Raw genomic sequence first — 57,000 nt, forward strand, 5'->3', positions numbered from 1 at the left:
CACCGTTAGATTATTTGAACGATCATATAAAGGAATTCCCTACTGATAAAGATTTTTATGTGCATTGTGCAGGAGGATATCGTTCTGTAATTGCTTCTTCTATTTTAAAAGCAAGAGGTTTTCATAATGTAATTGATGTTGCAGGAGGTTACGGAGCTATTAAAAAAACAGGAATACAAAGAACATTAACAGTTTGTCCATCAACGTTAAAATAAAAAAAATGAAATTAAAAAGTTTATTAGTAATCGCAGTTTTGTTTTTTATATCGTGTAAACAACCAACTAAAGAAATCACAAACATTACGGTTGAAGATTTAAAAACAGAAATGAGTAACAACATTCAGTTATTAGATGTTCGTACTCCAGAAGAATGGGAACAGGGTAGTATTAAAAGTGCATTAAAAATTAATGTAAACTCTGATGATTTTGAAAAGCAAGCTCTTAGTAAGCTGTCTAAAAAAGAACCTGTTTATGTGTATTGTAAATCAGGCGGAAGAAGTTTAGTAGCCTCAGAAATATTAGTAAGTAAAGGATATAAAGTGTACAATGTTTTAGGAGGATACGACGAGTGGAAAGAAAAAAACAAAGAATAATGAAAACAGAAATTCATATAGAAAACCTTAAATGTGGTGGATGTGCATCAACTATTAAAAAAGGAATATCGGAGTTAGAAGGGATTACTTCTGTTGAAGTAGATATAGAAAATTCAATGGTTTTGGTAGAAACTGAAAAAGAAAGTTCAACAGAAATTAAAGAAAAACTTTCTAAATTAGGTTACCCTGAAGTAGGAGACAAGAACACGGTACTACACAAAGCAAAATCGTTTGTGAGTTGTGCAGTAGGAAGAGTAAATAAAGATTAAAAAAATCCCGAGCTAATGCTCGGGATTTTTTCTTTTTCTAGCATTTCCCCATTTAAAACTTAAAAGTAGCTCCTACTAAAAAGTTTGTTCCAGCTTGTGGGTAATAATATGGAGTTGTTCCCCACATATATCCGTTTGAACTATATTCTTCATCGAAAATATTATTGATCAATCCAGATAAGACGATTTCTTTAATTACGGATTTAGGTTTAAGAGTGTAACTTATATTCAAATCATTTACGAAATAACTGTCTAATGTTGATGCTGACATTTCCGTATTACTCATAAATTGAGAACCTACATATTTAGACAAGAAACTAACATTAAAATCTTCAATTGGGTTTACTACGATAGCATTACCAGCAATAAAATTTGGAGAATACGAAATATTAGTATCGCCTAAATTCGTAATTATAGTTCCGTCTGTTTCTTTTAAATCAATGTTTTTATTTTGACTTATAGTGAAATTTGGGACAACACTCAAATAATCTGAAATAGCAATATGAGCATCAACTTCTAATCCTAAACGGTAGCTTTCACCAATATTTGCTCTAATAGGTGATCCTACATTGTCAATTTCACCAGTTAACGCCAATTGATCTGTATAAAACATATAATAAATGTTGGTGTTTACTTTAATGTTTTTAGTGTTAAAACGCCAACCCAATTCAAAATCGTCTAACTGTTCTGGTTTTGGATTTCCATTTTCATAATCAGTACGGTTTGGTTCTCTATTCGCACGTGCGTATGAAAAGTATAAGCTGTTATTATTATTTAAATTATAATTAATTCCAGCTTTTGGGTTGAAAAAGTTAAAAGTATCATTTACTAAAGTAGCCTGTACTCCGTTAGCTTTGTAACTTACATTTCTATTTTGAAGATCTGCAAATAATGAAATATTATTGTTTAATTTATAAGTAGCTTTTGCAAATAAATTGAAGTCTTCTTTGTTTCCGAAATCATCATAATAATGATCCCTAATCTCACTATCAGAAGCATAACGAGCCCAAATAATTTCACCAAAATGATCACCTTCATATCTATTCCATGCACCACCGAATAAAATATCCCAATTATCGTTTTTATAGTTTAGGTTGTATGTAATTCCATAGAAATCATTGTCGAGCCATTTTCTTCTAATAAGATCAGTAGAATTTATCGTTTCAGTACCAATAGTAATTGGTGTTAAGTTATAATCAGCAAAATCATCATCTTGCTTATATTGCTCGTAAAAACCTCTTCCGTAAGTATAATGAACGGCAATATTAGAAGACAAGTTATCAGAATATTTTTGATTCCAATGTAACTGATAATGATCTTGTTTGTAGTCATCTACTTCATTATCGTAATACCCTGTAACTCCATTTTCATCCCATAAAGCTCCAGCAGAATTAAACGTGCGATCAGTTTTTAATGTTTCTCCATCGTTACCATTCCATGATTGATACGTAATTTCATGGCCACCAAAAACTAAGGTTTTAATTAAAGTGTTTTCATCAACATAACTTCCTTGTAAAAAGTATGATTTTAAATCAGAAGAAGCCCTGTCTATATAACCATCTGAAGAAATTTTAGAAACACGACCAGTAAAACTTACATGATCATTTAATTTTCCAGTTCCAGCTTTTGCAGTATATTTTTGAGTATTAAAAGAACCAAAAGAAGTTGCAACTTCTCCAAAAGCAGTATTTGAATCGCTATCTGTTAATACATTTAAACTCGCACCAAAAGCACCAGCTCCGTTTGTTGAAGTTCCAACCCCACGTTGTAATTGAATACTTTGTGTAGAAGATGCAAAATCAGGCATGTTTACCCAAAAAGTTCCTTGACTTTCAGCATCGTTATACGGAATTCCATTGATGGTAACATTTACACGAGAAGCATCTGAACCACGAACACGAATCCCTGTATAACCTACACCCGCACCAGCATCTGAGGTGGTAACGACAGAAGGTAGGTAATTCATTAGAACAGGAATGTCTTGTCCTAAATTACGTTTTTCAAGTTCTTTTTTGGTTAGGTTAGAGTGTGTAACTGGTGCATCTGCTTTTACACGAACGGCAGAAACTAAAACTTCGTCCAACACATTTTCTTCGGAAGTTAAGTCGAAAATAATGTTTGAATCATTAGTAGAAACTTCACGCTTTATGGAATAAAAACCAACATGTGAAATTTCGATAATGTGTTTACCTTTCGGAACTTTAATTTGAAAGTTTCCTTCAAGATCGGTAGATGAACCTTTTTTAAGTTCATGAATAACAACTGTAGCTCCCATTAAAGGCTCTTGATTGTTATTAACTACTTTCCCAGATAAAATGACGGATTGCGCTTGTGCAGATAAAGTGACAAACAAAAGTAAAAAAGGCATTAATTTTTTAGCTTTTTTACAGATTAAAATTAGATTCATTTTTAAATAAATTAAAATGAATAAAAAGAGGCAATTATTCTGTTGTTTTTGAATAATTAATAGTTCGATAAATTAACGTAATTATACGTAGACTTAACGTTCATTTTCCCTAAACAGCATTACCTGTTCTAGGTTCATTGGGTATGATCTCAGCCGATATAGGCACCCCTTTACGAGAACGAGGCAAAATTATAGCAAATTTTGGAATAAACATGGAAAAAATCATAATTATTATAACTGGATATATTTTAATAATTTAGTAATCTTAATTTCTCAAAATCATATGGGTAAAACATACAAACTAAAGGTTAACGAATCGTACGATTTTAATCTTAATAAAGAACAGATTACATCGTTAGATGTAGTTGAAAAACCGCAGAAAAAATACCATATTTTAGATAAAAATAAATCTTACCAAGCAGAGGTTCTTCAGTCTAATTTTAATAAAAAAACATATACAGTTCAGGTAAATGGAAATGCTTACGAAGTGAAAATTGCCGATGAATTGGATATGTTAATTAGTGAATTAGGGTTAGAAGCTACTGCAGAGAAAAAAGAAAATGATATAAAAGCACCAATGCCAGGGCTTATCGTTTCTATTGATGTTGAAGTAGGGCAAGAAGTTGCAGAAGGTGACGGAATTTTAGTGTTGGAAGCCATGAAAATGGAAAACACATTAACTGCTCCAAGAAATGGTGTGATAAAAGCGATTACTATAAAAACAGGAGATAAAGTTGAGAAGAATACAGTTTTAATTGAAATGGAGGAATAAAATGAAGAAGATTTTAATAGCAAACAGAGGGGAAATTGCATTACGAGTAATGCGTTCTGCTAAAAAAATGGGAATTAAAACAGTAGCTGTTTTTTCAGAAGCTGATAGGAATGCGCCACATGTGAAATTTGCTGATGAAGCAGTTTGCATTGGACCTGCGCCCTCAAATCAATCCTATTTACTAGGAAATAAAATTATTGAAGTAGCTAAGCAACTAGGAGTGGACGGGATTCATCCTGGATATGGATTTTTAAGTGAAAATGCAGCTTTTGGAGAAGCCGTTGCTAAAAGTGGTATCACGTTTATCGGTCCCAAATCATATGCGATTAAGGTAATGGGAAGCAAGTTAGCAGCTAAAGATGCGGTGAAAGCTTACGATATACCAATGGTTCCTGGAATTGATGAGGCAGTTACGGATGTGGCGTATGCCTCAAAAATAGCTGATGAAATAGGATACCCTATCTTAATTAAAGCTTCGGCAGGAGGTGGAGGAAAAGGTATGCGTGTGGTTTATAAAGCTGAAGATATAAAAGAACAAATGCAGCGAGCTATTTCTGAAGCAGAATCTGCTTTTGGAGATGGTTCTGTATTTATTGAAAAATATGTGAGTTCACCTCGTCATATTGAAATTCAAGTGTTGGCAGATAGTCATGGAAATGTGGTGCATTTGTTTGAGCGTGAATGTTCGGTACAACGTCGTCATCAAAAAGTAGTAGAAGAAGCTCCATCGAGTGTATTAACACCTGAGATTCGTCAAAAAATGGGAGAAGCTGCAGTAAAAGTAGCAAAAGCGTGCGATTATTTAGGAGCCGGAACCGTTGAGTTTTTATTAGATGAAAACAAAAATTTCTATTTTTTAGAAATGAATACACGTTTACAAGTTGAGCATCCGGTAACTGAATTGATTACTGGAGTTGATTTGGTGGAAGAGCAAATAAAGATTGCTCGTGGAGAAGCGTTGTCATTTACGCAAGACGATTTAAAAATTAACGGTCATTCATTAGAATTACGTGTATATGCAGAAGATCCTTTACATGATTTTATGCCAAGTATTGGCACCTTAGAAACGTATCAAATTCCGGTAGGAGAAAATATAAGAGTGGATGATGGTTTTGAAGAAGGAATGGAAATACCTATTTATTACGATCCAATGATTTCAAAGCTGATAACTTACGGTAAAACACGTGAAGAAGCTATTGAATTGATGAAACAAGCCATCAGTAATTATAAAATAAAGGGAATTGAAACGACCTTGTCTTTTGGTAAGTTTGTATGTGAACATGAGGCGTTTACTTCAGGTAATTTTGATACGCATTTTGTTAAGAATTATTATTCACCAGAAAGTTTAGAAACGACCTTTAAAACGGAAGCAGAAATTGCTGCAAAAGTTGCTTTGCAACATTATTTAAAAGAACAACAAATCTTAAAAGTGCCTACTCGTGAAATCTAAAATAGAACAATTACAAGATAAAATAGCTGAAGCCAAATTAGGTGGAGGACAAAAACGTATTGACCGTCAACATCAGAAAGGAAAATTAACTGCTCGTGAACGAATAGATTATTTTTTAGATGAAGGTTCTTTTGAAGAAGTCGGTATTTTAGTTACGCATCGTACTACCGATTTTGGAATGGACAAACAAAAGTTTTATGGAGATGGTGTAGTAACAGGTTACGGAACAGTAAATGGTCGTTTGGTGTACGTGTTTGCACAAGATTTTACGGTTTTTGGAGGTTCTCTTTCTGAAACTCATGCTGAGAAAATCTGTAAGATTATGGATTTAGCTGTGAAAATTGGAGCTCCGTTAATTGGATTAAATGATTCAGGGGGAGCACGTATTCAAGAAGGAGTTCGTTCGTTAGGTGGTTATGCGGATATTTTTTACAGAAATGTACAAGCATCCGGAGTAATTCCTCAAATTTCGGCAATTATGGGGCCTTGTGCAGGAGGAGCGGTGTATTCACCAGCAATGACCGATTTTACCATTATGGTTGAGAATTCGAGTTATATGTTTGTTACCGGACCTAACGTAGTAAAAACGGTTACTAATGAAGAAGTGACCTCGGAAGAATTAGGTGGAGCGAGTACGCATTCAACAAAATCTGGAGTTACACATTTAACAGCTGCGAATGATGTACAATGTTTAGAAGATATTAAAACATTGTTGAGCTATATGCCTCAAAATAATCAAGAAACTCCTCATAAATTATCGTTCGAATTGGATGATGAGTTCCGTGAGGAATTAGCAAATATTGTTCCTGATAATGCGAATAAGCCCTACGATATGCATGCTGTAATCGACGGAATTGCAGATACAGATTCTTTCTTTGAAATTCATAAAGATTATGCTGATAATATTGTTGTTGGTTTTGCTCGTTTAGGAGGAAGGAGTATTGGGATTGTAGCCAATCAACCGATGAGTTTAGCGGGTTGTTTAGATGTGAATAGTTCTAAAAAAGCAGCGCGTTTTACGCGTTTTTGCGATTGTTTTAACATTCCGTTATTGGTATTAGTAGATGTACCTGGGTTTTTACCGGGAACCGATCAAGAATGGAATGCAATTATTACCAATGGAGCAAAGTTACTATATGCATTAAGTGAAGCAACGGTGCCAAGAGTGAGTGTAATTACACGTAAAGCGTACGGTGGAGCCTATGATGTAATGAACTCAAAACACATTGGAGCTGATATGAATTTTGCGTGGCCTTCTGCAGAAATTGCAGTAATGGGAGCAAAAGGAGCCAGTGAAATTATCTTTAAAAAGGAAATTGCCGAAGCTGAAGATCATGAGGCTAAATTAGCAGAGAAAGAAGCTGAGTATGCTGAGTTATTTGCAAATCCGTATACAGCTGCTGAAAGAGGATTTGTAGACGAGGTAATTTTACCGCAAGAAACTCGTAGAAAGTTAATCAAAGCTTTTGCGATGTTAGAAGGTAAAAAAGTAGAAAGACCGAATAGAAAACACGGAAATATTCCATTATAAAAACTTCAATTATGAGTACATCTAAAGGATTAATAAAATGGCATGAGTTTGTAAAAACAAGAAATACATCAAATTTGGATGAATTTATTGATGATAATGCGGTTTTATATTCGCCAGTTGTGTGGACTCCTGTAGAGGGAAAATTTATGGTTACCATGTATTTAATGGCTGCGGCTAAAATTATAGCAAACGATCATTTTAAATATGTTAGAGAAGTTGTTGATAAAGAGAATGCTATTTTAGAATTTGCAACAGAAATAGATGGAATTACCGTTGAAGGTGTTGATATGGTAACGTTTACTGATGAAGGGAAATTGAAAGAAATAAAAGTGATGATACGACCTTTAAAAGCAGTCAATATTGTGCATCAAAAAATGGGAGAGTATTTAGAAAAGATGAAAGGCTAGTCTAAACGGGGTTTTTTACGTAGTGATTTTTTAAATGCATGCTTGCGTTTGTTTTCTGCTTTTTTAAGAATTGAAGATTTACTAGGTTTTGTCGCTTTTCTAACTTTAGGTCGTTTTAATCCTTGTTTGATGATTTCTAAAAAACGTTGAATTGCAATTTCTTTATTTCTGTGTTGTGAACGACTTTCTTGAGAGGTAAGAATGAGAATGTTCTCTTTGGTTAGTTTAGCGGATAAATTTTTAAGCAACAATTCCTTTTCTTCTTCAGACAATCCTTCGGAAGCTGGTAGGTTAAAAGATAACTCAATTTTAGAGGAAACTTTATTTACATGTTGTCCACCAGCACCCGAACTACGAATAGCTTTAAAGTTTAGTTCTCTTATAAGTTGTTCGGTATTCATTGTTAAATAGGGTAATTTGGATTGTCTAAATTTTGATGTAGAAAATGCATATCTAAATCAGATAACGTATCAGAAAAAGAATATAAGTTCTCTTTTTTTGCAAGGAGTTTATCTATTACTTCTGTAGCTTCCTTTAATCGTGTTTCCTTATCGCCTTTTAATAAAACATATGGGCGATTGTATTTTATTAGGGTGTTTTCAAAAGCTTTAAACATTTCTAAACGTTGTTCTGGTCTATCGCGTAAATCATCTTCTTCCCAAGGCGTATCTATATAGGTTAAAAAGTAAACATCATAGGTGTTTTCAATAGCAGCTTTATCTAGTTTAGGATCAACAAAACCACCATAATATTCTTCAGAATAGACTTTGGTTTCCAATAAATCGGTGTCGCAGATTAATATTTTATCAGCTTTTCTTGCGAGTTCATTTTCTAATTGTATTTGTCCTTCCGCGATGGGAATTAAATCTTTTTGCTCACAAGTTTTACGTTCGTTATTCCATTTATCTTGTAAAAACTCACGCGCATATTCAGGAGCCCAAACTGTATTGTAATGACGCGCTAACTGACCAGAGAGAGTTGTTTTTCCGGTGCTTTCAGGTCCAAATAAAACTACCTTTATAAGGTTGATAGGTTGTTGTTTAAGTGTTTTTTCCATGCTAAATATCCTGAGATTGCTATAAAGGTAAAGATTAAATATTGAAAGCTAGTAAAGGTAAAGCCTTTATAAAAGTATAAGGGAACAGAAATTATATCACCAATAATCCAGTAAATCCAGTTTTCAATTTTTCGTTTTGCCATGAGCCACATTCCTACAAAAAAGATGGCTGTGGTAACTGTATCAACATATGCTGTCCAGCTCGTCCATTTATCAAAAAAGGTATACACAGCGTATACAAATAGAAGTGTTCCTAAAAAGATGAACACACTTTGTTTTTTCTCTTTGGATGTGGTTTCTGAAATTGGAGTTACATGAGTTTCGTCCACTTTACTAGTCCAAATATACCATCCGTATACACTCATGATAAAATAGTAACCGTTGATCATCATATCACCTAACAATTCCCATTTTAATAATAGATAAACAAAAATTACAGTACTAACCATTCCTGTTGGAAAGACCAGAATATTATTCTTTTTAGAATACCAAACCGATAAAAAACCGAAGATAACTGCGATGATTTCTAAAGAAATATCTAGAGTTGAATATTCGTAATACTGCCCGAAGAAAAAATCAAAAATGTGGTTCATAGTCGCTACGATCAGATTTTACAATTTTCATATATAATAAACCTTTGTCAATTAATTCAAAAGCTTCTTTTATTTCGGTGGTTAAGAGTTGCATTACTTGATCATATTCTCCATACACTTGAGTACTTAAAGGGTTTTCAAGAACAGTTAAACCTGATTCTCTTAATTTTTTAATAAAGTTTATGATAGGTTCTTCAAATTCGTTTTGAAGAGGAGTGAGGGTGAGTTCTACTGAAATGTTCATTTTTTTGAATGATAGTTATAGAACAAATATAAAGTTTGAAGATGTCATTCCTACGAAAGCAGTAATCTTTTTATAAGATTAACTTTCACTGAACTCACATTTATTTCCTACACAGGAATGATAAATCTTTTTTAAAATGCATACACACAAGTAAAACCATCTATTTCTAAGAAGTGCACATCATAACCAAATGTTTCTCCATCATATCTAATTTCAGCAGTGGTATTATCATTTTCGAACGAAAAATCTTCTACATAAATGTTTTCTAAAAAACGCAATTGTTTTTTTCCGTAGATTTTATACAAACTTTCTTTAGCTCCCCAAACAATGGTTAATTTACTAACCAAAGCCTCGTGGTTAGCGATCGTATTATATTCTTCAATAGGTGTAAACTTGTGCGCTATTTTTACAATTTTATCACGTTGTTTTTCAATGTCAATTCCAACGGGTTTATTATCAGAAACAATTAAGGCAGAAAAAGTAAATGAGTGTGTGATAGAAATGTGTTTTCCGTTTTTTAAATGAGGCTTTCCAAATTCATCATAGACCAAATCATCATCAGCATAACCTACCTCTTTTAGTAAGTGCCTAACACTCAAAAACCCTCTTCGATGTATTTCAGATTTCATAGAACTGACTCTATCTGTACTGTTTTTAGTAAGTTGAATTCCAACAGATAACTCTTCAAAAGATTCTTCAATCTTCCAAATCAATGCTTTAGTGTTTTCGTTTACCGTTAATGTTTTATAAAGAGGCATATTTTAAAAAGTTATTCCGTAATTTTGCAATTCTTAAAATTGAAATTAAATATACAAAAATATGAGCACAAAAACCGCTACATACGTTCCTTACAAAGTTAAAGATATTTCTTTAGCCGATTGGGGAAGAAAAGAAATTGAATTAGCAGAGGCAGAAATGCCTGGATTAATGAGTTTACGTGAAGAGTACAAAAATGAGCAACCTTTAAAAGGAGCAAGGATAGCAGGATGTTTACACATGACGATTCAAACTGCTGTTTTAATTGAAACATTGGTAGCTTTAGGTGCAGATGTAACTTGGAGTTCTTGTAATATTTTTTCAACGCAAGATCAAGCAGCTGCTGCAATTGCTGCTGCAGGTATACCAGTGTATGCATGGAAAGGAATGAACGAAGAAGAGTTTGATTGGTGTATAGAACAAACATTATTCTTTGGTGAAGATAAGGAGCCATTAAACATGATTTTAGATGATGGTGGAGATTTAACAAACATGGTGTTAGATCGTTATCCTGAATTAGCAGGTGGAATTAAAGGTATTTCTGAAGAAACGACTACAGGTGTTCACCGTTTATACGAAAGAGTTAAAAATGGAACATTACCAATGCCGGCAATCAATATTAATGATTCGGTTACAAAATCTAAATTTGATAACAAATACGGATGTCGTGAATCTGCAGTAGATGCAATTCGTCGTGCAACAGATATTATGTTGGCCGGAAAAAGAGTAGTAGTTTGTGGTTATGGTGATGTTGGTAAAGGTACTGCTGCTTCTTTTAAAGGGGCTGGTTCTATTGTTACTGTAACAGAAATCGATCCTATTTGTGCTTTACAAGCTGCAATGGATGGTTTTGAAGTTAAAAAATTAGAAACGGTTGTAGGTAACGCAGATATTGTAATTACAACTACCGGAAATAAAGATATCGTTCGTGCTGAGCATTTTGAAGCAATGAAAGATAAAACTATCGTATGTAACATTGGTCACTTCGATAATGAAATTCAAATGGCTTGGTTAAATGATAATTACGGAGCTACTAAAGTTGAAATTAAGCCTCAGGTTGATAAATATACAATTGCTGGAAAAGATATCATCATTTTGGCAGAAGGACGTTTAGTAAATTTAGGTTGTGCAACTGGGCACCCAAGTTTTGTAATGTCTAATTCATTTACAAACCAAACTCTAGCACAAATTGAGCTTTGGAAAGATGGTGCTAAATACAACAACGAGGTATATATGTTACCAAAACATTTAGATGAGAAAGTAGCAAAATTACACTTAGCGAAGATCGGTGTTGAGTTAACAGAGTTAAAACAAGATCAAGCTGATTATATTGGTGTGACGGTTGAAGGACCATTTAAGCCAGAGTATTATAGATACTAAGATTTAGAATTAAGATATAAAAAAATCCCGCAACGTAGTTGTGGGATTTTTTTTATCATCGTTTTGAATTTTATAAATTCAATGTATTTAATAATTCTATTAATTTTGGATCTGAAGGTCTCGGTGCATTTGCGTCTACGATATTTCCTTGTGGATCTATTAAGATAAAACGAGGAATACTACTTACTTTATAATCAGTGAAAAATTGTTTATTATCACCTGCGTATAATTGAATACCACCTAAATTTTTCTCAGTAACCATATCTTTCCATTCAAAATAATCTTCTTGACGGTCGGTAGAAATACTTACAAACTCTATGTTTTTTCCGTGGAATTGTTTTTCCACTTTTTGCAAAAAAGGAATTTCTTGTTTACAAGGATTACACCAAGTTGCCCATACATCTATATAAACGTATTTACCTTTTAAATCATCTAAAGAAGTTTCACCTCCTTTAAAATTTTCATAACCCGTAAATTTTGGAGATACCTTACCTTTCGCTAAAACAGTGGTAAGGTAACTTTTCTCTTCATACATTCTACTAACGTATTTTTGTAAACCTTCTATGTTTTGCTTTTGAAATGAAACAAAAGAAGTGTCTAAAGATTTATTTGCTAATCTTTTATCGAAGTCTGCTATAAAATCATTTATTTTTGTGTCAAAATCTGCTTTAGGTAAACTATATAAATTTTCATCTGAAAAAAGACTTTCTTGAGCTAAAGATGAGGTTGCTAAAAAGTTACTTTCATCTGCGCCGCTACCAGAAAATTTAACAGTTTCGTCAAATTCTTTAGTATCTAAAGTCATGTTAATTTCGTCTCCGTTTTGAAAATAAACGGTAGCGTATTCTTTACCATCGAAAACAGAAAAGAATCCGTTTTCTACTTTCATAGTATCCTTGAAAACACCATTCTCGTCTACCTTAATAACGCGACTAAAACCTACTTGAGGATTAGAAACAACTATGGAGTCTGAGTTTTTATTGGTAATTTTTCCTGAAAAAGTAACATAATCATTACTTTTTTTACAAGAAATAATTGAGATGGCAAGAATGGATAAATAAACTAATTTTTTCATTATTATTTAATTAAGAGTAAGGAGTAAATTTACATATAAAAATATAATAACCTATATCAAATAAAAATTAATCACTAGCACAATGCTTTTTTCTGAAGTTATTTATTTTTTCTAGAGAAACTTTTTCATGATCCATTTTGTACTCATTTTTTGCTTTTGGAAACAAGAAAGCTACAATATAAACAACAATAATTAAAAAGGGAATGCTAAAAACGACTACAAAAATAAATAGGACTATTTTAGCAAATAAATCTCCTTCTTCAAATTTTTCATCTTTATCATAACAGTAGGCTACAAAACAATGTTCAATTCCATCGAGGGGTTTAAAGGTGAAGTTTACAACGTTTTCTAAGAGTTTCCAAAACCAGTTTGGGTTTCCATTTTCATTATGCATAAAATACCCAATTCGTGCAGAAATAGTGTTGTCAGGGTTTCCTTTAGCAAGCGTATTACCAAATTGATCGAGAGACACTAAAATATTAACAAACCAACTTTGTTTGCGTTCAATATGCTCTTTGCTAATTAATTGGCAATAATTTTCTTTATCTATCATGTTAACTTAACCAACCTTCTCTATCTAAACTTCTGTATTGAATAGCTTCTGCTATATGATTCGGTTGAATATCATCCGATTTTGACAAATCAGCAATTGTGCGGGATACTTTTAAAATTCTATCATATGCCCTTGCAGATAAGTTCAACCTTTCCATTGCTGTTTTTAATAAATTTTTACTTTCCTCGGACAATTTACAAAATCTTCTAATTTGTTTCACACTCATTTGTGCATTGTAATGAATGTTTTCAAAATCTCTATAACGATTCGATTGAATTTCACGAGCAATGGTTACGCGCTCTCTAATTTGCACACTACTTTCTCCTTTACGTTCTTCGGAAAGTTTATCGAAAGGTACAGGGGTCACTTCAATATGAATATCTATTCTATCTAACAAAGGTCCAGAAACTTTACTCAAATAACGTTGCATTTCTGCAGGTGATGAGGTAACAGGGCTTTTGTTATCGTTAAAATATCCTGACGGACTCGGGTTCATACTCGCTACTAACATAAAACTACTTGGGTAATTTACCGTGAAACGTGCTCTAGAGATTGTAACCTCTCTATCTTCTAAAGGTTGCCTCATTACCTCTAAAACGGTTCGTTTGAATTCTGGTAATTCATCTAAAAATAAAACTCCGTTGTGAGCTAGAGATATTTCACCAGGTTGTGGATATTGTCCCCCGCCTACTAAGGCTACGTCTGAAATAGTGTGGTGAGGAGAACGAAAAGGACGCTGAAACATAAGTCCGTTATTTTTTACTTTCCCCACCACCGAATGAATTTTGGTAGTTTCTAAAGCCTCATGCAAAGTCATGGGGGGTAAAATTGATGGTAAACGTTTTGCCAACATAGTTTTTCCTGCTCCAGGTGGACCTATTAATATAATATTATGACCACCAGCAGCCGCAATTTCCATACAACGTTTTATACTTTCTTGTCCTTTTACATCTGAAAAATCAAATTCAGGAAAATCGATGTTTTTATAAAACTCAGCTCTTGTGTCTACAATAGTTGGTTTGAGCAGTTCATCACCATTAAAATGATTGATTACTTGCATAATACTATCCACACCAAAAACTTTTATGTCGTTAACAATAGCTGCTTCTTTCGCATTTTCCTTCGGAAGAATAAAATATTTAAACCCTTCTTCACGTGCTTTAATAGCAATAGGTAACGCTCCTTTTATAGGCTGTAAACTACCATCTAAAGATAATTCTCCCATAATGATATAATCACCAATATTTTCTGATTTAATTTGATGGGAAGCTGCTAAGATTCCCATAGCAATCGTAAGATCATATGAAGCTCCTTCTTTACGAATATCAGCAGGAGCCATATTGATAATGATTTTTTTACCGGGAAGTTTGTAGTTGTTATTATTAAGTGCTGCAGATATTCTATAAGAACTTTCTTTAACCGCATTATCAGGTAAACCGACCAGATGATAGCCAATACCTTTATCAATATTCACTTCAACAATAATTGTAGTGGCTTCAATACCAAAAACGGCACTGCCATAAACTTTTACAAGCATACTTTTTCTTTTCAATAAAGATATATAAAAAATATAAAGTGTTAGAAATCATCAACTTCATATTTTTTTATTTTAAAAAGAGAATATGTTAATGTTTGTTATACTATGTTAATAACAACACAAAAATAACATTATAAAAATACAATGTTCTTAAAAAAATCATATATTTGATGACGTTATGTTAATTTAAAAAGCTCCCCCGCTATGAAAGATACACTATTTTTGTTAGTGCAGAAACTGCTATCTAACAATAAAATTCACTTTGATAAAAAAGAACTTTCTTTTCAAATTCAGAGCCATCCTTCTTATCCAAGTTTACATGCTGTAACAGGTGTTTTAGATCATTTTAATATTGAGAATGTTGCTGCTGAGGTTCCTGTAGATTTAGAAACTTTAAAACAATTACCAGATAGCTTTCTTGCACAAATACATACTGACAAAGGAAATGATTTGGTAGTTGTTGAAAAAAACAGCAAAGAATCGAACTATCATATTTTTTCTGCAAATAATAAAAAAGAGAAGTATACAGAAAGTGTTTTTTTAGAAAAGTTTACGGGAATTATTGTTGCTATAGAAAAACCAGAAAATGAAACAGTTGAAAGTTCTGGGGTCAAAAATAAATTTTTGCTTGGAATCTTAGTAGGTGCTTTAGTGTTTATTGTTTTTTATAAAAATCCTGAATTAAGTGTTATTGGGCATTTGTTTTTGTCTTTAGTGGGTATAATGATTAGTTTGGTTATTCTTAAACAAGAAAACGGTGAAGAAACTGTAATTGGCAATGCGTTTTGCTCTGGCAATACAGAAAAAAAAGACTGTGATGCTGTATTAAGCTCTAAAGGAGCAGCACTTATTAAAGGGCATAAACTAAGCGATTTAAGTTTGATTTATTTTTCTGGATTAACAATCTCGACCTTATTGCTGTTACCGAATTTTTCTGTAGTTTATCTGATAAGTTTTTTAGCATTTCCTATTACGCTTTATTCAATATATTATCAATATGCTGTTGTGAAAAAATGGTGCTTATTATGTTTAACAATCGTTGGAGTACTTTGGTTACAATCTGCTATAGCTTTAATAAATATTCAAGCTTTAAATAATTATTCTTTTTATCCTATAGTACTGTCCTTATTGGGCTTTACATCTGTTTATATAATTTGGAATTATTTAAAACCTCTTTTCTTAGATGTAAATAGTCTTAAAAAAGATAAGATAGAACATATAAAGTTTAAGAGGAATTATGCATTGTTTGATAGTTTACTTCAAAAATCACCAACCTTAAATACCAGAGTAAACAGTTCAAAAGAAATTATTTTCGGCAATAAAGACTCTAAATTAGAAATTGTTGTGGTAACGAACCCTTTTTGTGGTCATTGTAGACCTGTACACAAAGTAATAGAAGATATTTTAAAGAGGTATAAAAATAATGTTAAAATAATTATACGTTTTAATATAGCGATTGATAATCTTGATGCCAACGGAGTTAGAGTTGCAAGTCGATTAATAGAATTATTTAACACTAAAAGTGAACAAGAGTGCTTACAAGCAATGCATGATATTTATGAAGGAGAAGAGGTTGGAAGATGGTTAAGTAAATGGGGGAATACTCAAAACATAGAAGTAAGTTTAAGTGTTTTAGAAGTTGAAAAAGAGTGGTGTACAAAGAATGCTATTAATTTTACTCCTGAGATTTTACTAAACGGAAAATCGTACCCAAAAGAATACAAAAGAGAAGACTTACTATTTTTTGTAGAAGAATTAGAAGAAAGCTGTTGTACTGAAACAGTAAACACTCAACTAGTAAATTAAAATAACAAAGCCCCATATGGGGCTTTGTGTTTAAACATATTCTCTCGCGAAGAATAGACACAAACGGTGAGTGTCTTAAAATGTTCGCCACAAAAGTAGCTTTAAAATTTTAATTATGAAAAAAACAATTTTAAACTTAGGAAAAGCTTTAAATAAAGCGGAACAAAAAGAAGTTTTTGGAGGAGCCCCTCCATCTGGAGACTGTAATGCACCAAGAGTTGAATGTTATAATCCAAATAATCATACTTGGTCTTGTAAACTGGAAGAAGATTGTCTATGGTAAACAAAATAATTCAATTAAACTAATCACTTGAATATGAAATAGATTTGATTGATTAGGGTTAGTTTATTCATTAAAAATAATCTTTCACGCGGAATAGACACACATGTCTTGAGTGTCTTAAAGGTAATCAAGGAGTTATAATTTTTTTTAATCTTATTTATTATGAAAAAACAAATTTTAAATTTAGGAAAAGCCTTAAATAAGGCAGAGCAAAAATTAATTAATGGAGGTAAAGAGCAATGTGATTCTCATTATCAATGCGGATCCGGTAGTTGTTGTAATACTTCAGGATGGTGTCAAAAATTCGGAGACCAAGGAAATACGGGTTTTTTATGTGATGGTAGCCTAATAAACTTGTAAAAAGAAAATAAAGAGATATTAATTTAAGGTTAATATCTCTTTATCAATATTTTTTCTTTCGCGAAGAATAGACATAGACCTTGAGTGTCTTAAAATGATCAAGGATTTACACTATTTTAAATCTTAATTATTATGAAAAAATCAATTCTAGACTTAGGAAAGACTTTAAATAAAGCAGAACAAAAAGAAATTTTTGGAGGAAAGTTAGATAATTTTCTTGACCAATATGAGGGTTGTGGATTTGGAACATGCATGAATAATTTTGGCAGATGTTCGGCGTCGGCATGTTGTTGGAATAATCAAAATCCAGAAGATACTTATTATAGTAATTGTAATTAAATTTTTTATAAAGTAAAAAAGAATATTAAAAATCCGCTATTTACCTACAAGCCGAAACCGAAGATTATAAGTCTACGTGTATTAAAACTATAGTTGATAGGTATAAGGGTTAATTGGAGTTTGGTGAAAAAAAATCTTTCGCGAAGAATAGACACAAACCTTGAGTGTCTTAAAATGATCAAGGGTTTAACAATTTTAAATCTTATTTATTATGAAAAAACAAATTTTAAACTTAGGAAAAGCTTTAAACAAAACTGAACAAAAAGAAATTAATGGAGGCTGTGAAGGATGTATACCTGGAGGTTCTGGAGGAGGTTCTGGAGGAGGTTCTGGAACAGTTTGCTCAAACGTCACAACATGTGGTCCAGGAAAATGTTATAGTTTAAGTTCTTGTAGATGTGTTGTGGGTATGTGGGATTCTTATGGTAATTGTATATAGTATTACACGTTTCTAAACTTAAAAGTAAAGCTAAAAATCTAAAGTCTGTGTTATAGCAGGCTTTAGATTATTAAAAAAAAATAATTTTTGAAAAAATTTCCAAACTACAAACAAACAGAGGCTAAAGATTGTGGGCCAACATGTATAAAAATCATAGCAAAATACTATGGTAAACTTATTAATACACAGCAATTACGAAGTTTAAGCGAAACTACCCGGGAAGGTAGTAGTTTACTAGGTTTAAGTGATGCTGTGGAATCAGTTGGTTTTAAGTCTTTAGGGATAAAGCTGGCCTATAATAAATTATTAGAAGCACCTTTACCTTGCATTGTACACTGGAATAAAAACCACTATGTCGTTGTTTATAAAATTAGAAAAAATATCATTTATATCTCTGATCCAGCACACGGACTAATAACTTACACGAAAGAAGAATTCATCAAACATTGGATAGGAAACAATGCAGATGAAAACACAGAAGAAGGAATTGCCTTATTAGTAGAACCTACTCCAAAATTTTACCAAGAGGAGTTTGAGAAAGATGAAAAATTTGGTTTTGGATTTATTTTTAAATATTTAATCAAATACAAAAAATTTGTCGCCCAGTTAATTATTGGATTGTTGGCTGGTAGTTTATTGCAATTAATTCTCCCTTTTTTAACACAAAGTATCGTAGATGTAGGTATCAAAAATCAAGATTTAAATTTTGTGTATTTAATTTTAATAGCTCAACTATTATTATTTCTAGGAAAAGCATCGTTAGAAATTATACGAAGTTGGATTTTATTACACTTAAGCAGCCGAATTAATATTTCTTTGATTTCTGATTTTTTCATCAAGTTAATGAAATTACCTATTTCTTATTTTGATGTGAGAATGACAGGAGATTTATTACAAAGAATTAATGATCATAAACGAATAGAAAGAATTTTAACCACTTCTTCACTAACTGTTCTGTTTTCATTTTTTAACCTTATTATTTTCAGTATCGTACTGATGTATTACAGTGTTCAGATTTTTGGAGTTTTTGTGTTGGGAAGCGTCTTGTATTTTGGTTGGGTATTGTTTTTCTTCAAAAAACGTAAAGAGTTAGACTATAAACGTTTTTCAGAAGTAAGTCAAGAACAAAGTAAGGTTATTGAGTTGATTAACGGTATGCAAGAAATTAAATTGCATAATGCAGAAAGACGCATGCGATGGAACTGGGAATATGTGCAAGCACGTCTATTTAAAGTAGCTACCAAAAGTTTGGCCTTAGAACAAACACAAAGTGTGGGTTCTAACTTAATTAATGAACTTAAAAATATGTTCATTACCATTTTATCAGCCAAATTAGTAATTGATGGGAATATTACCTTAGGTATGATGATGGCAATTAGTTACATCGTTGGGCAATTAAACGGCCCAATAACACAGCTTATCAATTTTATGAGAGATGTACAAGATGCTCAAATATCACTTGACCGATTAGGAGAAATTCATAATATGGAAGATGAAGAAAAACCAGGTGATGAAAAAGTTACTCATATTCCAGAAAACGCAAACATACAATTAAACAATATTTCTTTTAGATATACAGGCGGATTAGAGCCTGTTTTAAAAGACTTGTCATTAGAAATACCTGCTAATAAAACGACTGCAATTGTAGGTGTGAGTGGTAGTGGAAAAACAACGTTGATGAAATTGTTATTAGGTTTTTATGAAGTAGATAAAGGAGAGATTATGATTAATAATTTCAATCTAAAAAATATATCACAAAAAGAATGGCGAAGAAACTGCGGGGTAGTAATGCAGGAAGGCTATATTTTTAATGATACCATTGCTAAAAATATAGCGGTAGGAGAAGATTATGTTGATAAAGAAAAATTAGCACACGCTATTAATGTAGCTAATATCTCCGATTATATCGACGGACTACCATTGGGTTTCAATACCAAAATAGGATCCGAAGGGTCAGGATTAAGTACGGGACAAAAACAGCGATTGCTAATAGCCAGATCTGTATATAAAAATCCAAGATTTTTATTTTTTGATGAAGCAACATCAGCTTTAGACGCAAACAATGAAAAAGTAATTATGGAAAAGTTAAATGAGTTTTTTGCAGATAAAACAGCAGTGGTCATTGCGCATAGATTAAGTACGGTAAAAAACGCACACCAAATCGTAGTGTTAGACAAAGGTAAAATTGTAGAAAAAGGAAATCATGAAGAGCTAATAGCTTTAAAAGGTAATTACTATCATTTAGTAAAGAATCAATTGAATTTAGGGAAATAAAATATAGGTTTGAACGCAGTTGAAACCAAACAAATAAAACATTCTTTCGCGAAAAATAGACATATACCTTGAATGTCTTAAAATGATCAAGGATTTAATCAATTTTAAATCTTATTTATTATGAAAAAACAAATTTTAAACTTAGGAAAAGCTTTAAATAAAGCGGAACAAAAACAAGTTAATGGAGGAACCATGTTAGCTAGTTGTAGTGACCTTTATAGAGGGAATATTCTACACGATCCCGAATGTGTTATAAAAGTAATTAGTAGATGTAGGTATCTATGTGAATAAGAAGGAGGAATAGTTGTTTTGTAAAGTTAAATAAACTTCTTTTCACGAAGATTAGACACACACCTTGAGTGTCTTAAAATGATCAAGGATTTAACAATTTTAAATCTTATTAATTATGAAAAAACAAATTTTAAATTTAGGAAAAGCTTTAAGTAAATATGAACAAAAACAAATTAGTGGAGGAGAATGTGTAAATGTCGACCCCATAAGAAAGACTTCTACCATAGGGGAATGTGATCCAAACAGTATTTATTCTACTCCATTATAATAAGAAGTTTTAAAATTAAAGTTTCTTGCTTTTTATGTTTATGTATGAAAATTAGCAATGAACTTAATGTTTTATTCAAAAAAACATTTAAATAAAAGTTCTTTTATAGGAAGTGTTTAACCAAGTAAATAAAAATTCTCTCGCGAAGAATAGACACATACCTTGAGTGTCTTTAATGATCAAGGATTTAACAATTTTAAATCTTATTAATTATGAAAAAACAAATTTTAAACTTAGGGAAAGCTTTAAATAAAGCGGAACAAAAACAAGTTAATGGAGAAGGATCAGTATGTGATTATTATATTGAAAATGGCCTTTGTTTTGGTCCTGTTCCAGGTTGTGTACCTTGTAGTCAATTACATGCCTACCCTGATGCAATTAGTTGTGTTTTTATACATAGCGATTGTTTTCAGGGTGATGTGTTTTAATAATTTGAAAATATTATGAAAAAACAAATTTTAAATTTAGGGAAAGCTTTAAACAAAGCAGAACAAAGACAAATTAAGGGAAGTAATGACCAGGTATATTATCCAATATGTAAATGCGATGCACTTGGTCGTAAAATCAATCAACCTTGCGATGGTAATTGTGAAACATTTTGGGAAGACCCGCCCCTTGATTTGTGCGATGTATTCCCTGATTTATGCTAATAATTGTAATTTATTATGAAAAAACAAATTTTAAATTTAGGAAAGGCTTTGAATAGAGCTGAGCAAAAAGGAATTAAAGGAGGTTCTGGTACAGTAAATCCATGGGATACTTGTTTTTGTTTGTTGCAAGACAAATTCGGTAATTTTTACGCGAATATAGTAGATTGTTATGGTACTTGCCCTGGAGGTACGGATCCTTTACAATACTAATCAAATAAATAAAACATTGTTTCGCGAAGACTAGACACAGACCTTGAGTGTCTTAAAATGATCAAGGATTTAACAATTTTAAATCTTATTAATTATGAAAAAACAAATTTTAAATTTAGGAAAAGCTTTAAATAAAGCTGAGCAAAAAAAAATTAATGGGGGGCGCCCTATTAAATGTTATTCTAATCCTAATTGCCCTCCTTATGGATGCTGTATTGTTAGAGGAAATATTTGTGAAGTTATAGACGAAAATGATGACTATTGCTTTTAAATTTAATTAAAAATTAAGAACATGAAAAAACAAATTTTAAATTTAGGTAAAGCTCTTAATAGAGCTGAACAGCAAAAAATTAACGGAGGAAAATTTATTTGTTGTTATAATAACCCAATATGCCCTCCTACACATGAAACTTCTTGTATTGTTATTGCAGGAGTGTGTCATTACGAACCTGGCGAAGGGGTTCAATGTTAATTAATTTTAAATGTAAAATCTACTTTGTTTACTGGGTTTAAATAATAATATGGTAAATGGAGTAGATTTCACAAATTTTCGCGAAGAATAGACACAGACCTTGAGTGTCTTAAAATGATCAAGGATTTAACAATTTTAAATCTTGTTTATTATGAAAAAACAAATTTTAAACTTAGGAAAAGCTTTAAATAATGCAGAACAAAAACTAATTGTAGGTGGATTTGATCTGATTCAAGAAGGTGGTGAGTGTGAAGGAATAGAAGGTACTTTACCCACAGGATGCCCTTGTAATGATGACTACATGTGTTCAGGTTTATGTGATACCGGAAACTCAACAACAGAAGGTTATGCAGGAGTATGTGTTCAGTCAATTGGACAAGGCTAAGCTTGAGAGAAAGTTGTAAGTAAATTTTGCCTTATGTTCTTAAAAGGATGATTCGTTAGGATACTACTTCATCTCATCTTTTACTTTTAGTAAGTAAAAAATTCTTTCGCGAAGATTAGACACAGACCTTGAGTGTCTTTAAAACGATCAAGGATTTAACAATTTTTTAAATCTTATTTATTATGAAAAAACAAATTTTAAATTTAGGGAAAGCTTTAAATAAAGCTGAGCAAAAACAAATTAATGGTGGTTTTAATGTAATAAGATGTCATGGTCATCATGATTGTCCCTCAGGTTGGCTATGTGATTATAGAAATCGATGTAATGAGCCACAGCAACCTCAATAAATAGATTAATATGAGCAAGTTAATGGCTTGCTCTTTTTTATACTAACACCAATTTTTTAAATGCCACAAAATACTCAAGACATACAAATACGTAGTGAACAAGTACAAGAAATATTAAGCTATGTGCCTAACTGGATGGTTCGTTGGGGAAACACGTTAATATTTGTATTAATCCTTATGTTATTATTCATTTCATGGTTTGTTAAATATCCAGATATTATACAAACAGAAGTGGTGGTAACCACCTCTTTTCCGCCAGAAAAACTATATGCAAAATCAGAAGGGAAATTCGAAACATTTTTAGTAGGAAATGATGATGTGGTAAGAAGGAATGAAATTTTAAGTGTTATAGAAAATAGTGCTCACTACAAAGATGTGTTATTACTTAAAAGTATTATTGATACGGTTACTATAAATACTCAAGAATTTAGTTTCCCGATAGATAAATTACCGCCACTTGTTTTAGGAGATATTACTTTAAGTTTTTCAGAGTTTGAGAATAATTATATAGAGTATGTATTAGATAAAGAATTAACTCCTTTTAAATCAGAAACGATAGCAAACGAAATGTCTGTTATCGAAGCAAAAGGCAGACTTCAAATTTTATTGTCTCAAAGAGATTTAAATAAAAAAGAGCTTGATTATAAGAAAAGAGACTTAGAAAGGAGTAGAGGGATGTTCGAAAAAGGAGTGATATCAGCTAAAGAAAAAGACCAGAAAGAGGTAGAGTTTTTGCAAGCAGAACAAGCCTATGAAAACATGGGTTCCTCAATATCTCAATTAAGAGAATTGATAGGGAATTCAAGAAAAACTTTACAAGGAACAAAAATAAAAAGAGCACAAAGTGATATTCGACTATTGAATAAGACTTTACAGTCTTTTTATCAGTTAAAAAAAGTAATAAAAGATTGGGAACAACAGTTTGTTTTAAAATCATCAATAGAAGGGAAAGTGTCTTTTTTGTCGTATTGGAGCGAAAATCAAAGTGTAAATCCAGGAGATTTAGTTTTTACTATTATACCAAATGTTAATACTTCTTTTATTGGAAAAATAATTGCTCCTGCAGCGAATTCAGGAAAAATTAAGAAAGGACAGCGAGTGCAAATTAAATTATTGAATTATCCTTCGGAAGAATTTGGGGAATTGAATGGTAAAGTAAGATCAATATCATTAACACCAAATGAAGATGGTAATTATTTAATTGATGTTGAATTACCCAAGGAATTGATTACAACGTATAGTAAAGAAATTGAATTTAGACAAGAAATGAAAGGAACGGCAGATATCGTAACCGAAGACTTACGATTAATAGAGCGTTTCTTTTATCAACTTAAAAATATTATAAAATAAAAATATTCTTTCGCGAAGAATAGACACAAGCCTTGAGTGTCTTAAAAAGGTCAAGGATTTAACTATTTTAAATCTTATTTATTATGAAAAAACAAATTTTAAATTTAGGGAAAGCTTTAAACAGATCTGAACAAAAGACAATTAACGGAGGTAAAAAACAGTGTATATTACCTTGGGGAGATGGAACCTGTAGTGAGTATGGATTACAGTGTGCAGAAAGACAATGTCAATTACTTCCTTTTTAACTATTACAATTATTAAATTTTAATACGAGGATTTTTATCCTCGTATTTTTATAACTATTTACTTCAAAAGAGCATCTATATCAAGAAAATGATATTTAAAGTTATCATAAATTATTTTTAAAAATTAATTGTATAGATTTTTATTGATTTTTTTTTGGATTATAATTTACAGCAATTTTGAGCATTTTATTAAAATCTGATAAGGAGACTTCTTCTATAGGTTCAATTGTATACCCTTTTTCATTGAAGTTGTAAGGCATATCTATTTGTTTCCCTTGTTTTAGTTTTAATATATTGAATTGAGACCACATTTGTTCCATGTTATTAGATAATAAAAACAAGGTTATCACTTTATTAATTTGTGTTTTAAGAAGTGGATTTCCAATGTCGTTAGTTAAGAAAAAGTCAAAAGGTTTTATATAGCCTATTTTGGGTTTGCTACTTTGTAATTCTTCAATAGTTTTATCAGGCAACTCTTCAAAAATTAGTTTATTAATCCAAGTACTAATAATACTAGGTCTTATTTTAATCTCAGCTATAATAAAACTCCAACCATTCAAACGAAATAATTCTTTGAAAAAAACAATCGGAAATATTTTCTGCCAGATATAAAAATCTTTACCTAAGTGTTTTTTAAATATTTTCAAAACCTCTTTATTCTCTTTATCATATTTATAGCTAACACTGTTGTCAATAAGATCTTTTATTTCTCTTTCTAATAACTCGGCAAGTAAATCCTCACTAACTTTTGCCAATGATAATTGTTGTGTTGGTAGTTTCTTCTGTTTCTCAGCTGCTAAATAAACTTTGCAAAGTTTGGGAAGTATTTCGGCGTTATATCCTTTTATTAATTCCTTATCAATTGTATAGTAATTTATTGTTTTGAGCATTTTTTCTAAGTCTTCATCAATAAATTCTTGATAGTTATGGATATCTATAAAAGGCAGCATTTTTTTATCATCAACTTCTTTTTTAACTCTTCCTCTTCTCGATTTGTTAAACGCTTTAAATATTGCTTCCTCAGTAATGATTCTTGTACCATTATTCAATATAGCTACACTTAGTTTTTTTTTATTTAATATTATTTTACTCTCGTAAGATACTTTTAAAAGGTTTTCCATTATTTATAACTGATATGGTTTAAAAGTTTGATTAAATTTCGAAACACTTTTTAATTCGTTGTAATACAAATAATGCTGATTTTTGATTGATATCTAAATCTATACTTAATTGTAGTGTTGAAATGTCTTTTTTGTATGATGTAATTAACCATATAGCTAAAAACCATTTTTGTAATGGTAATTTACTGCTTTCAAATATTGTAGCGGTTTTAATGTTAAAGTACTTACCTGTGCTTTTGCATTTGTAATTATTCCCCTTGCATTTATACACTTTTGAAGAAGGATCGAACGGGCTTATAACTCTTTTATTCCAGCGTATACCTTCTAAATGATAAATACATACTTGCTCGTTAGGAAAAGCTCTTTTAAATTCTTGTTGAGAGACAAAGTTCTTGTTTATCATTTTATTATAATTTATAAAACTCAAAAATAGTATTAAATTACACTAAATAATATTATTTTTAGTGTAATTAATAGATTAATACATCTAATTATCTGTAAATCAGTATTTGTTTATTTGTGAAATGTTTTTTTTAAAAAAATATGAAGACTATGTGACTTTCTTAAAAAAATGTGTCTTATATTTGTATCGCTAAAATATCTTGTTAGTTAATCCCCCCCCCACTTAACTTAAGATTCAGATTTTTCTTTGACAATAATATAAGTCAGAATAAAAATTGTGTAATGAAGTTTAAAAAAAGCAATCAAAGAACTGAAACTAATGCAACAATATTAATATTGTTTTTTTAACAAAAAAAACGTATAATTGTTATTGTAATGGTAAAAAATATGTTGATTTATTTTTAAATATATAATATGAGTAAGAATTTCGATTTATCTGATTTTTTAAAATTAACTAATGCAGACGGAGCAATAATCCTTAACGCTAAAGGAGAGCTTATAGATTCTGAAAACGTAGAAAATGGCAATAATTTTGCAGCTATGGTTGCGGTTATGGTAACTATGGCAAGTGAATTTTCTTCAGATATTAAAATTGGTGGATTAAAACAATTTATATGTAAATCTGATAATGGTGTTTTTATAGTTGATAAATTTGATGAAGACTTTATCGTTGGAGTATACTCTAAAGAACTTGCAAAAGCAGGACTAATTATGATGTCTATGGATAATTTATCTAAAAAGAAACAAGCTTAATAATAACAAATAAATAACAAATAAATAACAAATAAATATTTTTACTATGAATGATGTATTAAATTCTTTTATTGAGAACGCGAAAAGTGTTCCTGGTTTTATCGCAGTTTCTGTAACAGAAATTGAATCTGGTGTTGCTTACGAATCTTTTTCAGCAAGAAAAGATTTTGATCCTAACTTAGCTTCTGCTTATAACTTAGAAGTTGTAAAAGCAAAAATGAGTGCAATTAAAGCGTTAGGGTTAAAAGAAGATATTCAAGATATCACAATTACTCTTACAGATCAAGTTCACATTATTAACATTGCGCCTAGTGGAGCTTACTTTATCTACTTAGCTGTAGATTCTAAAGATGCAAACATGGGTATTACTAAATCTTTATTAAACAAATATAAAGTTGAATTAAACAAAGCTTTATAATTTTTTATAAAGAAGGCTCGTTCCCCCGATTTTTATTGTTCTCTTAAATTAATATTATAAATATGAGTGTACATAATTTACAAATCGACGAGGCTTTAAAATTAAGATTAGACTTCTTATTAAATGAGTTTGAATCTTATAGATTGCAAAACGTTAATATTTCTAAAAAGAAACAAAAAGTTACTTCTCAAAAACAAAAAGAGATTGAAGAGAAGAAGGTTAGTTTTCTTAAGAGTTTTTTCTTCAGTGAATTTAACAACTAACTAGTTATTCTAGAAATATTCAATAATAATATAAACCTGCATTTTAAAATGCAGGTTTTTTTGTTTTATAATAATTACTTGTTTGTAAATTTAAATTCTTAGTGTTGCTATCAATAACATTAGATTTATAATAGTAAATGAGAATCTTTTTAATACATCATCAATTAAAAATTAAGTTCTTAACCTTCTTTTTACCAGATAATTTAACCCTTATTTTTTGTGTAAAAAAAGCCGCATAAAATGCGGCTTTTGTTTGTATATCTGAAGTAAATTAAATCTTTTACTATCTCTTTATTTTGATCCTAACTTATTGTAGCTTTTTAATCCATCTTTTAACCAATTGTAATATGCTACTTGGTCAGTGTATTGTTGAGGTGTGTTTAATACCTCTAATTCTGGACTCATTAAAACGTAAAATGGTTGAGATGCGTTTTTAAAGTTTACAGTTTGCATTGTAGCCCACTTTTCTCCATAAGTAGTAATCTTTTTGATTTTACCACTAGGTTTTATAAAATCGAATTGCTTTTCTTCAGGTAATGGGTTTTCGTTATCATCTACATATAAAGATATTAAAACATAATCGTCTCTTAAGGTAGAATAGATATCTGGATGACTCCAAACTGTTTCTTCCATCTTACGACAGTTTACACATGCCCATCCTGTAAAATCTAATAAAACAGGCTTATTTACCGATTTTGCATAAGCCATGCCTTCGTCAAAATCTTTAAAACAATTCAAAGCCAATGGGCAATTGTTATCTTGCTTGTAAATACTATAAAATTGAGGTGGAGCAAATCCACTTAAATAATTTTGATTCCATTTCGGGTTTTTAGTAACACCAGGAGCTAAATAAACAGCAAATCCTAAAACAAAGAATCCTAACAAAATACGGAAACCTGCTATACGTTTAATTTTAGAGCTTCCAGGGAATTTTAAAACGCCAAACATAAACAATGCAGCCGATACAGCAATAAGAACCCAAATACCAATAAAAATTTCTCTTTTAAATATACCCCAGTGCCCTACTAAATCGGCATTAGATAAAAATTTAAAAGCCATGGCCAATTCAATAAACCCAAGGGTTACAGTAATCATGTTCATCCAAGAGCCTGATTTTGGTAAAGTGCTTAATAAATTTGGGAATAAAGCAAAAAATGCAAAAGGTAAAGCTAAAGCCAAACCAAACCCACCCATACCAGCTGTTAGTTGCATAGCTCCTCCATCTGATGTTAAAGAACCTGCTAATAAAGATCCTAAAATTGGTCCAGTACATGAGAATGACACAATAGCTAACGTTAAAGCCATTAAAAAGATACCGATCATACCTCCTATGTCTGAAGCACTGTCAATTTTTGTTCCCCAAGAACTAGGTAGAGTAACACTGTAAAAACCGAAAAAAGAACCTGCAAAAAATACTAAAACAATAAAGAAAAATAAATTTAACCAAATATTGGTTGATATTGTGTTTAATATTTCAGGGTTCAATGAGTCTAAAAAGTGGAAAGGAGAACTAATTAATAGATAGATTATTACAATAAAAAACCCATATAATAATGCGTTTCTAAGCCCTTTTCTTTTTGTTTTCGCTTGTTTAGTAAAAAAGGAAACTGTTAATGGAATTAACGGGAATACACAAGGGGTTAAAAAAGCAATTAAACCACCAGCAAAACCTAATAAGAATATTTGTAATAAAGTTGATTGTTTATCTTCTTCTGTGGCAGATGAATCAACATGATTTAATAATTCAGGGTTTTTTAAATCTAATTTTAAAGAATTTGTTAAAGCTTTACTTTTATCATCTACGGTAGCAACACTAGCTACAACTTTTCCTCCGTCTAATGAAAATGTAAAATCTTCATCGTAAGGTAAACAAAACTCTTTACAAACTTGTGCGTCTATATTTATAGAAATTTGTCTTAAAGAAGGGTCTTCAACTGTAATTCGTTGAGTTATGGTTGCTTCTTCTGAAAAGAAAATTTCATCTACTCCCCAAATTTCACTAAATGCAGTATGTGTATCGCTTTCTTTCGCTTTACCAACTAGAGTAAATCCTTTTTCTCCTTCTGAAGCTTTAACAGTCATTGGTAATGATGCATCTTCAGGATTATATTGAGAATATAAATGCCAATCTTCATCAATATATAAATTGAAAATTAGATCATATTCTGTATCAGATATTTTATTTACTGAAGTTTCTACTTCAATAGGGTTCTCATCTTGGGAATAACTTGTTAAGCTAAATCCTAAGATGAATAAAAGTAAGGTAAAAAATCTTTTCATGTTAAATAGGGATTGTGGTTACTAAATACTTATTTTTATTGTGGTTTCTGTTTTATTGTTTATTGTAAATCGTCTGTCTTGTCTTAACCCGATAATCCAAATAATTTGGTTGTCTTTTGTACAAAGTAACCAAGTATTTTGTTTGTCTAATAATGATAATTTTTCATCTTTAAAATACTTACTTACTTTTTTCTTTCCTGTCATTCCTGTAGGAAAAAAAACATCACCTTCTTTCCATTTCCGGATAATAAGGGGGTAAAATACTAATTTTTTATCAACTAAAATAGATTTTTTATTTTCTACTGTTTTTTGAATAGTATTTTCAATACTTAATTCGATAGGAATTTTAATTTTTGATAAAGTTTCATCAATATAATAAAGCTCATCAAGAAACTCACTACCATTAGCGGGCGAAAATAGTAAAAAATCTCTGTTTTTCAATAGTATATGAGATTTTGTTGATAAAAATTTACCGCTTTGAGCTGATAATAAATTAAACACCTTATCCCATTCATTAAAACTATATTTTTTTAGAAATTGATATAGGTATGCTTTTGGATTTGAGAGTTTTAGTATTTTTTGTATGTCAAACTTTATAACATCGTTTTCTTTTGTAATAATTTTTTCAGAAATACTATTAATTCTGTCGTTTACAATTTGTTGACTTTGTTGTAGGTATTCTGTGGTTTTGCTGAAGCTGTCCAATAAATTAGGATTAATTTCTTTTAAAACAGGAATAACATCATGTCTTATCTTATTCCGAATGTATTTTTTTGATAAATTACTAGAATCTTCTCGCCATTCAATTTTATTTTTGTTAGCATAATTTAATATGTCCTCGCGGGAAAACTTAAGTAACGGACGAATAATATTTTCATTTTGTTCAGGAATTCCAGTTAATCCTTCCAAACCAGTTCCTCGAGTTAAATTAATTAAAAAAGTTTCTAAATTGTCATCAACATGATGAGCGGTTAAAACATAATCAAACTGATGTTTCTTAATTAATTCTTGAAACCAATCGTAACGGAGCTTTCTTGCGGCAAGTTGAGTTGATAATTTATTTTCTTCAGAAAATTTTTTGGTATCAAAACGAATGGTAAAAGTTTTAATATTTAATTTTTTCCCTAAATCATTTATAAAAGCTTCGTCTAAATCACTATCGCTTTCTCTTAGTTGAAAATTACAATGTGCTAAAGAAATGTTGAAGTTTAATTTGTGTAATAAATAGGTTAGCACCACACTATCTACTCCACCAGAAATTGCAATTAATAATTTTTTTTCCTTTAGAGAAGGAAAGTTTGCTAAGATATGTTCATTAAATTGTTGAAGCATACTACTTCTTAAATTTATACTTGTGAGTTTAACCAATTTGTAACGTCTTGCAAAAATTGATCTTTACATAAATCGTTATGGAGTTCATGATATCCATTCTCATATAGTTTTATAGAGGCTAATTTTGAGTTTTCTGCAAAATTTACAGAGCCTTTATAATCGATAATTTTATCTTCAGTTCCATGTAACAAAATCATAGGAACATTTAGTTTGTTAGCGTTTTGAATTGCCCATTCACCAGCATCAATAAATGTTAAAGAAAAATTTGGACTCACTTTGTCATGCACCATAGGGTCATTTAAGTATTTGGTAACTTCCTCTTTATCTCTAGAAATATCATTAGCATCTAATTCATTTCCTAAAGTAATAGAAGGTGCAATTTTTTGCATAAGCTTGCCTAAGGATAATTTCCAAGCTGGAGGTTGAAAAGCTAATCGTAAAAATGGACTAGAAGCAACAACGCCTTTTATACTAGGATTTCTACGAAGTGTATAGTTAATAACAACGTTCCCTCCCATGGAATGACCGTATAAAAATACAGGTTTGTTAGGGTGAAGTTCTTTAGCTTTTTCAATTACATTAGAAACAATATCTAATACGGCTTCATAACTCGGATTGTGCCCACGTTTACCAGAAGTTTTTCCATGGCCAAAATTATCATAAGCCACGACACCAAAATCATTTTCAACTAAGTTTTTGGCTACATGTTTATAACGGTTAGAATGTTCTCCCATTCCGTGAACCAAAACAACCACCGCTTTTGCATTTTTTGGTAGCCAATATTGACCAAAAAAATCTGTTTTATGCTCGTTAAAAGTGAATTCTTTGTGTGTCATTATTCTCTTGTTATATCTCCATTATCTAAAATAATAAACTTCATGGTAGATGGAGAGTCTGAAATGTATTCGTTTAAAACAATACTGTCTTTATAAATTGTTGAAGTGGTTTTTAATAGGCCATCTGCAATTTCATCATAAGCAACTATTTGGTGATTAATAATGTTATGTTTTTTATCATAATTTACCAAAACAGAGCTCAATTCATTGTTGTTTGCATAAAAATAATATACTACAGAAGTATAACTTTCTGATATTTTAGGTAAATAAGACACTCCAACTTTTGCATTTTCATCATCTAATTGGTCAATAAAAATTGTAGGTAATCCTAAAAGTACTTGTTCTTTTTTACTTAGTAATTTTCCTTCTACATGATTGCTAAAGTTTGTGCTGTCAACTACAGGAAGTATTTTTGTAGGATATGAGTTTAAAAAAGAATAACTATTCGTTTTACAAGATAAAATAAAAATAAAGAGAGTTAATAAAGCTAATATTTTTTTAAATGTTGTCATAGCGTAAATATAGTTAAGTTTATTTAATCGAATTTAATAAAACGTATTTCATAGCCTTAGCTTTTAATAAGCATTCTTCATATTCTTTTTCGGGAGTTGATTTAGCGGTAATAGCCCCACCAACAGAATAAGAGACGTATTTTTTTTCAGCATTATATAAAATACTTCGTATGATTACATTAAAGTCAAAATCACCATCGGGAGTAAAATAACCTACGGTACCTGAGTACAATCCTCGCTTGGTTTCTTCTAATTTTTCAATGATTTTCATTGCTGAAATTTTAGGAGCACCTGTCATGCTTCCCATAGGAAAGGTGTCTCGAACAACATTTACAGGGTGAGTATCGTGTTCTATTTCTGAAACTACTGTAGAAATTAATTGATGCACTTGTTTAAAGGAATATACTTTGCAAAGTTCTTCTACTTTTACAGTTCCTTTTTTAGCAGTTCTTGATAAATCATTACGTACTAAATCTACAATCATAATGTTTTCTGACCGTTCTTTCTCGTCGCGAGCTAAATCGAATGCAATTTTATCATCTTCAATTTTATTAACGTATCGTTTTGCGGTTCCTTTTATAGGTTGCGAAATAATTTTGGCACCTTCTTTTTTAATAAACCTTTCTGGTGACGCTGATAATAAATACTGGTGTTCAGTTTTTAGGAATGTAGCAAAAGGAGGTTCTGAAATTTCATTTAAATGCTGATAAATTTTATAGGGATTAATTACGGTGTTTTCTGCATAAAATTCCTGACAAAAATTAGCTTCATATATATCTCCTCGATGAATATGTTCTAAAAGTTTTTCTACTTTTTCATGGTATTCATCTTTATGAACTCTCAGTTTTATTTTAATATCAGACGTTTCCTCTTCAGTATTTTTGAAACGATTGTCGTTTAACAGAATTGGAGTTTCTAGAATTTCTTCAAAATCGTCTTCGATTTCATCATCCATCATTTTTAAATATTGAAACTCTACTGAGTCATCATTAATAAAAATAAGTTTTTGTGGTTGAAAAAAATACAAATCAGCAAAACCTAATCCATCAAAATTATTAGACGATAAATGTTCGGCGTCATTTTTAACATCGTAGGAAATATATCCAAAAATATAATCTTTTGTAAATGAATGGTATTCTTTTAATTTATCAAAAGCTCCGTGGTAATCCGTTTTTATAGATGTAAATTCATCAATAGCCAAAGCTCCGTTAAAACTAGAATACGTTTGATGGTAATTATTACTATCTAGCCAAACAATGGTTTCAAATTGTTGTGCCCAAAGAAATAATTTCTTCTTAAAATTTTGAGAATTATCTATTAAAAAGGTGCGTTTTGTACGTAAAGACATCTGACAAAAATAAGAAACCCGATAGAAATAAAACTATCGGGTTTGTCTTTATTAATTAAGATTTTAATTATTTAGTTTTTGTGGTTTCAACGGTTACTTCTTTAGTGATTGTTTTACCTTCTTTTTTAACATCAACAGAAATTATTTCTCCGTTTTCTTTAGCCTGTTTTTCAATTTCATCTAAAGTACCTTCAACTTCTTTTACAGAAGTGGTAGTTTCACCATTTTGAGTTGTTGAGGTTGTAATGATTGCTTTTGCAGTTTCACCATCTTTACCACTAACCTCTACACGAACTTCTTTTTTGATTTCTTCTTTTTGAGAATGAGTTTCTAAGCTATGACCACCTAAAATTGGGGCAATTACTAATCCTATTAAACAGGTAAGTTTAATTAAAATATTCATAGATGGTCCAGAAGTATCTTTAAAAGGGTCACCAACTGTATCTCCAGTCACCGCTGCTTTATGGGCATCAGAACCTTTATACGTCATTTCTCCATTTATCTCCACACCTGCTTCAAAAGATTTTTTAGCATTATCCCAAGCACCACCAGCATTGTTTTGGAAGATGGCCCAAAGTACACCGCTTACGGTTACACCAGCCATATAACCACCTAACATTTCTGCAATAGCTAATTTTTTCATTCCGAATACTAATGGTAGGAAAGCAATAGCTAAAGGAAAACCTATAGTTAGTAAACCCGGTAGCATCATTTCTTTTAAAGAGGCTTTGGTAGAAATTGCCACACATTTATCATATTCTGGTTTACCAGTTCCTTCCATAATTCCCGGAATGTCTTTAAACTGACGACGAACTTCTTGGACCATTTCCATAGCAGCTTTACCAACAGCATTCATTGCTAATGCAGAAAAAACTACGGGGACCATCCCTCCAACGAATAACATAGCTAAAACGGGTGCTTTAAAAATGTTAATTCCATCAATACCTGTAAATGTTACGTAGGCAGCAAATAAGGCTAATGAGGTTAAAGCGGCAGAAGCGATTGCAAAACCTTTTCCTGTTGCGGCAGTTGTATTACCAACAGAATCTAATATATCTGTACGTTCTCTAACAATTGGTTCTTGTTCACTCATTTCTGCTATTCCACCAGCATTATCAGAAATTGGACCGAAAGCATCAATTGCCAATTGCATTGCTGTAGTTGCCATCATTGCAGATGCGGCTAATGCCACTCCGTAAAATCCTGCGAAAGCATAAGAAGCCCAAATTGCACCTGCAAATAATAATACTGATGGAAATGTTGAGATCATACCTGTTGCTAAGCCTGCAATAATATTTGTTCCAGCTCCTGTACTAGATTGTTGTACAATTTTTAAGATCGGAGATTTTCCTAAGCCTGTATAATATTCGGTTACTGATGAGATTACTGCTCCAACAACTAAACCAACTAATGTTGCAAAGAAAACTCTCATTGAAGAAATTTCTTGTAAACCTTCGCCAAAGAAATTCATTTGCATGGTTTCTGGTAGCATATACTTACATAGTACATAGCAAGAAACAGCTACTAAAGCAATAGAAACCCAGTTGCCCAAGTTTAAAGCGCCCATAACCTGTGATTCTTTAGCATCATTACTTTTAATTTTAACGAGCATTGTACCAACAATAGAAATAATAATTCCTACACCAGCGATTGCCATTGGTAGTAAGATAGGGCCAATTCCTCCAAAAGCATCTGAAATACTACCTCCCATATCTTTAATAACATAATTTCCTAGCACCATAGCTGCTAAAACTGTGGCTACATAAGAACCAAATAAATCGGCTCCCATACCCGCAACATCACCAACATTATCACCAACGTTATCAGCAATAGTAGCTGGATTTCTAGGGTCATCTTCTGGAATACCTGCTTCTACTTTACCAACTAAATCGGCACCAACGTCCGCCGCTTTTGTGTAAATTCCCCCACCAACACGAGCAAATAAAGCAATAGATTCTGCACCTAAAGAAAAACCAGCAAGTGTTTCAAGAACAATTGTCATATCCATAGTATTAGTCCAAACACTTCCCATAAAAAAATGAAAGAAAGTGATAAAAAACAGTGTTAAACCTAATACAGCTAAACCAGCTACTCCTAAACCCATTACGGTTCCTCCTCCAAAAGATATATTTAATGCTTTTGGTAGGCTAGTTCGTGCTGCTTGTGTAGTTCTAACATTTGTTTTTGTCGCTATTTTCATTCCCATGTTTCCTGCCCAAGCAGAAAAAATTGCACCAAAAATAAAAGCGACAACTATAAGTATATGTGTGGTTGGGACTATAAATGAGACTATGGCCAAAGCAATACTTACAATAACAACAAAAATGGCTAATAATCTGTATTCTGCATTTAAAAAGGCGAGTGCACCTTCATAAATATGATCTGAAATTTCTTTCATTTTGCCATCTCCAGCGTCTTGCTTTAATACCCAAGATTTTTTGATTACCATGTAAAGTAAACCTAAAACAGCCATGATTAACGGCATGTAAATCATTATTGATTCCATATATAATTAATTTGATTAGTTTTTAACAATCGTAAATATAACAAAATCAATGGCTAAACAAAAAAAGCCCCCCAGATAGTTCTGGAGGGCAGTATTTGAGGGGTACTAATATGTTTATATTTTAAAGCTCCCGTTTTTTTTATGTTCGCTATTTTCGTAGCGTTCGATACATTTATCTAAAATTTCGTATGCTTCATCTGCATTTCCCCAATCTCCAATATCTACTTTTTTCTTTTCTAAGTCTTTATATACCTGAAAGAAATGTGTAATTTCTTTTTGACGGTGAGGGTTAAGATCTGATAAGTCGGTGTATTTATTCCAAATAGGATCAGATACTGGTACACAAACTATTTTTTCATCTGGCCCTTTTTCGTCTGCCATATGAAAAACACCAATTGGTTTTACTTCCATAACACACATTGGAAAAGTAGGTTCAGCACCTAATACTAAAACATCTAAAGGATCTCCATCTAGAGCTAAAGTTTCTGGAATGAAGCCATAATCACCAGGATACATCATTGATGAGAATAACATTCTATCAAAACGGATTTTACCTAAATCGAAATCGTACTCATATTTATTTCTACTTCCTTTAGGTATTTCTATTAAAACATCTACCGTTTTTCTTTCTTTTGCAGTCATATTCTTGTTTCTTCGTTTCTAAAATAGGGTTGCAAAAATACACATAAATTATATTTTTTAATTAAAAAGTAGAGGTTATTTTAGTAAAAAAGTGATTTATAAACCAGGGCGAACACCAATTCGAATTGCAAATTTTGGAGAGGGCTCAGCTATACTTCCTTGTGGGGGAGTGTAATTACTTCTCCAAATGGCGTCAACTCTTAAAAAACGTAAGTTTCCATAACCTAAATTTTCTAGACCAACACTATACTCATAATATACTTTGTTAGGTACATTGTATTTTATATTGGATTTGTTTATTGCATTATTTTCGTTAGAAATTGTACCATAGGCAGCTCTAAATGTAACTAAACTTCGTAGTTTTAACCTATTTAATAACGGAATTCTATTTAAGATAAATCCGTTAAAATGGTGTTCAAAATGTGTAGCAGCGTAAGCATCTGTTACAAAATCGTAATAATTCATTAAAGCAAAAGTGTTTTTTACTAAAGATTGCGATTGATTAGCAGGAATAATACTTAGTAATGAAATAGGAACGGTACCAAAAGTTTTTCCTCCTTCTATAGTTGCATCTAACAATCCAAATTTACCCAAAAGAATAGGTTGGCTGTATTTGATTTGTAGTTTGTCATAATCGTGTGTTCCATTAAGTGGTCCTTTGTATCCATGACGGTAATTTAAAATAACTGAAGGAAAGATATTTTTACCAAAACGTTGTTGAACGCCAAGCCCGTAAACAAATCTACCAGGTGTAAATGTTAAATAAATATCTGAAGCGACATCGGTAACGGTAGATTTAGGGTTTCCGTTTTCATCAGTATAATTTATTGAAAAATTCTCTTGTGTTGTTGCTGATCTGATTTTGGCACGTGTGAAATTAAAACCTAAGTGTAAATTTTTATCAATTGCATAATCAAAATTTGCAGCATATTTTTTTACATCTGATAAAAAGAAATTATTTCCACGAGAAAATAATGCTGTTGCACCAAAAGAGCGACCTAATAATTGATTTGTATTTAATAAAACACTACCCAGTTGCTCAATATCATTTTGATATGCAAAACTTGTAGATATTCTTGGTTTGTACGATAATAAATATTGAGCTTCCGCTCCGTATTTTAAGCCTTTATCTTTAAAACCATAAGCTAGATGACCAGATAATCTAAAACGATCATCTTTTGTTTTAAAAGTTCTAAACCCGATACGTGTTCTAAAACCTTCAATTTCATTTTGAGCAAAAGATGTCCAAAAAGGACCAAATTGAATATTAAAAGGTAAATTAATATAACCACTAGCCAAAGTATTGATTAAGCCAGTTAGCTTTTTTATTTTACGTTTTCCTTTAACAGTTTTGATTAATTTATAAGTAGATTTATTTTCTGAAATTTCTTTATTTTCCCAATATGTTTCGTCTTTAGTATATTGGTCTGGTCTAATTTTTTCGGCTTTTTGTTCGTAAAAAGTAGGAGGCAACGCTTTGTTAAGAAGGTAGTCGTCAAAAAGAATTGTTTTTTTTATGGTTAACCCTTTGTTATTATCACTTTTATCAACTAATGTAAAATCGCCTTCGTAAGCATTTTTTGTTGGTATATATACACTGTCATTTCTAACTTCAAATTCTTTTTCAAAAGTTAATCCGCGAACAAAATTAAGGTTAGCTCCTTTAACCACTTTCATTTTCATTTTTTTTATTGAAAATGTTTTGTCAGCCACCCAAAAATTTCCTTCAAAAGCTAAATCTTGATCCCGAATAGGGAAGAAGTATATATTGTATAGTTTTGTGTTATTCTGAACAACACTATCATATAATACATAATCATATGTCGCAAAACCGTCTGTAGAAAGAGGGCTAACAAAAGACTTTCGTAATAGTGTTATATTATTTTGAAAAACATTGATGTTTTGGAACGTGTTAGACATTCTATCAAAAACAAAACCTTGGGCACCTAAACCTTCATTTTTCTCTGCTTTAATATCTTCTCTAACTTTATTAGTTTTATTGTTTCCGTAGACCTTCGTTATTTGTTCACTAAGATATATAGGGATGTAATAATTAATGCCATCACTATCATATTTAACTTCTTTAATAATTGAGTTGTATTCTTTTTTAAAAATGTTTTTTATGAAGGCCGTATCTAAGTTATTTAAACCAATTTCTATAGCAGTTTGTTTTTTGTACTGATAATGATCAACTAAATCAAGGCCGTTTTTACGTTTTCGTTTCCAGATTTCTTTTAAAATATTATAGGCCGGATTTTCTTTTTTCTTTAATCTTTTTTTCGGTTTAGTAACCAGTATAACTTCTTCAAGAACATTGTTTTCTTCTTTTAAAACAATATTTAAAAATTTTGTTTTAGGAGTAATTTTTAAAGTCTGTGTTTGAAATCCAACGAAAGAAATTTCAAGAATGCCTCTTCTTTTCTTCATTTTAAAAGAAAACTTTCCTTCATCATCTGTTGTTGTTCCAAAATTAGTTTTTTTAATAAAAACATTTACAAAAGGTAAGGGATTGTTAAATTCGTCAACAACTTTTCCTTTAACAGTTGTTTGTGCTTGAATTGAAAAGCTGACAAAGATTAATAGAATAGCAAATTTTAATTTCATTGGTTTATTTTAAGGCAAAATCCTTTTGACGTTGTTACATGTCAAAAGGATTTTATTTTCCTAAATATTTTTTTCTTACTTATTTGATGTATAAAACATCTTTCACAGCTTTAATCACATCATTTGCATTTGGTAACCATTCTTCTAATAAAACAGGAGAATATGGTGCAGGTGTATCTGCTGTAGTGATTCTTTTTATAGGAGCATCTAAATAATCGAAAGCTTCATCTTGAACCCTAAAGGTGATTTCTGAAGAAACACTTCCAAATGGCCATGCTTCTTCTAAAATTACTAATCGGTTTGTTTTCTTAACAGATTTTAAAATTGCATTATGATCCATTGGTCGAACCGTACGTAAATCAATAATTTCAATTGATATACCATCTTTTGCTAATTCTTCTGCTGCTTTGTATGCTTCTTTTATGATTTTACCAAAAGAAACGACAGTAACATCTGTACCTTCTCTTTTGATATCAGCAACTCCAATAGGAATAATATATTCTCCTTCAGGAATTTCCATTTTATCGCCATACATTTGTTCAGATTCCATAAAAATTACTGGATCATCATCACGAATCGCTGCTTTTAATAATCCTTTGGCATCATATGGATTTGAAGGAACAATCACTTTTAAACCAGGGCAGTTTGCAAACCAGCTTTCAAAAGCTTGAGAGTGTGTTGCTGCTAATTGACCAGCAGATGCTGTTGGTCCTCTAAAAACAATTGGGCAGTTAAATTGACCACCACTCATTTGACGTATCTTCGCAGCATTATTTATAATTTGATCAATACCAACTAAAGAGAAGTTAAAGGTCATATACTCTACAATTGGACGGTTTCCATTCATAGCAGAACCAACTGCAATTCCACCAAAACCTAATTCTGCAATAGGAGTATCTATAACACGTTTAGCGCCAAACTCGTCTAACATTCCTTTACTGGCCTTATATGCACCATTATATTCGGCAACTTCCTCTCCCATTAAATAAATGCTTTCATCACGACGCATCTCTTCGCTCATTGCTTCACAAATAGCTTCTCTAAATTGAACTGTTTTCATTTGTTTTCTAAGTAGTTGTTTATTTGATTGGCAAAAGTAATAAATTTAGTGTTAATAAATATATATTAGCAATCATTTGACTTTTATATTGATGTTAAAAAAAAATAAGATAACAGTATCTCAGTTTATATTTATAGCTGTTTACCTTTTTATAAATGCCTTTTTTGTTTTGAAATACGGAGCAAGACAAACTTCTGTTTCTGAGTTTTTTATACTGTTTAGTTATATTTTAATGGTAGTTTGTGCTTATTCTTTTCTTGTGAAGATAAGAAAGTTTGTTGAAAACATATCTTCATTTAATAAGTTATACTTAACAGTAGCATTATTTTGTTTATTTATTTTTATAACTATAACTTATATTGTTGATGGTAATTCTGTTAATGTAGATAGATGGTCCGCTATGGAGGTTTTTATTAACAATATTCTTAATGGGAATTACCCGTACAATCAAACAGATCATTTAGGAAAAACATCGTCAAACCTTCCAGGATTATTTTATATAGGATTACCTTTTTACGTTCTTGGAAACGTAGGTTTATTACAACCACTTGTGTTCTCGGCATTCATATACGTCCTGTTTAAATCGGAGTTTAGTAATTATAATAAATTATTAGGACTAGTTTTTTTGCTTTTATCTCCTGCGTTCTTTTGGGAAATTTTGGTTAAAAGTGATTTAATGAGCAATGTTTTTATTGTGTTGCTGTTCATCTGGTATTGGAGGGTAAAGTTTAAAGAAGAAACTTTCACCAAACCAGAATTATTAGCATTGATGGTATCACTTTTGGTGCTAACGAGAGGAATAACTATCATACCTTTAACTTTATTTCTTTTCAATGATTTTTTATCATTAACAATTAAGAAGCAGCTTTATTTTGTATGTTTATTAGTTGTCTTTTCAATAATTATATGTTTGCCAATTTTTTTGAATTTACCTGATTATGAAACATTAATAACACACAACCCGTTTAATCATCAAACAAGATATGCGCCAAAAAAACTAATCATAATATCTTTAATTATCCCTTTTTTAATTTCTAAATATTCGAACTCCTTTTACTTAGTTGCTAGAAATTCAATGTTTATACTTTTAGGTTTAGCAGTAATAACATTAGCTATAAATATTTTGGAAGAAGGATGGTATAATAATGTTTACGGAATTTTATTTGATATTTCTTACATAAGTATGATACTTCCATTTTTGATAATTTGTCTTTTATATGAATCTAACAACTTAAATTGATAGGTTATTTTTAATAATAGGGATAAATTAAAGAATAAAAATTTACTATGCATGCATAATAAATAGAAAAAAATATGTAAATTCGTCGCTCGAAATTAAGTTTCTTAAAAACAACGATATATGAAAATATTAGTATGTATCAGCCATGTGCCAGATACCACTTCAAAGATTAATTTTAGCGATAACGATACGAAGTTTGATACTAACGGAGTGCAATTTGTTATCAATCCGTACGATGAATTTAGTTTAACGCGTGCCATGTGGTTCAAAGAAAAACAAGGAGCTTCAGTAACAGTCGTTAATGTTGGTGGGGCAGAAACTGAACCAACATTACGTAAAGCTTTAGCTATTGGAGCAGACGATGCAATTCGTGTAAATGTAGAACCAACAGATGGTTTTTTGGTAGCAAAAGAATTGGCAGAAGTTGTTAAAAACGGAGGGTTTGATTTAGTGTTAGCAGGAAAAGAATCTGCAGATTATAATGGTCAAATGGTCCCAGGAATGTTAGCTTCTTTATTAGATTTTAACTTTGTAAACGCTTGTGTTGGAGTAGAGGTTGATGGAACTAATGTGTCGTTAACAAGAGAGATTGATGGAGGAGAAGAAAAAGTGTCTTCAACTTTACCAATGGTTGTGGCAGGTCAAAAAGGAATTGTTGAAGAAAAAGATTTACGCATTCCTAATATGCGTGGAATCATGATGGCTCGTAAAAAGCCATTAAGTGTTGTTGAAGGAGTTGGTGCTGCTGCTGCAACGGAGACTAAAGCGTTTGAAAAACCAGCACCAAAAGGAGCCGTTAAGTTAGTAGAAAATGTTGATGATTTAATCAATTTATTACATAACGAAGCAAAAGCAATCTAATTAAAAATCTTTTTAGCTACCTATTTTAAGTAGAACAGCTAAAGTCTAAAAAATAAAAATATGTCTGTATTAGTTTTTGCCGATTCATCGGAAGGAAAATTCAAAAAAACAGCTTTTGAAGTTGTTTCATACGGAAAAAAAGTAGCAGAACAATTAGGAACTAATTTAGTTACTTTAACAATTAATGGAGGAGATGCTTCTGAGTTATACGCTTACGGAGCTGAAAAAGTTGTAGAAGTAAAGAATGATTTAGCGTCATTCAATGCAAAAGCATATGCATCAATCATCAAACAAGCTGCAGAGGCACAAGGTTCTGATGTTGTTGTAGTGGATTCTAGTGTGGATGGATTAACAGTAGGGCCATTAGTAGCAGTAGCTTTAGAGGCTGGCTATGCATCAAATGCTGTAGCGTTACCAAGTAGTACAAGTCCTTTTGTAGTTAAGCGTAAAGCGTTTTCAAACAAAGCTTTTTCAAATACTGAAATTTCAACAGGTAAAAAAGTAATAGGGGTAGCAAAAAATTCATACGGAGCACATGAAAATGCTGTTTCTGGTTCTGTGGAAAGTTTTACAGCAACCTTACCAACTTTAGGGGTTAAATCGGAAAGCATTCAGAAAGCAAGCGGAAAGGTAACTATTGCAGATGCTGATATTGTTGTTTCCGCTGGTCGTGGTATGAAAGGGCCAGAAAACTGGGGAATGATTGAAGAGTTAGCAGATGTTTTAGGGGCTGCGACAGCTTGTTCTAAGCCGGTTTCTGATTTAGGGTGGAGGCCTCACAGTGAGCACGTTGGTCAAACTGGTAAGCCAGTTGCTTCTAATTTATATATAGCTATTGGTATTTCAGGTGCAATTCAACATTTAGCAGGAATTAACGCATCAAAAGTAAAAGTAGTAATCAATACAGATCCGGAAGCACCTTTTTTTAAAGCAGCAGATTACGGTATTGTAGGAGATGCTTTTGAAGTAGTACCTCAATTAATAGAAAAACTAAAAGCGTTTAAACAAGCGTAGTAAATTTAAAATAATTTTGTAAACCTCGAAAAGAATCAATTCTTTCGAGGTTTATCTTTTTTGAAAGATAAACTCGATCAAACTCATAATTTTTAGTAAATTGTGCCACCATTAAGCTGTCTAATATGAGGCGGCCTTTTTTGGATGAAGAAAGATAAATGAGCTTAATAAAACTTACGATTAAAGGAATTTCTTATAGTCAAACGCAAAGCGGAGCATATGCGTTAGTACTAAGCGAAATGGAAGGAACAAGAACACTACCGATTATTATCGGAGCTTTCGAGGCGCAATCTATTGCTATTGCTTTAGAAAAAGAAATTAGACCCCCAAGACCACTTACCCACGATTTATTTAAAACATTTGCTGATAGATTTAAAATTAATATCAAACAAATTATTATTCATAAGTTAGTTGATGGTGTGTTTTTTTCAAGTCTTATTTGTGAACGAGAAGGGATAGAAGAGGTTATAGATACTAGAACTTCAGATGCTATTGCATTAGCAGTTCGATTTCAAGCTCCTATTTATACATATGAAAATATTTTAGATAAAGCAGGTATCTATTTAAAACTAGATGAAGAAATTACATTTGAAGAGGATTTAGACCCTGATGAGATTGAAATTGCTCTTGAAAAAGAATCCTCAAAAGAGGAAGATTTTTCAGTATTCTCTTTACAAGAACTACATGAACAGTTAAACGAAGCTGTAGCTAACGAAGATTATGAGTTAGCAGCCCAAATTCGTGACGAAATTAGTAAGCGACCTTAAAAACAAACATTTATAAAATGAAGAAACTACTCGGTTTAGTATTCTTTTGTGTTTCCATAATAACTTTTGGACAGAATTTAGAAAAAAGATGGAACTTTTCATCTATTGAAAATACCAATGGAGAACAAGTTACACCCATTTCTAATGATGATTTTTTTAATATTTTAGACGGAAAATTTGAATTTTCTCTAAAAGCCAAAGACAGCCTAAAATTTATAGGTACTTATATTCATCAAAATAATTTATTAATTTTTAAGTATCAGCAACCTAGCGACACCGTTCGTTATTACAATGTTGTTGAACTTACAGATACAAATTTAACATTATCAGAAAATAATGTTTTGTATAAGTTTTCATCACCAGTAAATCTGGAAAATACTGAAGTTACTGAAATCGTTGAGGTTAAAAAAGATGAAATTGTTCCGAGTCAAGGATTTTCAATAGGTAGTTTGTGGAGAGGAGTTTTAGGAATGATAGTGCTTTTAATTATAGCATTTATATTTAGTGCCAATCGAAAAGGTATTGATTGGAAAACGGTGGGCTTAGGTTTAGTTTTTCAATTATTAATAGCTATTGGGGTTTTAAAAATACCTTTTATTCAAAAAGCTTTTGAGTGGATTGGTAGTTTATTCGTAAGTGTATTAGACTTTACTAGGGCAGGAAGTAAATTTTTATTTGAGGGCTTAGTTGTAGATATGGATAAATTCGGATTCATCTTTGCTTTTCAAGTTTTACCAACAATAATATTTTTCTCCGCACTAACGTCATTATTATTTTACTTAGGATTAATTCAGAAAGTTGTAAAAGGGCTAGCTTGGTTATTATCTAAAGGATTAAAAATTTCGGGAGCTGAAAGTTTATCAGTAGCAGGAAATATCTTTTTAGGTCAAACTGAAGCGCCGCTTTTAATCAAGGCATATTTAGAAAAAATGAACCGATCTGAAATGCTATTGGTAATGATAGGAGGTATGGCAACGGTTGCAGGTGCAGTATTGGCAGCTTATATAGGGTTCTTAGGAGGTGATGATCCTGTATTGCGATTACAATTCGCAAAACACTTATTAGCTGCATCGGTTATGGCAGCACCAGGAGCTATTGTAATTTCTAAAATATTATATCCTCAAACAGAAGACGTAAATACAGATGTTAAAGTTTCTTCAGAAAAAATAGGTTCAAATATTTTAGATGCTATTGCTAACGGAACAACGGAAGGTTTGCAATTAGCGATGAATGTAGGAGCTATGTTGTTAGTTTTTGTAGCATTTATTGCGATGATAAATGGAATTTTAGGATGGGTTGGTGACGTTACTACCTTAAATGATTGGATGGCAGCAAACACACCTTATGAAAAATTTTCTTTAGAAGCATTTTTAGGATATATTTTTGCTCCTTTAATGTGGTTGATTGGAGTTGCTAGAGAAGATATGGCGTTAATGGGTCAATTACTTGGAATTAAACTAGCAGCAAGTGAATTTGTTGGGTACATTCAATTAGCGGATTTAAAAGATGTTGCAAGCGCTACACATTTAACATATAATAAATCGATTATTATGGCAACCTATATGCTTTGTGGATTTGCAAATTTTGCATCTATAGGTATTCAAATAGGAGGAATAGGTTCGTTAGCTCCTGGGCAACGAAAAACATTATCTGAGTTCGGAATAAAAGCTTTAATAGGAGGTACAATTGCATCATTAATGTCAGCAACTATTGCAGGTATGATTATCGGTTAATAACTTATTGAAATAAATTTTAAAAGCATCAGCAAAATAAGTTGATGCTTTTTTATTTTTACACAAATCAAGAATAGAACATGAAGCAGTATTTAGATTTAGTAAAACACGTTTTAGAAAACGGTAACGAAAAAGGGGATAGAACAGGAACTGGAACCAAAAGTGTATTTGGGTATCAAATGCGTTTTGACTTAAGTAAAGGCTTTCCAATGGTAACCACTAAGAAGTTACACTTAAAATCTATTATTTACGAGCTGTTATGGTTTATTAAAGGCGATACTAATGTTAAGTATTTACAAGAAAACGGAGTTCGTATTTGGAATGATTGGGCGGATGAAAAAGGTGATTTAGGCCCTGTTTACGGTCATCAATGGCGTAACTGGAACAGTGATGAGGTGGATCAGTTAAAAGAAGTGATAGAGACGTTAAAAAAGAATCCGAATAGTAGAAGGATGTTAGTTTCTGCATGGAATCCAAGTGTATTGCCAGATACTTCAAAATCTTTTTCTGAAAATGTTGCGAACGGAAAAGCTGCCTTACCACCGTGTCATGCGTTTTTTCAATTTTATGTTGCTGATGGTAAGTTGTCTTGCCAACTATACCAGCGTAGTGCGGATATCTTTTTAGGAGTGCCTTTTAATATAGCAAGTTATGCATTATTTACCATGATGATAGCTCAGGTTTGTGGTTATGAAGCGGGTGAATTTATCCATACTTTTGGAGATGCACATATTTATAATAATCATAAAGAGCAATTAGAATTACAATTGTCTCGTGACCCAAGACCACTTCCGAAGATGAAAATAAATTCAGCTATAAAAAATATCGAAGATTTTACGTTTGAAGATTTTGAATTGGTAGACTATAATCCACATCCACACATTAAAGGTGTTGTAGCTGTGTAATTTAACTTTAATTTGTAGGTGAGAGGCTTTTATTTCTTGTAAATAGTTTTTAATTTAGTAACGTAATTAAAATAACTAAATTATGACTATTGCTACGGATACTTTAAAAGAAGAAATTTACGATAAATTAGCTGAGATTAATGATGAAAATGTACTCTCAGCTATCAAGACAATTATCAACAAACTAGAGAATGATTCTTTAGATAAATTTACCGTAAAAGAAGACTTTTCAGGATACATTAAAGAATGGGTTAAGAGTATGTAATTTTTACATATTTTAGCAAGATAACTTTACTGAATGATAACAATAATTGCTGCGATTGGAAAAAACAATGCGTTGGGGAAAAACAATGATTTAATTTGGCATTTACCAGCCGATTTAAAACGCTTTAAAAAAGTTACTTCTGGTCATCATATTTTAATGGGGCGCAATACTTTTGAGAGCATTGGTAAGCCTTTACCTAACAGAACTACCATTATCATTACTCGAAACAATAATTATTTTGTAGATGGGTGTTTAATTGCAAATAGTTTAAATGATGCAATTGATTTAGCCCGAGAAGATGAGGAAGTTTTTATTATTGGTGGAGCTCAAATCTACAAACAAGCGATTAAAAATAGTTTGGTTGAAAAATTAGATATTACTTACGTACACGAAGAATTTGAAGCAGATGTGTATTTTCCTGAAATAGACTTAACTGTTTGGGAAGAAGTAGCAAGAGAAAATTTTAAAGCAGACGAAAAAAATAAACACGATTATAGTTTCGTTTCATACAAACGAAAGAAATAACTATGTCAATTCAACTTACATCGATAACTAAAAAATACGGAGCGCAAAAAGCAGTTAACGAAATTTCATTTTCAGCTAAAAAAGGAGAGATTGTTGGTTTTTTAGGTACAAATGGGGCAGGGAAATCTACTACTATGAAAATCTTAACAGGATTTATTAAACCTACTAATGGAACTGTTTTGGTTAACGATATTGATGTGGTGATAAATCCTATTGAAGCGCAAAGAAACATTGGGTATTTGCCAGAACATAATCCGCTTTACTTGGATATGTATGTGCGAGAGTATTTGCAGTTTCAAGCATCTATTCATAAGACAGAAAAATCCAAAATAGATGAAGTGATTGATAAAGTTGGATTAACCCTTGAAGCTCATAAAAAAATAGGTCAATTATCTAAAGGATACCGTCAACGTGTTGGATTAGCAGCAGCCATTTTACATAATCCGAAGGTGTTAATTTTAGACGAACCTACTACGGGTTTAGATCCCAATCAATTAGTAGAAATTCGTGAATTAATTAAAGAATTGGGTAAAGATAAAACGGTTTTATTTTCAACGCATATTATGCAAGAAGTAGAAGCGGTTTGTGATCGAGTAATAATAATAAATAAAGGGGCGCTAATTATAGATAAAAAACTTTCTGAACTGAAAGAAAGTAAAGAGCAAATTATAAAAATTGGTTTTGATTATAAAATTGAAGAACAATTTTTACAACGATTACCCAACGTTTTAAATATTAAAAACAACTACGATAATTCCTGGACGATTACTTTTTCTTCGGATGAAGATATGCGTCCTAAACTATTTGACTTCGCTCAAGAACACGGATTAAAAATCCTTGAATTAAATTCAGAAAATAAAACTTTAGAAAGTTTGTTTAGAGAATTAACGAAGAATTAGTATTTAAAATGCAAGAAATAAAGTTGTATAAATCAAAGAAAAAGGCAATACAAATGATGTTGCTGTGTACGCCATTTGTATTGATAGGAATATGGATGATTCCAGAAAAACCAATTTTAGGTTGGTTGAGTATTGCTTTCTTTGGTTTAGCTTATCCTTTTGGAATTTTTAATTTATTTGATAAAAAACCAATGATAATCATAAATGAGATTGGTATTTATGATAGAAGCACGAATACCGATTTTATCAACTGGGAGCTGATTCAAGATGCTTACCCATTAAATATAAACGGACAAAAATTTGTGTGTTTAGTCATAGATGAAAAATATAAGCCTTCGAATAATAAAAGTTCATTATATAAAAACGCAGCAAAGCTTAACGAAGCTATTGGAGCACAAGAATTGAATATTCATTTAGGACAAATTCAAAAAATTGATGAGGTAAAATTAACTGATTTTATACTCGAAATGTCTAGAGCCGATAAACCCACCAAAGCGGAATTATTTAAAGCATTGCCTAGAAATAGACAGTTTTCTTAATTTATTATATATAAGTTTTAGATATATTTTTTAATTCAATTTATAATTAATATGTTGATTATCTAATTCGGTTAAAAAAGTATTCGAAATTTTAATTTTAGTATTTCTACTCGGTACATCTATTTCAATTTTTTCTTCAACATCATATACTACAAAACGGACATTATGAGTACCTCCATTAGTAGCGAATAAATGCTGTAAATTTTTGATAGTATTTTCTTTAACTTCTTGTAGCGGTAGCTTTATAGTGATTTTTTTACACATCTTATCCATAATATCGTGTAGCAAGTTAAAATCGGTAAACTGAATTCTAGGTTCACCTTTTACACCCTCTTTATTCGTCCAGCCTGGTTTTACCGTTGCTTTTATATACAAAAAAGAGTTAGGTACTAAGAAATGTTTAAACTTTAAATAATCCTCACCAAAAATTCTAAATTCAAAACTATCGTTATAATCTTCCATGGTAAAAGCAGCCCAACCTTTACCAGCTTTAGATACACGATGCTGAACATCGGTTACAATGCCTGCAAAATGTAAGCCCATTCCTTCGTATTTAGGCAAGGTTTTAAAATGAGATAGATTGGCATTACAAAACTTCATTTCATTTTTAAAATCATCTAAAGGATGTGCAGAAATATACATTCCCACCATTTCTTTTTCTTTAGCTAGCAACTCCATAGTTCCCCAAGTATCGCAATCTGGGATTAAAGGTTCTGGCATTTCTTCTTCAGAAGCCTCACCGAATAGTGAAACCTGTGATGAGTTTAAATTTTCTTGGTATTTGTTTCCATAGCGAATAGCTTTTTCTAAAAAAGTTTGTCCTTTTTCATCGGTAACATAATATTGTGCTCGATGAGTTTCAGTAAAAGAATCAAAACCACCGGCTAATACTAAGCCTTCAAAAGCTTTTTTATTTGCTACACGTAAATCTACCCGTTTTGCCACGTCAAAAATGGAAGAAAAATGCCCATTTTCTTCACGTTCATCAATAATTGCTTTTACAGCACCACTACCAACACCTCTAATTGCTGCCATACCAAAACGAACAGCACCGTCTTTATTTACAGAAAATTTAGAAAAAGATTCATTAACATCTGGACCTAAAACAGCTAAGCCCATACGTTTACATTCTTCCATAAAAAAGGATACAGACTTAATATCGTTCATGTTGTTTGAAAGAACTGCTGCCATATATTCTGCAGGATAATGTGCTTTTAAATACGCAGTTTGATAAGCGATCCAAGCATAACAAGTAGAGTGAGATTTGTTAAAAGCATAGGATGCAAAGGCTTCCCAGTCTTTCCAAATTTTCTCTAGTTTATCGGCGTCATGACCTTTTGCAGAAGCTTGTTCCACAAACTTTGGCTTCATTTTTTCTAAGACAGCAATTTGCTTTTTACCCATCGCTTTACGAAGTACATCGGCTTCACCTTTGGTAAAATCTGCTAATTTTTGAGAGAGTAACATTACTTGCTCTTGGTATACAGTAATGCCGTAGGTTTCAGCTAAATACTCCTCCATGGCAGGTAAATCGTATTCGATTTCCTCATCACCATGTTTTCTATTAATAAAAGACGGAATGTATTCCATTGGTCCTGGACGATACAAAGCGTTCATGGCAATTAAATCTTCAAAAACAGTAGGTTTTAAAGATCTCATGTGTTTTTGCATTCCAGGAGATTCATATTGAAAAATACCTACAGTTTCTCCTCTTTGGAAAAGTTCGTAGGTCTTTTCGTCGTCTAACGGAAAATTCTCTGGATCAAGATCAATATTGTGACGTGCTTTTACAATTTTTACGGTGTCTTTAATCAGCGTCAATGTTTTTAATCCCAAGAAATCCATTTTCAATAAACCAGCACTTTCTACTACCGAGTTATCGAATTGGGTAACGTACATGTCAGAGTCTTTCGCTACTGAAACAGGAACGAAGTTCGTTATATCATCAGGAGTAATAATTACTCCACAAGCGTGAATACCCGTATTACGAACAGAACCTTCTAATACTAATGCTTTGTTGAGGGTTTCAGCCTCGATTCCGTTTCCGTGAGAAATGGCAATCAATTCGTTTACCATTTCTTTTTCTTCGGAGCGAAGTGCTGCCACTTTCCCTTTGCTTTTAGCATCCTCACCAAAAATATTTTGAAGCTTAATTCCTGGTATTAATTTAGAAATTCTATCTGCTTCGAATAATGGTAAATCTAGTACACGAGCGGTATCTCTAACTGAAGATTTAGCCGCCATGGTACCATAAGTAATAATTTGTGCTACTTGGTTGGCTCCATACTTTTCAATTACATAATCCATTACACGACCACGTCCTTCATCATCAAAATCAATATCAATATCGGGCATCGATACACGTTCTGGATTCAAAAAACGCTCAAAAAGTAGGTCGTATTTAATAGGGTCTATATTGGTAATCCATAAACAATATGCAACGACACTTCCTGCAGCAGAACCACGACCAGGACCTACAGAAACATCCATGTTTCTAGCTTCTCGAATAAAATCTTCTACAATTAAGAAATATCCTGGGTAACCAGTTTTTTCAATTACTTCAAGTTCAAAGTCTAGACGTTCTTTAATACTTTCAGTAATTTCACCATAACGTTTTTTGGCACCTTCGTAAGTTAGATGTGCTAAGTAATTATTTTCACCTCGCTTCCCTCCATCTTCTTCATCTTTAATATCTTTAAATTGTTCAGGGATATCAAAAGCGGGTAATAAAACGTCTCGCGCAAGTGTAAACGCTTCAATTTTATCAACTATTTCCTGAATATTACTAATGGCTTCAGGAAGATCCGCAAACAGCTTTTTCATTTCTTCCGAAGACTTAAAATAATATTGATCGTTCGGGAGTCCATAACGATAACCACGACCACGGCCAATAGGTGTAGCTTGTTTTTCACCGTCTTTTACACACAATAAAATATCGTGCGCATTCGCATCCTTTTGATCTAAATAAAAAGTGTTATTACTTGCTACAGTTTTTACATTATGTTTCTTTGAAAACTCTAATAAGGTTTTGTTAACTACGTTTTCATCTTCTTGCCCGTGGCGCATGAGTTCGATATACAAATCATCTCCAAACTCTTGTTTCCACCAAAGTAAAGCTTCTTCTGCTTGATGTTCTCCTACATTTAGAATTTTACCAGGAACTTCACCGTATAAATTTCCTGTTAAAACAATGATGTCCTCTTTGTATTTTTTGATAACTTCTCTATCAATTCGAGGAACGTAATAGAATCCATCAACGAAAGCTATAGACGACATTTTAGCCAAATTATGATAACCATTTTTGTTTTTAGCTAATAAAACAACTTGATAACCATTGTCTTTTTTAGTTTTGTCTAAATGGTTTTCACACACAAAAAATTCGCAACCTACAATAGGTTTTAATTTGTTTTCTGATGATTGATTATGTCTATCAACTGCGGCAGTAAAATGAAAAGCCGCCATCATATTTCCTGTATCTGTTAATGCAACAGCAGACATATTGTCCTTTGCAGCTGCATTTACCAGAGCGTTAATTTCTATAGTAGATTGTAAGACTGAAAACTGAGAATGATTATGTAAATGTGCAAACTGAATATTTTCTAATTCAGCTAAACCTTCAGCAGTATTTTGGTTATTCTCTGCTTCATTTTTAGAAGCTTGTCTTTTTCGAATTTTTTCACTTTCTGCTTTTAAATTTAAGTGTTTTAACCCGATAAGTTGAATAGGTTTCGGATTAACTTCAGAATAACGTTCGAAATAATCAGGAGAAACGTCTAATTGTTCTTTTGGATAATGTTTACGTCTTATTAATTCTAAAAAACAGCGTGTGGTTGCTTCAACATCGGCAGTTGCATTGTGAGCTTCATTGAATCCGTTACCAAATAAATGATGATGCAATTCGGTTAAAGTTGGAAGCTTGAATTTCCCTCCTCGACCTCCTGGTAGCTGACACATAGTAGCTGTATCTTCTGTACAAGTGTCAAGAACTGGAAGTTTTGTTAGTTGAGTTTCTATACCCAATCTATGGAATTCACATCCCATAATATTCACATCAAACCCTACGTTTTGCCCAACAATAAACTTTGTTTTTTCTAAGGCTTCGTTAAATAGTTCTAACCCTTCGGATAAAAGAATTCCTTGTTCTTGTGCAAGTTCTGTAGAAATACCATGAATACGTTCTGCATCAAACGGAATGTTAAATCCTTCAGGTTGAACAAGAAAATCATTACTTTCAATAAGATTTCCCATTTCATCATGTAGTTGCCATGCAATTTGGATACACCTTGGCCAATTATCGGTATCAGTAATTGGGGCGTTCCAACTTTTAGGTAATCCGGTAGTTTCTGTATCGAAAATTAAGTACATTGAATTTCTTTAATTGTTTGAGGTATTTTTAAGATGTAAACGGACAGTAAAAGTACAAAGATTTTAACTTTTATTAAGGAGAAGTTATTAACGTTACTTTGCAAATAAATATTTTAATTTCATAGATTTTTAATTTAGTTTTATTGAGGTTGAAAATGCTAGTTTTCAGCACTTTGCTTTTAAGTTATTAATAAAGTTTTATCTTTATTTTTAAGAAAAAAAATAACTTAAAAAATAATTAAAAATCAAATTTTAACATTATATTCGTGCTTTAATATAATATTTTTTACAATGAAACAAGGAACGGTAAAGTTCTTCAATGAATCTAAAGGTTTTGGATTTATTACAGAAACAGGCTCAAACACAGAACATTTTGTACACGTATCAGGTTTAATCGATGAGGTTAGAGAAGGTGATACTGTTGAGTTTGAACTTAAAGAAGGAAAAAAAGGTTTAAACGCTGTAAATGTTAAAGTAATTTAATATACAACACTATTTATTTTTTTCTTTAAGCGCTTGTTTTTCAAGCGCTTTTTAATTGCAATAATATTGTGTTTTGTGCTTTTATATAGAAAATATTTTATACATTTGCGCACTTAAATTAATAATCAAGGTCGCGAACCTTAAAAATTAAAAATTATGCCTGTAAAAATTAGATTACAAAGACACGGTAAAAAGAACAAACCATTTTATTGGATAGTAGCTGCAGATTCTCGTTCAAAAAGAGATGGTCGTTATTTAGATAAAATAGGAACATACAATCCTAATACAAACCCTGCAACTATTGATTTAGATGTTGATAGTGCTGTGAAGTGGTTACAAAATGGAGCTCAACCAACAGATACTGCAAAAGCATTATTATCTTACAAAGGAGCTTTATTAAAAAATCATTTAGCTGGTGGAGTAAAGAAAGGTGCTTTAACTGAAGAGCAAGCAGAAGCTAAATTTACTGCTTGGTTAGAAGAGAAAGCAGCTAAAGTTGGTGGTAAAGTTGATGGTTTAGCAAAAGCAGAAGCAGAAGCGAAAGCTAAAGCTTTAGAAGCTGAAAAAGCTGTTAACGAAGCACGTATTGCTGCAAATGTTCCTGTTGTTGAAGATAGCGAAGAGGTTGCTGCAACTGCTGGAGATAGCGAAGAATAAAAATCTATTATACGATGTTGCAGAAAAAAGATTGTTTTTATCTTGGCAAAATCGTAAAAAAGCATAGCTTTAAAGGAGAGGTTGTTATCAAATTAGATACAGACGAACCCGAGTTATATAGAAATATGGAATCAGTTTTTGTCGATTTAGGCAATAATCTGGTTCCATTTTTTATTGAAAAATCATCCTTAAGTAAGGATACTTTTTTACGAGTTAAATTTGAAGACGTTTCTACCGAGGCAGATGCTGATGCTATTTTAAAATCTGGAATTTATTTACCGTTAGATTTACTCCCAAAATTATCTGGAAATAAATTTTATTATCATGAAGTAATCGGATTTACGGTTGTAGATCAAAATTTTGGTGAAGTTGGTATTATCACTAATATTAATGATAAAGCAGCACAACCTTTGTTTGAAATTGATAGAGAGGGAAGCGATGTTTTTATTCCTATGATTGATGATTTTATTAAAAAGATAGATCGGGAGAATAAGATTGTAGAGGTTGAAACACCACAAGGATTGATAGATTTGTATTTAGAGTAGATTTTAAAAACATACTTTTAATAAAATAAGAAAATGAGTTTATTACAAGAGTTACAAGATAGAAGTGGAAACCAATGTGAATTGTGTGCTTCAAAAGAAAATTTGAATATTTATGAAGTACCACCAATATCTACTGGTGGAGTGGATGGAAGTTTATTAGCTTGTGAAACTTGTATTGGTCAAATAGAAAATCCTGAAACTACAGATGCTAATCATTGGCGTTGTTTAAATGATAGTATGTGGAGTGAATTCCGTGCGGTAAAAGTGGTTGCTTGGAGAATGTTATCTCGTTTAAAGAAAGAAGGATGGCCACAAGATTTGTTAGATATGTTGTATTTGGAAGATGAAGATCTACGTTTTGCAAAAGAAACAGGAGAAGGTTTAGAGGAAAGTGAAAAGATAATTCATCGTGATGCTAATGGTGCTATTTTGCAAGCAGGAGACTCTGTTGTTTTAATTAAAGATTTAAAAGTAAAGGGTTCTAGTATGGTAGCCAAACAAGGTACGGCTGTACGAAGAATTTCTTTAGATCATGAAAACGCAAAATATATAGAGGGTAAAGTTGGTCCTACACAAATTGTAATTATTACCGATTACGTTAAGAAAATGTCAGAGAAAGAATAATTATTGTATTTGTTAGTGAATACAATAAGAAATTATAAAAATAAAAAAGAGGCTTAAAAAGCCTCTTTTTTATTTTTCTTCGTTAAAATACACTTTGTAATATTTCATTTTTTTGTCTTCGTCGTAGCCTTTTTCTAAATATTCTGTAGATGCGTCTGGTGCATCTACATCGATTTTAATAAGGATGTTTGTGTCAAGTTTTATTTCAGTTTTAAACTTGCTTTTTTCCTTTTTTAAAACTACGTCAGATACTTCAAAATTATTTCTAATTAAAACATCATTGAGTTTTTCAAAGTGTTTTTTGTAATCTTCAAATAAATCTTTGTGTTTGTCTTCTTCAAAAATTTCCTCTTTAAATCCATGATAATCTACACTTTCATGTTCTTTAAAATAATCGACTGTATTGGCTAAAAAAGTGCTTTGTTCTTGTTTTCCGTATTCTGGTTTTATTACTTCTTCTGAGAATTCCTTACACATTTCAAGGTAATTTTGCGTATGTAAATTTCTGTCATCTGCATACTTAACGCTCAAGAAGTTTTTAATCCAATATTGTGCATCGTAATTATTATTATCTACCGATAAAACTACTGTTCCTTCTGTATCTGATGAGTTTAAAATTAAACAACCTTTGTCTAACTTTTTAGTTGAAATTCCTTTTTGGACGACTACATCAAAGCTGTCATCATCTAAATAAGTTTGAAAAAAATCTACTTTATTTTCAATTTTAAAAATACCAACAGCTTCGGTTAAAACATCTTTGTATTCAATGCCTTCAAATAAAACAATTAATAAATCTCCTGTTTTTATTTGTGCGGAATTAGATTGCTCATATAAATGATTTGCAATGTTTTTTGAATGCTCTATAAATGTGTTTTCATCTTCAAAAATATCTGAAGTGTATTTATTAAGTTCGTTTAAACGAACATCTGCATGATGACTAAAACGGAAACTCTGTGTTACTGCTGAAAACGGTTTTAATAAAAAAGGAAGTAGTAATTCATAACTTTCCTCATCAAAACGAACTAAGCTTTCTGAAAGTGAATTACTACCGCTGTTGTATTTATTAGCAACTTTATGAATAATGCATTTGCTGATTTCAGCACGAGTTCTTTTAATCATGTCGTAAAATATTGGAAAGCAAAAATAGAAAATCTAAAAT

The 57,000-nt window shown here is 31.5% G+C and carries 65 protein-coding genes (2 of these 65 running past the window's edge); 42 read left to right on the top strand and 23 right to left on the bottom strand.

Translation table 11 applies throughout. The features are described from left to right. The 3 genes in view from C7447_RS04535 to C7447_RS04545 are tightly spaced (at most 5 nt apart) and all read left to right on the top strand, a layout consistent with a single transcriptional unit that may run on beyond the window. Positions 1–215: the final stretch of an MBL fold metallo-hydrolase gene (locus tag C7447_RS04535; protein WP_148869180.1), read on the top strand. It extends 1,192 nt beyond the left edge of the window; only the last 215 of its 1,407 coding nucleotides appear in the window; its start codon lies beyond the left edge, outside the window; the stop codon is at positions 213–215. A 5-nt stretch (positions 216–220) separates the two neighbouring features. Further along, on the top strand, positions 221–592 hold the full coding sequence (locus C7447_RS04540; RefSeq protein ID WP_148869182.1) for a rhodanese-like domain-containing protein: 372 nt from the start codon (positions 221–223) through the stop codon (positions 590–592). Beyond that, positions 592–861, top strand: a complete 270-nt coding sequence (locus tag C7447_RS04545; RefSeq protein ID WP_148869183.1) for a heavy-metal-associated domain-containing protein — start codon at positions 592–594, stop codon at positions 859–861. Before C7447_RS04540 ends, C7447_RS04545 begins: the two co-directional genes overlap by 1 nt. A gap of 52 nt (positions 862–913) precedes the next feature. On the opposite strand, the gene C7447_RS04550 is transcribed toward C7447_RS04545, so the two are convergent. Next, a complete protein-coding gene (locus C7447_RS04550; protein WP_246143015.1) occupies positions 914–3,268 on the bottom strand; it encodes a TonB-dependent receptor in 2,355 nt (784 codons plus the stop codon). 283 nt (positions 3,269–3,551) lie between these two features. Between C7447_RS04550 and C7447_RS04555 the strand changes: the two genes are divergently transcribed. The 4 genes from C7447_RS04555 to C7447_RS04570 are packed head-to-tail and all read left to right on the top strand — an operon-like array spanning position 3,552 to position 7,428. Further along, on the top strand, positions 3,552–4,040 hold the full coding sequence (locus tag C7447_RS04555; protein WP_148869185.1) for an acetyl-CoA carboxylase biotin carboxyl carrier protein subunit: 489 nt from the start codon (positions 3,552–3,554) through the stop codon (positions 4,038–4,040). Between the two features lies 1 nt (position 4,041). Continuing rightward, complete coding sequence (gene accC / locus C7447_RS04560) at positions 4,042–5,490, top strand: acetyl-CoA carboxylase biotin carboxylase subunit (RefSeq protein ID WP_148869187.1); 1,449 nt, start codon at positions 4,042–4,044, stop codon at positions 5,488–5,490. Next, the gene (locus C7447_RS04565; RefSeq protein ID WP_148869189.1) at positions 5,480–7,021 is read left to right on the top strand and encodes an acyl-CoA carboxylase subunit beta; all 1,542 of its coding nucleotides are present in this window, start codon (positions 5,480–5,482) and stop codon (positions 7,019–7,021) included. Before accC ends, C7447_RS04565 begins: the two co-directional genes overlap by 11 nt. An 11-nt stretch (positions 7,022–7,032) precedes the next feature. Beyond that, a complete protein-coding gene (locus C7447_RS04570) occupies positions 7,033–7,428 on the top strand; it encodes a nuclear transport factor 2 family protein (RefSeq protein ID WP_148869191.1) in 396 nt (131 codons plus the stop codon). Here the strand turns inward: C7447_RS04570 and arfB are convergent. The 5 genes from arfB to C7447_RS04595 all read right to left on the bottom strand — a co-directional run bounded on the left by arfB (position 7,425) and on the right by C7447_RS04595 (position 10,080). Continuing rightward, positions 7,425–7,829, bottom strand: a complete 405-nt coding sequence (gene arfB / locus C7447_RS04575; protein WP_148869193.1) for an alternative ribosome rescue aminoacyl-tRNA hydrolase ArfB — start codon at positions 7,827–7,829, stop codon at positions 7,425–7,427. The genes C7447_RS04570 and arfB overlap by 4 nt on opposite strands. A 2-nt stretch (positions 7,830–7,831) precedes the next feature. Beyond that, complete coding sequence (locus C7447_RS04580) at positions 7,832–8,485, bottom strand: AAA family ATPase (RefSeq protein ID WP_148869194.1); 654 nt, start codon at positions 8,483–8,485, stop codon at positions 7,832–7,834. Beyond that, complete coding sequence (gene pnuC, locus C7447_RS04585) at positions 8,446–9,078, bottom strand: nicotinamide riboside transporter PnuC (RefSeq protein WP_148869196.1); 633 nt, start codon at positions 9,076–9,078, stop codon at positions 8,446–8,448. Before pnuC ends, C7447_RS04580 begins: the two co-directional genes overlap by 40 nt. Next, positions 9,062–9,322 carry a thiamine-binding protein gene (locus C7447_RS04590; RefSeq protein WP_148869198.1) on the bottom strand — a complete coding sequence of 87 codons (261 nt, stop codon included), beginning with the start codon at positions 9,320–9,322 and terminating at the stop codon, positions 9,062–9,064. The genes pnuC and C7447_RS04590 overlap by 17 nt, the downstream gene beginning before the upstream one ends. A 131-nt stretch (positions 9,323–9,453) precedes the next feature. Continuing rightward, positions 9,454–10,080 carry a 4'-phosphopantetheinyl transferase family protein gene (locus C7447_RS04595; protein WP_148869200.1) on the bottom strand — a complete coding sequence of 209 codons (627 nt, stop codon included), beginning with the start codon at positions 10,078–10,080 and terminating at the stop codon, positions 9,454–9,456. A 61-nt stretch (positions 10,081–10,141) separates the two neighbouring features. Between C7447_RS04595 and ahcY the strand changes: the two genes are divergently transcribed. Beyond that, positions 10,142–11,458: an adenosylhomocysteinase gene (gene ahcY, locus C7447_RS04600; protein WP_148869202.1), complete on the top strand. Its 1,317-nt coding sequence runs from the start codon at positions 10,142–10,144 to the stop codon at positions 11,456–11,458. A 70-nt stretch (positions 11,459–11,528) separates the two neighbouring features. On the opposite strand, the gene C7447_RS04605 is transcribed toward ahcY, so the two are convergent. The 3 genes from C7447_RS04605 to C7447_RS04615 form a co-directional block, all read right to left on the bottom strand. Continuing rightward, complete coding sequence (locus C7447_RS04605) at positions 11,529–12,533, bottom strand: TlpA family protein disulfide reductase (protein WP_148869204.1); 1,005 nt, start codon at positions 12,531–12,533, stop codon at positions 11,529–11,531. Positions 12,534–12,600: 67 nt separating this feature from the next. Continuing rightward, entirely contained in the window at positions 12,601–13,086 is a 486-nt protein-coding gene (locus C7447_RS04610; RefSeq protein ID WP_148869206.1) for a hypothetical protein, read from the bottom strand. 1 nt (position 13,087) lies between these two features. Beyond that, positions 13,088–14,623, bottom strand: a complete 1,536-nt coding sequence (locus C7447_RS04615) for a YifB family Mg chelatase-like AAA ATPase (protein ID WP_148869208.1) — start codon at positions 14,621–14,623, stop codon at positions 13,088–13,090. Between the two features lie 204 nt (positions 14,624–14,827). Between C7447_RS04615 and C7447_RS04620 the strand changes: the two genes are divergently transcribed. The 17 genes from C7447_RS04620 to C7447_RS14755 all read left to right on the top strand — a co-directional run bounded on the left by C7447_RS04620 (position 14,828) and on the right by C7447_RS14755 (position 24,342). Next, positions 14,828–16,429, top strand: a complete 1,602-nt coding sequence (locus C7447_RS04620; protein ID WP_148869210.1) for a vitamin K epoxide reductase family protein — start codon at positions 14,828–14,830, stop codon at positions 16,427–16,429. 115 nt (positions 16,430–16,544) lie between these two features. Then, positions 16,545–16,712, top strand: a complete 168-nt coding sequence (locus tag C7447_RS14730) for a hypothetical protein (protein WP_170245903.1) — start codon at positions 16,545–16,547, stop codon at positions 16,710–16,712. Between the two features lie 162 nt (positions 16,713–16,874). Further along, a complete protein-coding gene (locus tag C7447_RS04625; protein ID WP_148869212.1) occupies positions 16,875–17,072 on the top strand; it encodes a hypothetical protein in 198 nt (65 codons plus the stop codon). 132 nt (positions 17,073–17,204) lie between these two features. Then, positions 17,205–17,411 carry a hypothetical protein gene (locus C7447_RS04630; RefSeq protein ID WP_148869214.1) on the top strand — a complete coding sequence of 69 codons (207 nt, stop codon included), beginning with the start codon at positions 17,205–17,207 and terminating at the stop codon, positions 17,409–17,411. A gap of 211 nt (positions 17,412–17,622) precedes the next feature. Further along, positions 17,623–17,850: a hypothetical protein gene (locus C7447_RS04635; protein WP_148869216.1), complete on the top strand. Its 228-nt coding sequence runs from the start codon at positions 17,623–17,625 to the stop codon at positions 17,848–17,850. Between the two features lie 87 nt (positions 17,851–17,937). Then, positions 17,938–20,124 (top strand): peptidase domain-containing ABC transporter, encoded by a 2,187-nt coding sequence (locus C7447_RS04640; protein ID WP_148869218.1) that lies wholly within the window; start codon positions 17,938–17,940, stop codon positions 20,122–20,124. 120 nt (positions 20,125–20,244) lie between these two features. Further along, positions 20,245–20,415, top strand: a complete 171-nt coding sequence (locus tag C7447_RS14735) for a hypothetical protein (RefSeq protein WP_170245904.1) — start codon at positions 20,245–20,247, stop codon at positions 20,413–20,415. 115 nt (positions 20,416–20,530) lie between these two features. After that, entirely contained in the window at positions 20,531–20,683 is a 153-nt protein-coding gene (locus C7447_RS14740) for a hypothetical protein (RefSeq protein WP_170245906.1), read from the top strand. A 212-nt stretch (positions 20,684–20,895) separates the two neighbouring features. Beyond that, positions 20,896–21,111: a hypothetical protein gene (locus C7447_RS04645; RefSeq protein WP_148869220.1), complete on the top strand. Its 216-nt coding sequence runs from the start codon at positions 20,896–20,898 to the stop codon at positions 21,109–21,111. A gap of 15 nt (positions 21,112–21,126) precedes the next feature. Beyond that, positions 21,127–21,333, top strand: coding sequence for a hypothetical protein (locus C7447_RS04650; RefSeq protein WP_148869222.1), 207 nt, complete (start codon positions 21,127–21,129; stop codon positions 21,331–21,333). A 15-nt stretch (positions 21,334–21,348) separates the two neighbouring features. Beyond that, the gene (locus C7447_RS04655; RefSeq protein ID WP_148869224.1) at positions 21,349–21,543 is read left to right on the top strand and encodes a hypothetical protein; all 195 of its coding nucleotides are present in this window, start codon (positions 21,349–21,351) and stop codon (positions 21,541–21,543) included. Between the two features lie 94 nt (positions 21,544–21,637). Continuing rightward, on the top strand, positions 21,638–21,814 hold the full coding sequence (locus C7447_RS14745) for a hypothetical protein (RefSeq protein ID WP_170245908.1): 177 nt from the start codon (positions 21,638–21,640) through the stop codon (positions 21,812–21,814). 21 nt (positions 21,815–21,835) lie between these two features. After that, entirely contained in the window at positions 21,836–22,015 is a 180-nt protein-coding gene (locus C7447_RS04660; RefSeq protein WP_148869226.1) for a hypothetical protein, read from the top strand. A 142-nt stretch (positions 22,016–22,157) separates the two neighbouring features. Then, entirely contained in the window at positions 22,158–22,400 is a 243-nt protein-coding gene (locus C7447_RS04665) for a hypothetical protein (RefSeq protein ID WP_148869227.1), read from the top strand. Positions 22,401–22,582: 182 nt separating this feature from the next. Then, positions 22,583–22,747, top strand: coding sequence for a hypothetical protein (locus C7447_RS14750; protein ID WP_170245910.1), 165 nt, complete (start codon positions 22,583–22,585; stop codon positions 22,745–22,747). Between the two features lie 60 nt (positions 22,748–22,807). Further along, entirely contained in the window at positions 22,808–24,097 is a 1,290-nt protein-coding gene (locus C7447_RS04670) for an HlyD family secretion protein (protein WP_148869229.1), read from the top strand. An 83-nt stretch (positions 24,098–24,180) separates the two neighbouring features. Then, positions 24,181–24,342, top strand: coding sequence for a hypothetical protein (locus tag C7447_RS14755; RefSeq protein ID WP_170245912.1), 162 nt, complete (start codon positions 24,181–24,183; stop codon positions 24,340–24,342). Between the two features lie 140 nt (positions 24,343–24,482). Here C7447_RS14755 and C7447_RS04675 read toward each other — a convergent pair whose 3' ends face one another. Together C7447_RS04675 and C7447_RS04680 are read right to left on the bottom strand one after the other, a co-directional pair. Next, the gene (locus C7447_RS04675; RefSeq protein WP_148869231.1) at positions 24,483–25,463 is read right to left on the bottom strand and encodes a P63C domain-containing protein; all 981 of its coding nucleotides are present in this window, start codon (positions 25,461–25,463) and stop codon (positions 24,483–24,485) included. A 31-nt stretch (positions 25,464–25,494) separates the two neighbouring features. Next, the gene (locus C7447_RS04680; protein ID WP_148869233.1) at positions 25,495–25,866 is read right to left on the bottom strand and encodes a hypothetical protein; all 372 of its coding nucleotides are present in this window, start codon (positions 25,864–25,866) and stop codon (positions 25,495–25,497) included. Between the two features lie 413 nt (positions 25,867–26,279). Between C7447_RS04680 and C7447_RS04685 the strand changes: the two genes are divergently transcribed. The 3 genes from C7447_RS04685 to C7447_RS04695 all read left to right on the top strand — a co-directional run bounded on the left by C7447_RS04685 (position 26,280) and on the right by C7447_RS04695 (position 27,299). Further along, on the top strand, positions 26,280–26,618 hold the full coding sequence (locus tag C7447_RS04685) for a roadblock/LC7 domain-containing protein (RefSeq protein WP_148869235.1): 339 nt from the start codon (positions 26,280–26,282) through the stop codon (positions 26,616–26,618). 46 nt (positions 26,619–26,664) lie between these two features. After that, complete coding sequence (locus C7447_RS04690) at positions 26,665–27,036, top strand: hypothetical protein (RefSeq protein WP_148869237.1); 372 nt, start codon at positions 26,665–26,667, stop codon at positions 27,034–27,036. A 62-nt stretch (positions 27,037–27,098) separates the two neighbouring features. Continuing rightward, entirely contained in the window at positions 27,099–27,299 is a 201-nt protein-coding gene (locus C7447_RS04695) for a hypothetical protein (protein ID WP_148869239.1), read from the top strand. Positions 27,300–27,590: 291 nt separating this feature from the next. On the opposite strand, the gene C7447_RS04700 is transcribed toward C7447_RS04695, so the two are convergent. The 9 genes from C7447_RS04700 to C7447_RS04740 form a co-directional block, all read right to left on the bottom strand. Further along, the gene (locus C7447_RS04700) at positions 27,591–29,579 is read right to left on the bottom strand and encodes a protein-disulfide reductase DsbD family protein (RefSeq protein ID WP_148869241.1); all 1,989 of its coding nucleotides are present in this window, start codon (positions 29,577–29,579) and stop codon (positions 27,591–27,593) included. A gap of 21 nt (positions 29,580–29,600) precedes the next feature. After that, a complete protein-coding gene (gene tilS, locus C7447_RS04705) occupies positions 29,601–30,911 on the bottom strand; it encodes a tRNA lysidine(34) synthetase TilS (protein WP_148869243.1) in 1,311 nt (436 codons plus the stop codon). A 14-nt stretch (positions 30,912–30,925) separates the two neighbouring features. Next, a complete protein-coding gene (locus tag C7447_RS04710; protein WP_148869245.1) occupies positions 30,926–31,747 on the bottom strand; it encodes an alpha/beta hydrolase in 822 nt (273 codons plus the stop codon). Next, positions 31,747–32,259, bottom strand: a complete 513-nt coding sequence (locus tag C7447_RS04715; RefSeq protein WP_148869247.1) for a hypothetical protein — start codon at positions 32,257–32,259, stop codon at positions 31,747–31,749. Before C7447_RS04715 ends, C7447_RS04710 begins: the two co-directional genes overlap by 1 nt. Before the next feature lie 19 nt (positions 32,260–32,278). Continuing rightward, the gene (gene pabB / locus C7447_RS04720; protein WP_148869249.1) at positions 32,279–33,607 is read right to left on the bottom strand and encodes an aminodeoxychorismate synthase component I; all 1,329 of its coding nucleotides are present in this window, start codon (positions 33,605–33,607) and stop codon (positions 32,279–32,281) included. A 67-nt stretch (positions 33,608–33,674) separates the two neighbouring features. Beyond that, positions 33,675–36,113, bottom strand: a complete 2,439-nt coding sequence (locus C7447_RS04725) for a sodium-translocating pyrophosphatase (protein WP_148869251.1) — start codon at positions 36,111–36,113, stop codon at positions 33,675–33,677. A gap of 114 nt (positions 36,114–36,227) precedes the next feature. Further along, positions 36,228–36,755 carry an inorganic diphosphatase gene (locus C7447_RS04730; RefSeq protein ID WP_148869253.1) on the bottom strand — a complete coding sequence of 176 codons (528 nt, stop codon included), beginning with the start codon at positions 36,753–36,755 and terminating at the stop codon, positions 36,228–36,230. Positions 36,756–36,851: 96 nt separating this feature from the next. Then, complete coding sequence (locus C7447_RS04735; RefSeq protein WP_148869255.1) at positions 36,852–39,359, bottom strand: DUF5686 family protein; 2,508 nt, start codon at positions 39,357–39,359, stop codon at positions 36,852–36,854. Between the two features lie 79 nt (positions 39,360–39,438). Beyond that, positions 39,439–40,419 carry a pyruvate dehydrogenase complex E1 component subunit beta gene (locus C7447_RS04740; protein WP_148869257.1) on the bottom strand — a complete coding sequence of 327 codons (981 nt, stop codon included), beginning with the start codon at positions 40,417–40,419 and terminating at the stop codon, positions 39,439–39,441. A gap of 169 nt (positions 40,420–40,588) precedes the next feature. Here C7447_RS04740 and C7447_RS04745 point away from each other — a divergent pair, with 169 nt between their 5' ends. The 10 genes from C7447_RS04745 (at position 40,589) to C7447_RS04790 (ending at position 49,167) form a co-directional block, all read left to right on the top strand. Then, positions 40,589–41,659, top strand: a complete 1,071-nt coding sequence (locus tag C7447_RS04745) for a hypothetical protein (protein ID WP_170245914.1) — start codon at positions 40,589–40,591, stop codon at positions 41,657–41,659. 120 nt (positions 41,660–41,779) lie between these two features. Further along, entirely contained in the window at positions 41,780–42,520 is a 741-nt protein-coding gene (locus C7447_RS04750; RefSeq protein WP_148869260.1) for an electron transfer flavoprotein subunit beta/FixA family protein, read from the top strand. A gap of 60 nt (positions 42,521–42,580) precedes the next feature. Beyond that, positions 42,581–43,534, top strand: coding sequence for an electron transfer flavoprotein subunit alpha/FixB family protein (locus C7447_RS04755; RefSeq protein ID WP_148869262.1), 954 nt, complete (start codon positions 42,581–42,583; stop codon positions 43,532–43,534). A 158-nt stretch (positions 43,535–43,692) separates the two neighbouring features. Continuing rightward, positions 43,693–44,301 (top strand): bifunctional nuclease family protein, encoded by a 609-nt coding sequence (locus C7447_RS04760; RefSeq protein WP_148869264.1) that lies wholly within the window; start codon positions 43,693–43,695, stop codon positions 44,299–44,301. Between the two features lie 17 nt (positions 44,302–44,318). Then, a complete protein-coding gene (locus tag C7447_RS04765) occupies positions 44,319–46,034 on the top strand; it encodes a NupC/NupG family nucleoside CNT transporter (RefSeq protein WP_148869266.1) in 1,716 nt (571 codons plus the stop codon). Positions 46,035–46,114: 80 nt separating this feature from the next. After that, positions 46,115–46,939, top strand: a complete 825-nt coding sequence (locus C7447_RS04770) for a thymidylate synthase (RefSeq protein ID WP_148869268.1) — start codon at positions 46,115–46,117, stop codon at positions 46,937–46,939. 82 nt (positions 46,940–47,021) lie between these two features. Beyond that, positions 47,022–47,204, top strand: coding sequence for a hypothetical protein (locus C7447_RS04775; RefSeq protein ID WP_148869270.1), 183 nt, complete (start codon positions 47,022–47,024; stop codon positions 47,202–47,204). 33 nt (positions 47,205–47,237) lie between these two features. After that, a complete protein-coding gene (locus tag C7447_RS04780) occupies positions 47,238–47,729 on the top strand; it encodes a dihydrofolate reductase (RefSeq protein ID WP_148869272.1) in 492 nt (163 codons plus the stop codon). Between the two features lie 2 nt (positions 47,730–47,731). Then, positions 47,732–48,628 (top strand): gliding motility-associated ABC transporter ATP-binding subunit GldA, encoded by an 897-nt coding sequence (gldA, locus tag C7447_RS04785; protein WP_148869274.1) that lies wholly within the window; start codon positions 47,732–47,734, stop codon positions 48,626–48,628. Between the two features lie 8 nt (positions 48,629–48,636). After that, the gene (locus tag C7447_RS04790) at positions 48,637–49,167 is read left to right on the top strand and encodes an STM3941 family protein (RefSeq protein ID WP_148869276.1); all 531 of its coding nucleotides are present in this window, start codon (positions 48,637–48,639) and stop codon (positions 49,165–49,167) included. Positions 49,168–49,197: 30 nt separating this feature from the next. Here C7447_RS04790 and dnaE read toward each other — a convergent pair whose 3' ends face one another. Beyond that, positions 49,198–53,532, bottom strand: coding sequence for a DNA polymerase III subunit alpha (dnaE, locus tag C7447_RS04795; RefSeq protein ID WP_148869278.1), 4,335 nt, complete (start codon positions 53,530–53,532; stop codon positions 49,198–49,200). Between the two features lie 291 nt (positions 53,533–53,823). Between dnaE and C7447_RS04800 the strand changes: the two genes are divergently transcribed. The 4 genes from C7447_RS04800 (at position 53,824) to C7447_RS04815 (ending at position 55,841) form a co-directional block, all read left to right on the top strand. Then, positions 53,824–54,015, top strand: a complete 192-nt coding sequence (locus C7447_RS04800; protein ID WP_148869280.1) for a cold-shock protein — start codon at positions 53,824–53,826, stop codon at positions 54,013–54,015. 156 nt (positions 54,016–54,171) lie between these two features. After that, positions 54,172–54,672, top strand: coding sequence for a 30S ribosomal protein S16 (locus tag C7447_RS04805; protein ID WP_148869282.1), 501 nt, complete (start codon positions 54,172–54,174; stop codon positions 54,670–54,672). Positions 54,673–54,689: 17 nt separating this feature from the next. Beyond that, the gene (gene rimM, locus C7447_RS04810) at positions 54,690–55,217 is read left to right on the top strand and encodes a ribosome maturation factor RimM (RefSeq protein ID WP_148869501.1); all 528 of its coding nucleotides are present in this window, start codon (positions 54,690–54,692) and stop codon (positions 55,215–55,217) included. Between the two features lie 33 nt (positions 55,218–55,250). Then, the gene (locus C7447_RS04815; RefSeq protein ID WP_148869284.1) at positions 55,251–55,841 is read left to right on the top strand and encodes a PhnA domain-containing protein; all 591 of its coding nucleotides are present in this window, start codon (positions 55,251–55,253) and stop codon (positions 55,839–55,841) included. A gap of 69 nt (positions 55,842–55,910) precedes the next feature. Here the strand turns inward: C7447_RS04815 and C7447_RS04820 are convergent, their stop codons facing one another. Both C7447_RS04820 and C7447_RS04825 read right to left on the bottom strand, forming a co-directional pair. Beyond that, on the bottom strand, positions 55,911–56,960 hold the full coding sequence (locus C7447_RS04820; RefSeq protein WP_148869286.1) for a nucleoid-associated protein: 1,050 nt from the start codon (positions 56,958–56,960) through the stop codon (positions 55,911–55,913). Positions 56,961–56,993: 33 nt separating this feature from the next. After that, positions 56,994–57,000: the 3' end of a ribonuclease HII gene (locus C7447_RS04825; RefSeq protein WP_148869288.1), read on the bottom strand. It continues 593 nt past the right edge of the window; the window shows 7 of its 600 coding nt (coding positions 594–600); its start codon lies beyond the right edge, outside the window — the gene reads right to left on this strand; the stop codon is at positions 56,994–56,996.

It is taken from the genome of Tenacibaculum adriaticum, from assembly GCF_008124875.1.
Lineage (GTDB): Bacteria > Bacteroidota > Bacteroidia > Flavobacteriales > Flavobacteriaceae > Polaribacter > Polaribacter adriaticus.

Bases quoted from the DNA above. Each gene is read 5' to 3' on its own strand.
- C7447_RS04790 (WP_148869276.1), top strand. From the start codon at position 48,637: ATGCAAGAAATAAAGTTGTATAAATCAAAGAAAAAGGCAATACAAATG.
- C7447_RS04815 (WP_148869284.1), top strand. From the start codon at position 55,251: ATGAGTTTATTACAAGAGTTACAAGATAGAAGTGGAAACCAATGTGAA.
- C7447_RS04595 (WP_148869200.1), bottom strand. From the start codon at position 10,080: ATGCCTCTTTATAAAACATTAACGGTAAACGAAAACACTAAAGCATTG.
- C7447_RS04710 (WP_148869245.1), bottom strand. From the start codon at position 31,747: ATGACACACAAAGAATTCACTTTTAACGAGCATAAAACAGATTTTTTT.
- C7447_RS04645 (WP_148869220.1), top strand. From the start codon at position 20,896: ATGAAAAAACAAATTTTAAACTTAGGGAAAGCTTTAAATAAAGCGGAA.
- C7447_RS04820 (WP_148869286.1), bottom strand. From the start codon at position 56,960: ATGATTAAAAGAACTCGTGCTGAAATCAGCAAATGCATTATTCATAAA.
- C7447_RS14730 (WP_170245903.1), top strand. From the start codon at position 16,545: ATGAAAAAAACAATTTTAAACTTAGGAAAAGCTTTAAATAAAGCGGAA.
- C7447_RS04700 (WP_148869241.1), bottom strand. From the start codon at position 29,579: ATGAAAAGATTTTTTACCTTACTTTTATTCATCTTAGGATTTAGCTTA.
- C7447_RS04620 (WP_148869210.1), top strand. From the start codon at position 14,828: ATGAAAGATACACTATTTTTGTTAGTGCAGAAACTGCTATCTAACAAT.
- C7447_RS04630 (WP_148869214.1), top strand. From the start codon at position 17,205: ATGAAAAAATCAATTCTAGACTTAGGAAAGACTTTAAATAAAGCAGAA.
- C7447_RS04730 (WP_148869253.1), bottom strand. From the start codon at position 36,755: ATGACTGCAAAAGAAAGAAAAACGGTAGATGTTTTAATAGAAATACCT.
- C7447_RS04580 (WP_148869194.1), bottom strand. From the start codon at position 8,485: ATGGAAAAAACACTTAAACAACAACCTATCAACCTTATAAAGGTAGTT.
- C7447_RS04680 (WP_148869233.1), bottom strand. From the start codon at position 25,866: ATGATAAACAAGAACTTTGTCTCTCAACAAGAATTTAAAAGAGCTTTT.
- C7447_RS04735 (WP_148869255.1), bottom strand. From the start codon at position 39,359: ATGAAATTAAAATTTGCTATTCTATTAATCTTTGTCAGCTTTTCAATT.
- C7447_RS14740 (WP_170245906.1), top strand. From the start codon at position 20,531: ATGAAAAAACAAATTTTAAATTTAGGAAAAGCTTTAAGTAAATATGAA.
- C7447_RS04760 (WP_148869264.1), top strand. From the start codon at position 43,693: ATGAGCTTAATAAAACTTACGATTAAAGGAATTTCTTATAGTCAAACG.
- C7447_RS04695 (WP_148869239.1), top strand. From the start codon at position 27,099: ATGAGTGTACATAATTTACAAATCGACGAGGCTTTAAAATTAAGATTA.
- C7447_RS04770 (WP_148869268.1), top strand. From the start codon at position 46,115: ATGAAGCAGTATTTAGATTTAGTAAAACACGTTTTAGAAAACGGTAAC.
- dnaE (WP_148869278.1), bottom strand. From the start codon at position 53,532: ATGTACTTAATTTTCGATACAGAAACTACCGGATTACCTAAAAGTTGG.
- arfB (WP_148869193.1), bottom strand. From the start codon at position 7,829: ATGAATACCGAACAACTTATAAGAGAACTAAACTTTAAAGCTATTCGT.
- C7447_RS04740 (WP_148869257.1), bottom strand. From the start codon at position 40,419: ATGAAAACAGTTCAATTTAGAGAAGCTATTTGTGAAGCAATGAGCGAA.
- C7447_RS04635 (WP_148869216.1), top strand. From the start codon at position 17,623: ATGAAAAAACAAATTTTAAACTTAGGAAAAGCTTTAAACAAAACTGAA.
- tilS (WP_148869243.1), bottom strand. From the start codon at position 30,911: ATGCTTCAACAATTTAATGAACATATCTTAGCAAACTTTCCTTCTCTA.
- C7447_RS04715 (WP_148869247.1), bottom strand. From the start codon at position 32,259: ATGACAACATTTAAAAAAATATTAGCTTTATTAACTCTCTTTATTTTT.
- C7447_RS04550 (WP_246143015.1), bottom strand. From the start codon at position 3,268: ATGAATCTAATTTTAATCTGTAAAAAAGCTAAAAAATTAATGCCTTTT.
- ahcY (WP_148869202.1), top strand. From the start codon at position 10,142: ATGAGCACAAAAACCGCTACATACGTTCCTTACAAAGTTAAAGATATT.
- C7447_RS14755 (WP_170245912.1), top strand. From the start codon at position 24,181: ATGAAAAAACAAATTTTAAATTTAGGGAAAGCTTTAAACAGATCTGAA.
- C7447_RS04725 (WP_148869251.1), bottom strand. From the start codon at position 36,113: ATGGAATCAATAATGATTTACATGCCGTTAATCATGGCTGTTTTAGGT.
- C7447_RS04675 (WP_148869231.1), bottom strand. From the start codon at position 25,463: ATGGAAAACCTTTTAAAAGTATCTTACGAGAGTAAAATAATATTAAAT.
- C7447_RS04780 (WP_148869272.1), top strand. From the start codon at position 47,238: ATGATAACAATAATTGCTGCGATTGGAAAAAACAATGCGTTGGGGAAA.
- C7447_RS04610 (WP_148869206.1), bottom strand. From the start codon at position 13,086: ATGATAGATAAAGAAAATTATTGCCAATTAATTAGCAAAGAGCATATT.
- C7447_RS04690 (WP_148869237.1), top strand. From the start codon at position 26,665: ATGAATGATGTATTAAATTCTTTTATTGAGAACGCGAAAAGTGTTCCT.
- C7447_RS04625 (WP_148869212.1), top strand. From the start codon at position 16,875: ATGAAAAAACAAATTTTAAATTTAGGAAAAGCCTTAAATAAGGCAGAG.
- C7447_RS04805 (WP_148869282.1), top strand. From the start codon at position 54,172: ATGCCTGTAAAAATTAGATTACAAAGACACGGTAAAAAGAACAAACCA.
- C7447_RS04765 (WP_148869266.1), top strand. From the start codon at position 44,319: ATGAAGAAACTACTCGGTTTAGTATTCTTTTGTGTTTCCATAATAACT.
- C7447_RS04655 (WP_148869224.1), top strand. From the start codon at position 21,349: ATGAAAAAACAAATTTTAAATTTAGGAAAGGCTTTGAATAGAGCTGAG.
- C7447_RS04545 (WP_148869183.1), top strand. From the start codon at position 592: ATGAAAACAGAAATTCATATAGAAAACCTTAAATGTGGTGGATGTGCA.
- C7447_RS04650 (WP_148869222.1), top strand. From the start codon at position 21,127: ATGAAAAAACAAATTTTAAATTTAGGGAAAGCTTTAAACAAAGCAGAA.
- C7447_RS04800 (WP_148869280.1), top strand. From the start codon at position 53,824: ATGAAACAAGGAACGGTAAAGTTCTTCAATGAATCTAAAGGTTTTGGA.
- accC (WP_148869187.1), top strand. From the start codon at position 4,042: ATGAAGAAGATTTTAATAGCAAACAGAGGGGAAATTGCATTACGAGTA.
- pabB (WP_148869249.1), bottom strand. From the start codon at position 33,607: ATGTCTTTACGTACAAAACGCACCTTTTTAATAGATAATTCTCAAAAT.
- C7447_RS04540 (WP_148869182.1), top strand. From the start codon at position 221: ATGAAATTAAAAAGTTTATTAGTAATCGCAGTTTTGTTTTTTATATCG.
- pnuC (WP_148869196.1), bottom strand. From the start codon at position 9,078: ATGAACCACATTTTTGATTTTTTCTTCGGGCAGTATTACGAATATTCA.
- gldA (WP_148869274.1), top strand. From the start codon at position 47,732: ATGTCAATTCAACTTACATCGATAACTAAAAAATACGGAGCGCAAAAA.
- C7447_RS04660 (WP_148869226.1), top strand. From the start codon at position 21,836: ATGAAAAAACAAATTTTAAATTTAGGTAAAGCTCTTAATAGAGCTGAA.
- C7447_RS04750 (WP_148869260.1), top strand. From the start codon at position 41,780: ATGAAAATATTAGTATGTATCAGCCATGTGCCAGATACCACTTCAAAG.
- C7447_RS14745 (WP_170245908.1), top strand. From the start codon at position 21,638: ATGAAAAAACAAATTTTAAATTTAGGAAAAGCTTTAAATAAAGCTGAG.
- C7447_RS04570 (WP_148869191.1), top strand. From the start codon at position 7,033: ATGAGTACATCTAAAGGATTAATAAAATGGCATGAGTTTGTAAAAACA.
- C7447_RS14735 (WP_170245904.1), top strand. From the start codon at position 20,245: ATGAAAAAACAAATTTTAAACTTAGGAAAAGCTTTAAATAAAGCGGAA.
- C7447_RS14750 (WP_170245910.1), top strand. From the start codon at position 22,583: ATGAAAAAACAAATTTTAAATTTAGGGAAAGCTTTAAATAAAGCTGAG.
- C7447_RS04755 (WP_148869262.1), top strand. From the start codon at position 42,581: ATGTCTGTATTAGTTTTTGCCGATTCATCGGAAGGAAAATTCAAAAAA.
- C7447_RS04615 (WP_148869208.1), bottom strand. From the start codon at position 14,623: ATGCTTGTAAAAGTTTATGGCAGTGCCGTTTTTGGTATTGAAGCCACT.
- C7447_RS04775 (WP_148869270.1), top strand. From the start codon at position 47,022: ATGACTATTGCTACGGATACTTTAAAAGAAGAAATTTACGATAAATTA.
- C7447_RS04685 (WP_148869235.1), top strand. From the start codon at position 26,280: ATGAGTAAGAATTTCGATTTATCTGATTTTTTAAAATTAACTAATGCA.
- C7447_RS04605 (WP_148869204.1), bottom strand. From the start codon at position 12,533: ATGAAAAAATTAGTTTATTTATCCATTCTTGCCATCTCAATTATTTCT.
- C7447_RS04555 (WP_148869185.1), top strand. From the start codon at position 3,552: ATGGGTAAAACATACAAACTAAAGGTTAACGAATCGTACGATTTTAAT.
- C7447_RS04670 (WP_148869229.1), top strand. From the start codon at position 22,808: ATGCCACAAAATACTCAAGACATACAAATACGTAGTGAACAAGTACAA.
- C7447_RS04590 (WP_148869198.1), bottom strand. From the start codon at position 9,322: ATGAACATTTCAGTAGAACTCACCCTCACTCCTCTTCAAAACGAATTT.